The 50,874-nt window shown below is 73.2% G+C and carries 50 protein-coding genes, 1 rRNA gene and 1 riboswitch; of the genes, 3 read left to right on the top strand and 48 right to left on the bottom strand.

Features of this window, described 5'->3' with window-relative positions; translation table 11 throughout:
- The 44 genes from VFJ21_11550 to pyrR form a co-directional block, all read right to left on the bottom strand.
- Positions 1 to 371, bottom strand: a 16S ribosomal RNA gene (locus tag VFJ21_11550); the annotation flags it as partial.
- A gap of 524 nt (positions 372 to 895) precedes the next feature.
- Positions 896 to 2,176: a tyrosine--tRNA ligase gene (gene tyrS, locus VFJ21_11545; GenBank protein HET7407756.1), complete on the bottom strand. Its 1,281-nt coding sequence runs from the start codon at positions 2,174 to 2,176 to the stop codon at positions 896 to 898.
- Entirely contained in the window at positions 2,173 to 2,784 is a 612-nt protein-coding gene (locus tag VFJ21_11540) for a DNA-3-methyladenine glycosylase (protein ID HET7407755.1), read from the bottom strand. Before VFJ21_11540 ends, tyrS begins: the two co-directional genes overlap by 4 nt.
- The gene (gene argH, locus VFJ21_11535) at positions 2,781 to 4,196 is read right to left on the bottom strand and encodes an argininosuccinate lyase (GenBank protein HET7407754.1); all 1,416 of its coding nucleotides are present in this window, start codon (positions 4,194 to 4,196) and stop codon (positions 2,781 to 2,783) included. Before argH ends, VFJ21_11540 begins: the two co-directional genes overlap by 4 nt.
- Before the next feature lie 14 nt (positions 4,197 to 4,210).
- Positions 4,211 to 5,425, bottom strand: coding sequence for an argininosuccinate synthase (locus VFJ21_11530; GenBank protein ID HET7407753.1), 1,215 nt, complete (start codon positions 5,423 to 5,425; stop codon positions 4,211 to 4,213).
- A 30-nt stretch (positions 5,426 to 5,455) separates the two neighbouring features.
- The gene (locus VFJ21_11525; protein HET7407752.1) at positions 5,456 to 5,950 is read right to left on the bottom strand and encodes an arginine repressor; all 495 of its coding nucleotides are present in this window, start codon (positions 5,948 to 5,950) and stop codon (positions 5,456 to 5,458) included.
- Entirely contained in the window at positions 5,947 to 6,873 is a 927-nt protein-coding gene (argF, locus tag VFJ21_11520) for an ornithine carbamoyltransferase (protein HET7407751.1), read from the bottom strand. The genes VFJ21_11525 and argF overlap by 4 nt, the downstream gene beginning before the upstream one ends.
- Before the next feature lie 2 nt (positions 6,874 to 6,875).
- Entirely contained in the window at positions 6,876 to 7,262 is a 387-nt protein-coding gene (locus VFJ21_11515; protein HET7407750.1) for a response regulator, read from the bottom strand.
- Complete coding sequence (locus VFJ21_11510) at positions 7,259 to 8,470, bottom strand: acetylornithine transaminase (GenBank protein ID HET7407749.1); 1,212 nt, start codon at positions 8,468 to 8,470, stop codon at positions 7,259 to 7,261. The genes VFJ21_11515 and VFJ21_11510 overlap by 4 nt, the downstream gene beginning before the upstream one ends.
- A complete protein-coding gene (gene argB, locus VFJ21_11505; protein ID HET7407748.1) occupies positions 8,467 to 9,336 on the bottom strand; it encodes an acetylglutamate kinase in 870 nt (289 codons plus the stop codon). Before argB ends, VFJ21_11510 begins: the two co-directional genes overlap by 4 nt.
- Positions 9,333 to 10,487 (bottom strand): bifunctional glutamate N-acetyltransferase/amino-acid acetyltransferase ArgJ, encoded by a 1,155-nt coding sequence (gene argJ / locus VFJ21_11500; protein HET7407747.1) that lies wholly within the window; start codon positions 10,485 to 10,487, stop codon positions 9,333 to 9,335. Before argJ ends, argB begins: the two co-directional genes overlap by 4 nt.
- Positions 10,484 to 11,485, bottom strand: a complete 1,002-nt coding sequence (gene argC, locus VFJ21_11495; protein HET7407746.1) for an N-acetyl-gamma-glutamyl-phosphate reductase — start codon at positions 11,483 to 11,485, stop codon at positions 10,484 to 10,486. The genes argJ and argC overlap by 4 nt, the downstream gene beginning before the upstream one ends.
- A gap of 54 nt (positions 11,486 to 11,539) precedes the next feature.
- Positions 11,540 to 13,999 (bottom strand): phenylalanine--tRNA ligase subunit beta, encoded by a 2,460-nt coding sequence (gene pheT / locus VFJ21_11490; GenBank protein HET7407745.1) that lies wholly within the window; start codon positions 13,997 to 13,999, stop codon positions 11,540 to 11,542.
- The gene (pheS, locus tag VFJ21_11485; protein ID HET7407744.1) at positions 13,999 to 15,102 is read right to left on the bottom strand and encodes a phenylalanine--tRNA ligase subunit alpha; all 1,104 of its coding nucleotides are present in this window, start codon (positions 15,100 to 15,102) and stop codon (positions 13,999 to 14,001) included. The genes pheT and pheS overlap by 1 nt, the downstream gene beginning before the upstream one ends.
- 132 nt (positions 15,103 to 15,234) lie before the next feature.
- Complete coding sequence (locus VFJ21_11480) at positions 15,235 to 16,305, bottom strand: ATP-binding protein (protein HET7407743.1); 1,071 nt, start codon at positions 16,303 to 16,305, stop codon at positions 15,235 to 15,237.
- A gap of 11 nt (positions 16,306 to 16,316) precedes the next feature.
- Positions 16,317 to 17,087, bottom strand: coding sequence for an RNA methyltransferase (locus VFJ21_11475; protein HET7407742.1), 771 nt, complete (start codon positions 17,085 to 17,087; stop codon positions 16,317 to 16,319).
- A 101-nt stretch (positions 17,088 to 17,188) separates the two neighbouring features.
- Positions 17,189 to 17,578, bottom strand: a complete 390-nt coding sequence (gene rplT / locus VFJ21_11470; GenBank protein ID HET7407741.1) for a 50S ribosomal protein L20 — start codon at positions 17,576 to 17,578, stop codon at positions 17,189 to 17,191.
- Positions 17,579 to 17,647: 69 nt separating this feature from the next.
- Positions 17,648 to 17,842 carry a 50S ribosomal protein L35 gene (rpmI, locus tag VFJ21_11465; protein HET7407740.1) on the bottom strand — a complete coding sequence of 65 codons (195 nt, stop codon included), beginning with the start codon at positions 17,840 to 17,842 and terminating at the stop codon, positions 17,648 to 17,650.
- A 22-nt stretch (positions 17,843 to 17,864) separates the two neighbouring features.
- Positions 17,865 to 18,452: a translation initiation factor IF-3 gene (gene infC / locus VFJ21_11460; protein ID HET7407739.1), complete on the bottom strand. Its 588-nt coding sequence runs from the start codon at positions 18,450 to 18,452 to the stop codon at positions 17,865 to 17,867.
- A 257-nt stretch (positions 18,453 to 18,709) separates the two neighbouring features.
- Complete coding sequence (gene hisG / locus VFJ21_11455; protein HET7407738.1) at positions 18,710 to 19,585, bottom strand: ATP phosphoribosyltransferase; 876 nt, start codon at positions 19,583 to 19,585, stop codon at positions 18,710 to 18,712.
- Between the two features lie 44 nt (positions 19,586 to 19,629).
- Positions 19,630 to 20,133, bottom strand: a complete 504-nt coding sequence (gene ribH / locus VFJ21_11450; GenBank protein ID HET7407737.1) for a 6,7-dimethyl-8-ribityllumazine synthase — start codon at positions 20,131 to 20,133, stop codon at positions 19,630 to 19,632.
- Positions 20,130 to 21,638 carry a bifunctional 3,4-dihydroxy-2-butanone-4-phosphate synthase/GTP cyclohydrolase II gene (locus tag VFJ21_11445; protein HET7407736.1) on the bottom strand — a complete coding sequence of 503 codons (1,509 nt, stop codon included), beginning with the start codon at positions 21,636 to 21,638 and terminating at the stop codon, positions 20,130 to 20,132. Before VFJ21_11445 ends, ribH begins: the two co-directional genes overlap by 4 nt.
- Positions 21,635 to 22,321, bottom strand: coding sequence for a riboflavin synthase (locus VFJ21_11440; GenBank protein HET7407735.1), 687 nt, complete (start codon positions 22,319 to 22,321; stop codon positions 21,635 to 21,637). The genes VFJ21_11445 and VFJ21_11440 overlap by 4 nt, the downstream gene beginning before the upstream one ends.
- On the bottom strand, positions 22,321 to 23,397 hold the full coding sequence (gene ribD, locus VFJ21_11435) for a bifunctional diaminohydroxyphosphoribosylaminopyrimidine deaminase/5-amino-6-(5-phosphoribosylamino)uracil reductase RibD (GenBank protein HET7407734.1): 1,077 nt from the start codon (positions 23,395 to 23,397) through the stop codon (positions 22,321 to 22,323). The genes VFJ21_11440 and ribD overlap by 1 nt, the downstream gene beginning before the upstream one ends.
- Before the next feature lie 136 nt (positions 23,398 to 23,533).
- Positions 23,534 to 23,662, bottom strand: a riboswitch (FMN riboswitch).
- A gap of 74 nt (positions 23,663 to 23,736) precedes the next feature.
- Complete coding sequence (locus tag VFJ21_11430) at positions 23,737 to 24,687, bottom strand: response regulator (GenBank protein HET7407733.1); 951 nt, start codon at positions 24,685 to 24,687, stop codon at positions 23,737 to 23,739.
- Positions 24,684 to 25,355 carry a ribulose-phosphate 3-epimerase gene (gene rpe / locus VFJ21_11425; protein HET7407732.1) on the bottom strand — a complete coding sequence of 224 codons (672 nt, stop codon included), beginning with the start codon at positions 25,353 to 25,355 and terminating at the stop codon, positions 24,684 to 24,686. The genes VFJ21_11430 and rpe overlap by 4 nt, the downstream gene beginning before the upstream one ends.
- Positions 25,356 to 25,391: 36 nt before the next feature.
- The gene (locus tag VFJ21_11420; GenBank protein HET7407731.1) at positions 25,392 to 26,726 is read right to left on the bottom strand and encodes an RsmB/NOP family class I SAM-dependent RNA methyltransferase; all 1,335 of its coding nucleotides are present in this window, start codon (positions 26,724 to 26,726) and stop codon (positions 25,392 to 25,394) included.
- A complete protein-coding gene (fmt, locus tag VFJ21_11415; protein HET7407730.1) occupies positions 26,723 to 27,646 on the bottom strand; it encodes a methionyl-tRNA formyltransferase in 924 nt (307 codons plus the stop codon). Before fmt ends, VFJ21_11420 begins: the two co-directional genes overlap by 4 nt.
- A gap of 42 nt (positions 27,647 to 27,688) precedes the next feature.
- The gene (gene def / locus VFJ21_11410) at positions 27,689 to 28,237 is read right to left on the bottom strand and encodes a peptide deformylase (protein ID HET7407729.1); all 549 of its coding nucleotides are present in this window, start codon (positions 28,235 to 28,237) and stop codon (positions 27,689 to 27,691) included.
- Positions 28,238 to 28,301: 64 nt separating this feature from the next.
- Positions 28,302 to 30,281, bottom strand: a complete 1,980-nt coding sequence (locus VFJ21_11405; protein HET7407728.1) for a primosomal protein N' — start codon at positions 30,279 to 30,281, stop codon at positions 28,302 to 28,304.
- A 52-nt stretch (positions 30,282 to 30,333) separates the two neighbouring features.
- On the bottom strand, positions 30,334 to 31,530 hold the full coding sequence (gene metK / locus VFJ21_11400; protein HET7407727.1) for a methionine adenosyltransferase: 1,197 nt from the start codon (positions 31,528 to 31,530) through the stop codon (positions 30,334 to 30,336).
- Between the two features lie 87 nt (positions 31,531 to 31,617).
- Positions 31,618 to 32,859: a bifunctional phosphopantothenoylcysteine decarboxylase/phosphopantothenate--cysteine ligase CoaBC gene (gene coaBC, locus VFJ21_11395; GenBank protein ID HET7407726.1), complete on the bottom strand. Its 1,242-nt coding sequence runs from the start codon at positions 32,857 to 32,859 to the stop codon at positions 31,618 to 31,620.
- A 21-nt stretch (positions 32,860 to 32,880) separates the two neighbouring features.
- Positions 32,881 to 33,144 carry a DNA-directed RNA polymerase subunit omega gene (gene rpoZ, locus VFJ21_11390; GenBank protein HET7407725.1) on the bottom strand — a complete coding sequence of 88 codons (264 nt, stop codon included), beginning with the start codon at positions 33,142 to 33,144 and terminating at the stop codon, positions 32,881 to 32,883.
- 28 nt (positions 33,145 to 33,172) lie between these two features.
- Positions 33,173 to 33,745, bottom strand: coding sequence for a guanylate kinase (gene gmk, locus VFJ21_11385; GenBank protein HET7407724.1), 573 nt, complete (start codon positions 33,743 to 33,745; stop codon positions 33,173 to 33,175).
- Positions 33,723 to 34,052 carry an integration host factor, actinobacterial type gene (gene mihF / locus VFJ21_11380; protein ID HET7407723.1) on the bottom strand — a complete coding sequence of 110 codons (330 nt, stop codon included), beginning with the start codon at positions 34,050 to 34,052 and terminating at the stop codon, positions 33,723 to 33,725. The genes gmk and mihF overlap by 23 nt, the downstream gene beginning before the upstream one ends.
- 105 nt (positions 34,053 to 34,157) lie before the next feature.
- Positions 34,158 to 34,853 (bottom strand): orotidine-5'-phosphate decarboxylase, encoded by a 696-nt coding sequence (gene pyrF, locus VFJ21_11375; protein HET7407722.1) that lies wholly within the window; start codon positions 34,851 to 34,853, stop codon positions 34,158 to 34,160.
- The gene (locus tag VFJ21_11370; protein HET7407721.1) at positions 34,850 to 35,863 is read right to left on the bottom strand and encodes a dihydroorotate dehydrogenase; all 1,014 of its coding nucleotides are present in this window, start codon (positions 35,861 to 35,863) and stop codon (positions 34,850 to 34,852) included. Before VFJ21_11370 ends, pyrF begins: the two co-directional genes overlap by 4 nt.
- Positions 35,863 to 36,732: a dihydroorotate dehydrogenase electron transfer subunit gene (locus VFJ21_11365; protein HET7407720.1), complete on the bottom strand. Its 870-nt coding sequence runs from the start codon at positions 36,730 to 36,732 to the stop codon at positions 35,863 to 35,865. Before VFJ21_11365 ends, VFJ21_11370 begins: the two co-directional genes overlap by 1 nt.
- Positions 36,729 to 40,001: a carbamoyl-phosphate synthase large subunit gene (carB, locus tag VFJ21_11360; protein ID HET7407719.1), complete on the bottom strand. Its 3,273-nt coding sequence runs from the start codon at positions 39,999 to 40,001 to the stop codon at positions 36,729 to 36,731. The genes VFJ21_11365 and carB overlap by 4 nt, the downstream gene beginning before the upstream one ends.
- The gene (locus VFJ21_11355; protein HET7407718.1) at positions 40,001 to 40,174 is read right to left on the bottom strand and encodes a hypothetical protein; all 174 of its coding nucleotides are present in this window, start codon (positions 40,172 to 40,174) and stop codon (positions 40,001 to 40,003) included. The genes carB and VFJ21_11355 overlap by 1 nt, the downstream gene beginning before the upstream one ends.
- A complete protein-coding gene (gene carA, locus VFJ21_11350; GenBank protein HET7407717.1) occupies positions 40,171 to 41,277 on the bottom strand; it encodes a glutamine-hydrolyzing carbamoyl-phosphate synthase small subunit in 1,107 nt (368 codons plus the stop codon). Before carA ends, VFJ21_11355 begins: the two co-directional genes overlap by 4 nt.
- Positions 41,274 to 42,548: a dihydroorotase gene (locus VFJ21_11345; protein HET7407716.1), complete on the bottom strand. Its 1,275-nt coding sequence runs from the start codon at positions 42,546 to 42,548 to the stop codon at positions 41,274 to 41,276. Before VFJ21_11345 ends, carA begins: the two co-directional genes overlap by 4 nt.
- Complete coding sequence (locus tag VFJ21_11340; protein HET7407715.1) at positions 42,545 to 43,456, bottom strand: aspartate carbamoyltransferase catalytic subunit; 912 nt, start codon at positions 43,454 to 43,456, stop codon at positions 42,545 to 42,547. The genes VFJ21_11345 and VFJ21_11340 overlap by 4 nt, the downstream gene beginning before the upstream one ends.
- Positions 43,453 to 44,079, bottom strand: coding sequence for a bifunctional pyr operon transcriptional regulator/uracil phosphoribosyltransferase PyrR (pyrR, locus tag VFJ21_11335; protein HET7407714.1), 627 nt, complete (start codon positions 44,077 to 44,079; stop codon positions 43,453 to 43,455). Before pyrR ends, VFJ21_11340 begins: the two co-directional genes overlap by 4 nt.
- 269 nt (positions 44,080 to 44,348) lie before the next feature.
- Here pyrR and VFJ21_11330 point away from each other — a divergent pair, with 269 nt between their 5' ends.
- Positions 44,349 to 44,888, top strand: a complete 540-nt coding sequence (locus VFJ21_11330; protein ID HET7407713.1) for a transcriptional regulator — start codon at positions 44,349 to 44,351, stop codon at positions 44,886 to 44,888.
- A 13-nt stretch (positions 44,889 to 44,901) separates the two neighbouring features.
- Here the strand turns inward: VFJ21_11330 and nusB are convergent, their stop codons facing one another.
- Genes nusB through VFJ21_11315 form a run of 3 tightly spaced genes read right to left on the bottom strand, consistent with a single transcriptional unit; the run spans position 44,902 to position 46,965 of the window.
- A complete protein-coding gene (gene nusB / locus VFJ21_11325; protein HET7407712.1) occupies positions 44,902 to 45,312 on the bottom strand; it encodes a transcription antitermination factor NusB in 411 nt (136 codons plus the stop codon).
- A gap of 2 nt (positions 45,313 to 45,314) precedes the next feature.
- Positions 45,315 to 45,878: an elongation factor P gene (gene efp, locus VFJ21_11320; protein ID HET7407711.1), complete on the bottom strand. Its 564-nt coding sequence runs from the start codon at positions 45,876 to 45,878 to the stop codon at positions 45,315 to 45,317.
- A 16-nt stretch (positions 45,879 to 45,894) separates the two neighbouring features.
- On the bottom strand, positions 45,895 to 46,965 hold the full coding sequence (locus VFJ21_11315; GenBank protein ID HET7407710.1) for an aminopeptidase P family protein: 1,071 nt from the start codon (positions 46,963 to 46,965) through the stop codon (positions 45,895 to 45,897).
- A gap of 80 nt (positions 46,966 to 47,045) precedes the next feature.
- Here VFJ21_11315 and VFJ21_11310 point away from each other — a divergent pair, with 80 nt between their 5' ends.
- Positions 47,046 to 48,701, top strand: a complete 1,656-nt coding sequence (locus tag VFJ21_11310; protein ID HET7407709.1) for a PEP-utilizing enzyme — start codon at positions 47,046 to 47,048, stop codon at positions 48,699 to 48,701.
- Positions 48,698 to 49,519 carry a PEP/pyruvate-binding domain-containing protein gene (locus VFJ21_11305; protein ID HET7407708.1) on the top strand — a complete coding sequence of 274 codons (822 nt, stop codon included), beginning with the start codon at positions 48,698 to 48,700 and terminating at the stop codon, positions 49,517 to 49,519. Before VFJ21_11310 ends, VFJ21_11305 begins: the two co-directional genes overlap by 4 nt.
- A 10-nt stretch (positions 49,520 to 49,529) precedes the next feature.
- Here VFJ21_11305 and VFJ21_11300 read toward each other — a convergent pair.
- Positions 49,530 to 50,874, bottom strand: a 1,345-nt coding sequence (locus VFJ21_11300; GenBank protein ID HET7407707.1) for an MFS transporter, incomplete at its 5' end; no start/stop codon positions are given.

Genomic DNA, 50,874 nt, shown 5'->3' with positions numbered 1-50,874 from the left:
GCGCAATATTCCCCACTGCTGCCTCCCGTAGGAGTCTGGGCCGTGTCTCAGTCCCAGTGTGGCCGGTCGCCCTCTCAGGCCGGCTACCCGTCGTCGCCTTGGTAGGCCGTTACCCCACCAACAAGCTGATAGGCCGCGAGCCCATCCCTGGCCGGAAATCCTTTCCACGTCAGTAGATGTCCACCGACGTGAGTATCCGGTATTAGCCCGAGTTTCCCCGGGTTATCCCAGAGCCAGGGGCAGGTTGCTCACGTGTTACTCACCCGTTCGCCGCTAGGACACCCACCCCGAAGGGTGGGGCCTCGCTCGACTTGCATGTGTTAAGCACGCCGCCAGCGTTCGTCCTGAGCCAGGATCAAACTCTCCGTAGATGTCATATGTGTGCCCGCCCGAAAGCGGGATCACGACCTTCTGCGAAGAAAGCCTGGCAATAGACAGAGCTGAATGCTTCTGTCATCACCAAAGAAACCCAACCGACCGGGCGAACCCGGCCGACGGGGGTAATTCAGTTGGCACTGACTTTTAGCACGCTGTTGAGTTCTCAAGGTACGGACGCGCACCGATCCGGGTCTCGCGACCAGTCTCGGGGCAACCCGCCAAATCTATCCCGGCTCCCCCAGGCTGTCAAAGACGGCCCCGGTGAAGTGCCCGGCCCCCAGCATTGACCCGCCGCGCCTGAACACGGCCTCGTCGATGTGGGCTCCCGCAGACCCGGCCGCGTCTCGCGCGTCCGGTCCCCCGCGGGCGAAGACCACATTACGGGGTGCCTCGCCGGCGGGTCAAACCGGGGTCCTGTTGGGCCCGACACGGGCCCGCCGCGCACCGCGTGACGGCCTGTCGACGCGTTGGTGGTCGGGCCGAGACTCCGCGCGACCTGCCCTGTCCGGGAGGTGGTTCAGCCGGTCCGCTCGACCCCGGCCAGGTGCCGCTTGCCCACCCGGAGGACCGCCCACCTGCCATGGAGGAACTGCTCGGCCGACAGGGCCGCGTCGGGGTCGTCGACCTTGTCGTTGTTGACGTAGACGCCGCCCTGGCCGATGAGCCGGCGAGCCTCGGAGCGGCTCTTGGCCAGCCCGGCGTCGGCCAGGAGGACACCGATGGGTGGCGGCTCTCCTGCCACGGACACGTACGGCGTCTCGCGCAGCGCTGCGGACAGCGTCGCCTCCTCGAGCGCCGCCAGCTCGCCCTGACCGAACAGCGCCCGGCTCGCCGCGACGACCCGCGCGCACTCCTCGCCGCCGTGCACGAGGCTCGTGATCTCCTCGGCGAGCTGCCGCTGCGCGGTACGCGCTGCCGGGCGTTTGCGCGTGGCGCGGTCGAGGTCGTCGATCTCTTCCCGAGACAGGAACGTGAAGTAGCGCAGGTAGGCGCCGACGTCACGGTCGTCGGCGTTGATCCAGTACTGGTAGAAGGCGTACGGCGAGGTGAGGGCCGGATCGAGCCAGAGCGAGCCGCCACCGGTCGACTTGCCGAACTTCTGCCCGGTGGCCGACACGACCAGCGGGGTGGTCAGGGCGTGCACGGCCGCGCCCTCGACCCGCCGGACCAGGTCGACGCCGCCGAGGATGTTGCCCCACTGGTCGGAGCCGCCGATCTGCAGCCGGCAGCCGTGCCGCCTGAACAGCTGCAGGTAGTCCATGGACTGCAGCAGCAGGTAGCTGAACTCCGTGTAGCTGATGCCCTCGCCGGCGAGCCGCGCCTTCACGGTCTCGCGGGCGAGCATGACGTTGACAGAGAAGTGCTTGCCGATGTCGCGCAGGAACTCGATCGCCGACATCGGCGCGGTCCAGTCGAGGTTGTTGACGACGATCGCCGCCGTGGGCCCGTCGCCGAACTCCACGAAGCGCTCGAGCTGGCCGCGGATCCGCTCGGTCCAGTCGGCGACGGTCTCGGTCGACTGCAGCACCCGCTCCCCCACGTCGCGAGGGTCACCGATCATCCCGGTGGCGCCGCCCGCCAGCACGATCGGGCGGTGCCCGGCCTGCTGGAACCGGCGCAGCGTCAGCAGCGGCACCAGGTTGCCGGCGTGCAGGCTCGGAGCCGTCGGGTCGAACCCGGCGTACAAGGTCAGCGGCCCCCGCGACAGGTCGTCGCGCAGGGAGCCGACGTCGGTGGTCTGCGCGACCAGCCCGCGCCAGCCGAGCTCGTCGAGGATGTCGGGCGCCTGCTCGCTCACGGGCGTGCTCGTCTCCTTCGCGGTGCGGACGGTCGATAGTCGCTGACCGTCGGGTCGTCGGCCACCCAGAATCGCCACGGCCGGTCGGCGGCCGCCGTGACACCGACGCGCGGACCGGTGCGTACCTCATCGTCGGGCACGGGCGCGCCCTCCCGCACCACCAGGTCCCCCACCGGCGTGGTGACATCGAAACCGTCGCAGCTGCGGTCCACGCCGAGCGCCTGCGTGAGCCTCGCGGGCCCGCGGGCGAGGTCCCGGTCGCGGCGCGCGGCCGGCCGGCGCTCGCGGGCGCACGGCAGCCCGTCGACGACCTCCCCGGCGCGCAGCAGCACCGCGAACGCCTGCCCGGGCGGGCCGCAGACGAGGTTCATGCACCAGTGCATGCCATAGGTGAAGTAGACGTAGGCGTGGCCGGGCGGCCCGAACATCGTCGCGTTGCGCGTCGTCGGCCCGCGGTAGGCGTGCGAGGCCGGGTCCAGCGCACCGGCGTAGGCCTCCACCTCCGCGAGCCGGACGGCAACCCCGCGGTGCGTCACCACCGCACCGAGCAGGTCGCGGGCTACCTCGAGCACCGGCCGGTCGTAGAACTCCCGTGGGAGAGACGTCACCGACCGCCGGCCCACCCGGCGTGCGACTCGACGAGGGCGCGCGCCGCGGCAAGCTGCTCGCGGACCCGGTCCGGCGCCGTCCCACCCGGCGCCGCGCGGGAGCGCAGCGCCCCGTCGACCGAGAGCACCGATCGAACCTCTGGGGTCAGGCGCGGGCTGATCGCCGCCATGTCGGCGTCGGAGACCTCGTGCAGGTCGCAGTCGTGGACGGTGCACCACATGACCAGGTGCCCGACCGCCTCGTGCGCCTCCCGGAAAGGCACGCCTTGCCGCACCAACCACTCGGCGACGTCGGTCGCGAGCGCGAACCCCTCGGGCGCCGAGGCGGCGAGCCGGTCCACGTCGACCCGCATGGTCGCGATCATCCCGGCCACCGCCGGCAGCACGAGGAGCAGCGTGTCGACCGCGTCGAACACCGGTTCCTTGTCCTCCTGCAGGTCGCGGTCGTAGGCGAGCGGCAGACCCTTGAGCATCGTGAGTACGCCGGTCAGGTGGCCGACCAGCCGGCCCGACTTGCCGCGGGCGAGCTCCGCGACGTCGGGGTTCTTCTTCTGCGGCATGATCGACGAGCCGGTGGCGTACGCGTCGTCGAGCTCGACCCAGCGGAACTCCCGGGTCGTCCAGAGGACGACCTCCTCGCCCAACCGCGACAGGTGCACCCCGAGCAGCGCGGCGGCGAACAGGAACTCCGCGACGTAGTCCCGGTCCGAGACCGCGTCGATCGAGTTGGCCGCGGCGGCCGTGAAACCGAGCTCGTAGGCGACGGTCTCCGGGTCGAGCGGCAGGCTCGACCCGGCCAGCGCGCCCGCGCCGAGGGGCGAGATCGCCGCTCGGCGGTCCCAGTCGCGCAGCCGGTCGGCGTCACGCGCGAAGGCCTGCACGTGCGCCAGCAGCTGGTGGGCGAAGGAGATCGGCTGGGCGTGCTGCAGGTGGGTCATCCCGGGCGCGGCCGTCTCGACGTGCCGCTCCGCCTGGGCCAGCAGCGCGTCGGCGAGCTCGGTGAGCCGGGCGACGACGAGCCGGACGTGGTCGCGCAGGTAGAGCCGCAGGTCGGTGGCCACCTGGTCGTTGCGGCTACGGCCGGCCCGCAGCTTGCCGCCGAGGCTGCCCAGACGCTCGAGCAGCCCGCGTTCGAGGGCGGTGTGCACGTCCTCGTCCTCGACGGTGGGGCGGAAGCGCCCCGCTCTCACCGCCTCCGCGAGGTCGTCGAGCGCCGCCAGCATCTGGGCCAGCTCTTCGTCGGAGAGCAGGCCCGCGCGATGCAGCACGCGCGCGTGCGCGCGCGATGCCAGCAGGTCGTAGGGCGCCAGACGCCAGTCGAACTGCACGCTCACCGACAGCCGGGCGAGCGCCTCGGCCGGGCCGCCTTCGAAGCGCCCGCCCCAGAGACGGGTCGCCGGCGCCGGCGGCAGGTCCGGTGTCTCGCTCACGCGGTGTCCGGGTCGGCCAGGCGGGCATCGCGGCGGGCGGCGATCTTGCTGGGCAGGCCCCACAGCTCGACGAAACCCTTGGCCAGGGACTGGTCGAAGACGTCGCCGGCGTCGTACGTCGCGAGGTTGTAGTCGTAGAGCGACGCGTCGCTGCGGCGGCCGGTGACGACGGCGCGGCCGCCGTGCAGGGTCAGCCGCACGTCGCCGGAGACGTGCTCCGAGGCCGCGTCGACGAACCCGTCGAGCGCCCGCTTGAGCGGTGAGAACCACAGCCCGTCGTAGACCAGCTCGGTCCAACGCTGGTCGACCGAGCGCTTGAAGCGGGCAAGATCGCGCTCGACGGTGAGGTTCTCGAGCTCCTGGTGCGCGGTGATCAGCGCGATCGCGCCGGGGCACTCGTAGACCTCGCGGCTCTTGATACCGACGAGCCGGTCCTCCACCATGTCGAGCCGCCCGATGCCCTGGGCGCCGGCACGCCGGTTGAGCTCCTGGATCGCCTGCAGCATGGTCACCGGCCGGCCGTCGATCGCGGTGGGGGCGCCCGCAGTGAACGTGATGACGACCTCGTCGGCCGCCCGCGGCTGCGTCGGGTCCGAGGTGTAGGAGTAGACGTCCTCTACGGGTGCGTTCCACGGGTCCTCGAGGAAGCCGGTCTCGACCGCGCGTCCCCAGACGTTCTGGTCGATGGAGTACGGCGACTTCTTGGTCACGTCGATCGGCAGGCCACGCTCCTCGGCGAACGCGATCGCCTTGTCGCGGGTCATGCCCGAGTCGCGGACCGGGGCGAGGACCTTGAGGTCGGGTGCGAGCGCACCAAGGCCGACCTCGAAACGGACCTGGTCGTTGCCCTTGCCGGTGCAGCCGTGCGCGACCGCAGTCGCGCCGTGGTAGCGCGCCGCCTCGGCCATGTGCTTGACGATCACCGGGCGTGACAGCGCGGAGACCAGCGGGTAGCGGTCCATGTAGAGCGCGTTGGCCTTGAGGGCCGGCAGGCAGAAGTCGTCGGCGAACTCGGCCCGGGCGTCGACGACGACCGACTCGACGGCGCCGCAGTCGAGGGCACGCTGCCTGATGGCGTCGAGGTCCTCGCCGCCTTGGCCGACGTCGGCGGCCACGGCGATGACCTCCGCGTCGTGCTCGGCGGCGATCCAGCCGATGGCGACGGAGGTGTCCAGCCCTCCGGAGTAGGCGAGGACGACGCGTTCGGACATGGCGGTGGTGCTCCTTGGTTCGGTGAGTGGTTACGGCAGGTCGGGATGGCCTTCGGCCGTTCGTCGGAAGCGGTGTGCGAGCCGGGCGCCGCCGCGGGCGTCGCGGGCAACGACCAGCACGGTGTCGTCACCGGCGACCGTGCCGAGCACCCCCGCCAGACCGGCGCGGTCGACCGCGGAGGCGAGCAGGTGCGCACCACCCGGCGGTGTGCGCAGGATCACGAGGTTGGCCGAGCCCTCGGCCGCCACGAGCAGGTCGGCGAGCGCGCGGGCCAGCCGCGGCTCCGCGGCCCCGCCGCCGGTGTCGTCGTCGGGCACGGCGTAGACGAGTCCGCCACCGGGCCGGCGTACCTTCACCGCGCCGATTTCCTCGAGATCTCGCGACAGCGTGGCCTGCGTCACGGCCAACCCGTCGGTGGCCAGCAGCCGAGCCAGCTCGGCCTGCGAGCCGATGGGCGTGCGGCCGAGCAGCTGGAGGATGCGGGCCTGCCGCGCGGCCTTCGTGTTGGGAGCGGTGACGGTCACACCTGCTCCAGCAGGAACGCCAGGAGGGCCTTCTGCGCGTGCAGCCGGTTATCGGCCTGGTCCCAGACCGCGCTGTGCGGTCCCTCGATGACCGCGTCGGTGATCTCCTCGCCGCGGTGCGCGGGCAGGCAGTGCAGCACGACGACGCCGGGCGCGGCCGCGGCGACCAGGCCCTCGTCGAGGCGGTAGGGCTCGAAGACCGGAATCCTGCTCGCGGCCTCGGCCTCCTGGCCCATCGAGGCCCAGACGTCGGTGTAGAGGACGTCGGCGCCATCGGCTGCCGCCCGCGGATCGTCGGTCACGGTGACGCTGCCGCCGGTGGTCGCGGCGATCTCGCGCGCGCGGGCGACGGCACGGTCAAGGGGCTGGTACGCCGGAGGGGCGGCCACCCGCACGTGCATGCCGGCCGCAGCCCCGGCGAGCAGCAGCGAGTGCGCCATGTTGTTGCCGTCACCGACGTAGGTCAGCGTCACGCCGGCGAGGCCGCCCAACCGCTCGCGGATCGTCTGCAGGTCGGCGAGCGCCTGGCACGGGTGCGCGTAGTCGGTGAGCGCGTTGACGACCGGCACGGACGCGGATCCGGCGAGGGTCTCGATACGTTGCTGGCCGAAGGTGCGGATGACGATCGCCGCGACGTAGCGCGACAGGACCCGTGCGGTGTCCTCGAGGGGCTCGCCGCGGCCAAGATGGCTGCTCTGCGAGTCGATGACGATCGGGTTGCCGCCGAGCTCGGCGATGCCTGCGGTGAACGAGAGCCGGGTGCGGGTCGAGGGCTTGTCGAAGATGACGGCCACCGAGCGCGGGCCGGCCAGGGGCTGGTCGAGGTAGCGGTCCTTCTTCCGGCGGTCGGCGTCGTCGAGCACCTGCAGCAGCTCGGCCGGCGACAGGTCGTCGTCGACAAGGAAGTGGCGCAGCGGCGACATGGTCAGGCTCCCTCGGGGTCGGTCGGTCCGCCGGTGATCTGCGCGACCCGCTCGAGCAGCTCGGCCACCGCGAACGGCTTGGTGAAGACGTTGTCGTCGCCGAGCAGGTTCTGCAGCCCCGGCACTGCGTCGACCTTGCCGGTCACGACGACGACGGGTACGTCGGCGAGCACGGGATCGCCCCGCAGCTCTTCGAGGACGCGGATGCCGCCCAGGTCCGGCATCATCAGGTCGAGGAGGATCACCGCCGGTCGCATGCTGCTCGCCTTGACCAGACCGGCCAGGCCGTCGGAGGCGACGGCGACCTCGTAACCCTCGGCGGTGAGCAGCGTGTGCAGCAACCCGCGCACGCTGGGGTCGTCCTCGACGACGAGCACCTTCGGCGTCACGACGCCTCCGCGCCCGCCGCCGCGAGGATCCCCGGCAGGGCATCGACGAACGACCTCGCCTGCTCTGCGGACAGGATCAGCGGCGGGGCCAGGCGGACCGCGTCGGGCGCGACCGCGTTGACGATGAAGCCGGCGTCCCGGCCCGCCGCCTCGACCCGACCCGCGGCCTCGCCGTCCAGCTGGAGCGCGAGCCAGAGGCCGCGCCCGCGCACCGACTGCAACCCCGGTCCCTCGACCTGCTCCAGGGCGGACTTCCAGGCGCCGCCGACGGCGGTCACGTGGTCGAGCAGGCGGTCCCGCTCGATCGTGTCGAGCACGGCGAGTGCCGCCGCGCAGGAGACGGGGTTGCCGCCGAAGGTGGAGCCGTGGTCGCCGCGCTGCAGCGCCTCGGCCGCCCGCCCTCGGGCCAGGCAGGCGCCGATCGGCAGCCCGCCGCCGAGGCCCTTGGCGAGGGTGACCACGTCGGGCGCGACGCCGTCGTGCTGGTGGGCGAACCACGCGCCGGTGCGGCCGATGCCGCCCTGCACCTCGTCGAGAACGAGCAGCGCGCCGGTCTCGTCGCAGGCGCGGCGCGCCGCCGCGAGGTAGCCCGCCGGCGGTGGCACCACGCCCGCCTCGCCGAGGGTGGGCTCGAGGAACACGGCGGCGGTCCGGTCGTCAACGGCACCCGCGAGAGCCTCGGCGTCGCCGTACGGCACGAACGTCACGTCGATGCCGAACGGGGCGAACGGTTCCCGGATCGCGGCCTTGCCGGTGAGGGCTAGCGCACCGAGCGACCGGCCGTGGAAGGAGCGCTCGGCGGCGACGAAGCGGCGCCGGCCCGGACCCGCGGCGCGCAACGCGATCTTGATGGCGGCCTCGTTGGCGGTGGTGCCGTCGTTGCAGAGGAACACCCGCACGTCGTCGCTGCCGCCGGCCGAGATGAGGAGGCCGGCGAGGCGTTCGGCCAGGGCGAGGGCGGGCTCGTTGATGTAGAGGTTCGACGTGTGGGCGACGCGTGCGACCTGCCGGCTGACGGCCTCGACGATCGCAGGATGGGCGTGGCCCAGCGAGGAGACCGCGATGCCGCCCACCAGGTCCAGATAGCGCTTGTCGTCGGCGTCCCAGACCCAGCAGCCGTCGCCGCGCGCGATCGCCATCGGCGGGATGCCGTAGTTGCGCATGAACACCGCGTCCCAGCGCTTGGCGAGTGTCTCGTAGGCGCTCATGACGCCACCACCATCGTGCCGACCCCCTCGTCGGTGAACACCTCGAGCAGCACCGCGTGCGGCACCCGCCCGTCGATGACGTGCGCGGCAGGGACACCGCCTTGTACGGCGCGCAGGCAGGCCTCCATCTTCGGGACCATGCCCTCGGCCAGGCTCGGCAACAGCTCGGCGAGCTCGCTCGCCGTCAACCGGCTGACGACCTCGTCGCTGGCCGGCCAGTCGCGGTAGAGACCCTCGACGTCGGTGAGCACGACGAGCTTCTCGGCACCGAGCGCGACGGCCAGCGCCGCTGCGGCCGTGTCGGCGTTGACGTTGTAGAGCTCACCGTCACGACCGACCGCCACGGTGGCCACGATCGGGATCCGGCCGTCGCCGAGCAGGGCCTGTACCGCGTCGGGCCGGACGTCGACGACGTCGCCGACCTGGCCGACGTCGACCTCCTCGCCGTCGACGAACGCGCCGCGGCGCTCCGCGGTGAACAGGTGGGCGTCCTCGCCGGACAGGCCGACCGCGAACGGGCCGTGTGCGTTGACCAGTCCGACGAGGTCGCGGTTGACCTGACCGACCAGCACCATGCGCACGACCTGCATCGTGTCGGGCGTCGTGACGCGCAGCCCGCCGGTGAAGACGCTCTCGACACCCAGCCTGTGCAGGTGCGCGGTGATCTGCGGGCCGCCGCCGTGCACGACGACGGGACGGATGCCGACGTAACGCAGGAAGACCACGTCCTCCGCGAACGCCGCCTGCAGGGTCTCGTCGGTCATCGCGTTGCCGCCGTACTTGATGACGACGGTGCGGCCGTGGAAACGCGCCAGCCACGGCAGCGCCTCGACCAGCGTCGCGGCCTTCTCGAGTGCTGCGGTCATGTGGAGTAGGCCGAGTTCTCGTGCACGTAGTCCGCGGTCAGGTCGGTCGTGACGACGGTCGCCGTGGCATCACCCGCGTGCAGGTCGACGACGACGTGCACGTCACGGGCGCTCATGTCGACGAGAGCACGATCCTCGCCGGTGGCACTGCCCCGGCAGACGAACACGCCGTTGATCGCGATGTCGACGCCGTCGGGCTCGAAGGCGGCGTCGGTGGTGCCTACGGCGGACAGCGCGCGACCCCAGTTGGGATCCTCGCCGTGAACCGCGCACTTGAAGAGGTTGCTGCGGCCGACGGCGCGGCCGACCGTGACCGCGTCGTCCTCGGTGGCCGCCCCGACCACCTCGATGAGGAGGCGCTTGCTGGCGCCCTCGGCGTCGTCGGCCATCTGCGCGGCGAGATCGGCACAGACACCGCGGACGGCCGCGGCGAACTCGTCATACGCCGGCGCGGCGCCGCTCGCGCCGCTGGCCAGCAGCAGGACCGTGTCGTTGGTCGACATGCAGCCGTCGGTGTCCAGCCGGTCGAACGTGACCCGAGTGGCATCGCGCAGCGCCCGGTCACAGGTCTCGGCGTCGACGTCGGCGTCGGTGGTGACCACGACGAGCATGGTCGCGAGGGCGGGGGCGAGCATGGCCGCGCCCTTGCCCATCGCGCCGACCGTCCAGCCGTCGACGTGCTCGAGGAACGACGTCTTCGCGACGGTGTCGGTGGTGCGGATCGCCTCGGCGGCGTCACGCCCGCCGTCGGCGGAGAGGCCCGCCGCCGCCTTGGACACTCCGTCGAGGACCCGGTCGAGCGGCAGGCGTACGCCGATGAGCCCGGTTGAGCAGACCGCGACCTCGCCCGGGTCGACGCCGACGGCCGCAGCAGTGGCCTCGGCGGTGCGGTGGGTGTCGGCGAACCCGTCGGGACCGGTGCACGCGTTGGCGCCGCCGGAGTTGAGCACGACCGCCCGCACGCTGCCACCGCGGACGACCTCGCGGGACCAGGTGACCGGTGCGGCCTGGATGCGGTTGGTGGTGAAGACGCCGGCAACCGCCGACCGGGGGCCGTCGTTGACGACCAGCGCGAGGTCGGGGGTGCCGCTCTCCTTGAGGCCGGCGGTCACCCCGGCGGCGCGGAAGCCCTTGGGCGTCGTGACGCTCACGGGGCCACCCCGTCCGCCGACAGGCCGAGCGCCTCCGGCAGGCCGAGCGCGATGTTGGCGTTCTGCACCGCCTGGCCGGCCGCGCCCTTGCCGAGGTTGTCGATCGCACTGACGACGATGACCCGCCCCGAGTCCACGTCGACCGTGGCCTGCAGGTGGCAGGAGTTGGAGCCGAAGGTCGCGCCGGTGTGCGGCCACTGGCCGGCCGGCAGAACGTGGACGAACGGCTCCCCGTCGTAGGCCGCCGCGAGAATCTCCCGCGGGTCCTCGCTACCGGTCGGGCGGGCCGTGACGGTCGCGAGGATGCCGCGCGGCATCGGTGCGAGGACGGGCGTCAGGCTCAGGCTGCGCGCACCGGTCGCCTGCTTGATCTCGGGGACGTGTTGGTGTGCGCCCACCTTGTAGGGCGACAGGTCGCCCATGACCTGGCTGGCCATCAGGTGCGGTTTCGCGCCGCTGCCCGCACCGCTGGTCCCACTGGCGGCGACGACCACGACATCGTCGGCCTCGACGGCACCCGAGGCGATCAGCGGGGCGAGCGCGAGGGTGACCGCAACCGCGTAGCACCCGGTGTTGGCTATCCGGGTGCTGGCCGCGATCCGCTCGCGCTGGCCCGGGATCTCGGGCAGGCCGTAGGTCCAGGTGCCCGCGTGCGCGCCGCCGTAGTAGCGCTCCCACGGGCCGGCGTCGGCGAGCCGGAAGTCGGCGCCGAGGTCGACGACGAGGCAGTGCTCGGGCAGCTGTGCGGCGATTGCCGCGGACTCGCCGTGCGGCAGGGCCAGAAAGACCAGGTCGGCGGTCAGGGCGTCGGGCGTCGCCGCGTCGAACACGCGGCCGTAGTAGCCGGTCAGGTGCGGGTGCACCTGGGACACGGGCCGGCCGGCGTTGGACCCGGCGGCCAGCCCGACCACGTCGATCTCCGGATGTGCGTGCAGCAGACGGAGCAGCTCGCCGCCCGCGTAGCCACTGGCTCCGGCGACGGCCGCGGTGATCCCCATGCGGCCAACTATACAGACACCCGCATATCTATGCGCAATCGGTTTAGTGGCGCCTCAGGCGCCGCGGAGCACCGCCCCCACGCGCCGCCCGGCCTCCTCGACTGCCGCGTCTCGGGCGACTGTCGCCTCCTCGGTCGACAGGGTCCGGTCGGCCGCCCGGAACCGCAGCGCGTAGGCCAGCGACTTCTTGCCCTCGCCGAGCTGCGCACCCGCGAAGACGTCGAAGAGCCGCAGCGACTCGAGCAGCGGCCCGGCGCCGGCGCGCAGGGCGGTCTCGACCGCGGCTGCCGGCACGGAGGCATCGACGAGCAGCGCGACGTCGAGAGACGCGGCCGGGAACGCGGAGACCAGCGGGCCCGGTACCGCGTCGGGCACGGCAGCGAACACCGGCGCGAGCGCGATCTCGGCGGCGCAGGTCCGGGGCGGCAGCGCGAGCGCGTCGACGACCCGCGGGTGCAGCTCCCCGGCCCAGCCGATGACCTGTCCCCCGACGCTGAGCTCGGCGCAGCGTCCGGGGTGCCATGGCGCGACCTGTGCAGCGGCGACCTCGAGGCACACGCCGAGGCCGTCGGCGACCGTGCGGGCGGCCTGCACGGCGTCGGGCCAGCCGGTGTCGCGGCCCTTACCCCACCAGCCGGCCGGCTCCCACTGCCCGCACAGGACCGCGCCCAGATGCAGTGGCTGGTCCGGCAGGGCGGCCTCGATGCCGGCCAGCTCCTCGGCAGTGGGTCGTCGCGTGACCGGCGGCCTCGGTGCGGCCGGCACTCCAGCCGGGTCGCGGAACACCGACCCGATCTCGAACAGCGACAGGTCCGTGGCGCCCCGGCTGACGTTGCGGGTCAGCGCGGCGAGCAGCCCGGGCAGCAACGTCGCCCGGAGCAGCGGCTCCTCCTCGGACGAGGGGTTCGCGACCCGCACGGTTGCCCGCCGCGGGTCGTCGACGCCGAGCATCAGCCGGTCGCTGTCGGAGTCGGAGGTGAACGGGTAGGTGAGCACCTCGACGTAGCCGACATCGGCGAGCAGGCGACCGACACCGCGGCGCCACCGCTGCTCGATCGTGAGCCCGGCACCCGCCGGCGCGACCGGCACCAGCCCCGGGATCTCGTCGTAGCCCTCGAGGCGGGCGACCTCCTCGACCAGGTCGACCGGTCGGCGCAGGTCCGGCCGCCACGACGGCGGAGTCACCTGCAGCGGATCGTCTCCCTCGACCTCACAGCCGACGTCGACGAGCCGGCGGCGGACCGTGTCGACCGGATAGGCCACGCCGGCCAAGCGCCCCGGCAGGGTCGCATCGAGGGTGATGACGGGCCGCGCGGGCCGGGCGTCGACGTCGGTCACCGCGGGCTCTGGACGGGCGCTGCCGAGCCGCGCCAGCAGCTGCACCGCGACTTCAGCGGCGTAAGGCGCGAGTGCATCGTCGACCCCACGTTCGTAGCGCCGCGAGGCCTCGCTGGCCAGCCGGTGCCGACGGGCCGTGTAGGCGATCGCCACCGGGTCGAAGCGCGCCGACTCGACGACGATCTCGGTCGTCGAGCCGGTGATCTCCGTGGGGCCACCGCCCATGACGCCGGCGAGGGCGATCGGGCCGGAGTCGTCGGTGATCACCAGGTCGTCGGGGTGCAGCGCGCGGTCGACGCCGTCGAGGGTGGTGAGCCGCTCCCCCGGCATCGCCCGGCGTACGACGATCGCGCCGCGCAGCGCCGTGCGGTCGAAGGCGTGCAGCGGCTGGCCGAGCTCGAGCATCACGTGGTTGGTCACATCGACCGCGAGCGAGATCGGCCGCATGCCGGCGAGGGTGAGCCGGCGTTGCAACCATGCCGGGCTCGGTGCTGTCGGGTCGAGTCCGGTCAGGGTCCTGGCGACGTAGCGGGAGCAGCCGTCGACGTCGTCGACACGGACGGGATACCCGGCGGCGTCGACGGACGGCAGCGCCACGGCGGCCGGGTCGCGGTAGCCCACGCCGAGGGCCAGCGCTGCGTCGCGCGCCACGCCGCGCACCGACAGCGCGTAACCCCGGTCGGGGTTGACCGCGACGTCGAGCACCTCGTCGCGCAGGTGCAGCGCGGTGACGACGTCGGCGCCCAGCGGCAGGCCACCGTCGAGCACGAGGATGCCGCTGTGGTCGTCGGACAGGCCGAGCTCCGCCGCAGAGCAGATCATGCCGTCGGAGACCTTGCCGTAGGCCTTGCGCGACTCGATGGTGAACCCGCCGGGCAACCGCGCGGGGGGCCGCGCGTAGGCGACGACGTCGCCGGCCGCGAAGTTGCTCGCTCCACAGATGACCATGCGCTCGTCGGTGCCGTCGGTGATCCGGCACCAGCGGATCGGCTTCTTGAAGCCTTCGAGCGGCTCCACGTCGAGGACCCGCGCGACGACGACGTTGTCGATCTCGCCGCCGATCACCTCGACCCGTTCGACCTTGAGACCGACCCTGGTCAGGGCGGCGGCGAGGTCGTGACCGCCGACCTCGGGCAGGTCGACGTAGTCGCGCAGCCACGACAGGGGGACGCGCATCAGTGCTCCCGCCCCAGCGCCAGGCTGACCCGCACATCGCCCTCGATCAGGTCGCGGATGTCGCCCATGTCGTGCCGCGCGAGGAGCGTGCGCTCGATGCCCATGCCGAACGCGAACCCGCTGTAGCGCTCGGGGTCGACACCGCCGGCCGTCAGCACGGTGGGGTGCACCATGCCGCAGCCACCCCACTCGATCCACCCCTCGGAGCCGCAGGTGCGGCAGGCGGGCGCCCCCGGCTTGGCCGACTCGCCGTGGCAGACCCAGCAGAGCAGGTCGACCTCGGCCGACGGCTCGGTGAACGGGAAGTGGTCGGGGCGCAGCCGGGTGTGCACGTCGGGGCCGAACATCGCCTGGGCGAACAGCTCGAGCGTGCCCTTGAGGTGGCCCATCGTGAGGCCCTCGTCGACCGCAAGCCCCTCGACCTGGTGGAAGACCGGGCTGTGCGTTGCGTCGAGCGCGTCGTTGCGGTAGGTGCGCCCGGGTGCGACGACGTAGCACGGGGCGCCCCGGGTCAGCAGCGTGCGCACCTGCACGGGTGAGGTCTGGGTGCGCAGCACGACGCCGCGCGAGGGCGGCTCGATCCAGAAGGTGTCCTGGGTCTCCCGCGCCGGGTGGTGTGGTGGGACGTTGAGGGCGTCGAAGTTCAGCCACTCCGCCTCGACCTCGGGCCCGTCGGCGACCTCCCACCCCATGGCGACGAAGACGTCGGCGATGCGATCCATCGCGAGCGTGAGCGGGTGGCGGGCGCCCCTCGGCCGGCGGTCCCACGGGAGCGTGACGTCGACGGCCTCGTCCAGCAGGGTGTGCCGGTCGCGCGCGGCAACGAGCTGCTCGTGGCGGTCGTCGTACGCCGTCTGCAGGGCGGTGAGCGTCTCGTTGACCCGCCGCCCCGCCTCGGCACGGGCCTGCGGCGGGAGTACGCCGATCTCCCGGCGGGCCAGTGCGACCGGCGAACGCTGCCCCAGATGAGCGGTGTGCGCCGCGGCGAGCGCGTCGAGGTCGGGGGCCGCGGCGAACGCCGCGCGGCCCAGCGCGACGGCGTCGTCGAGCGCGGCTGCGGACACCGCCTGCACCTGCTTCGGGTCGTAATCGGGCGCGGACATGAAAGGGAACTCCAGCAGTGGGATGACGCGTCAGTCTACGGAGGCGAGACTTCTAACTACGCCGGTCGCCGGCCGAGCATCGCGGGGCGCACGCGAGCGACAACGCAGCGAGGCGACGGCCAGCGGGCGGCGTCAGCGCGCGAAGGCGGGGGTGCCGGCAGGCAGGGTGAATCGGAACAGCGCCCCACCACCGGGTGCCCGGCCACTCTCGATCGCGCCGCCGTGCGCCTCGACCAGCCCCTTGGTGATGTAGAGACCGAGCCCGGTCCCGCCCCGCCGGCTGCCGCGCCAGAAGCGGCCGAAGATGCGGGGCTGCACGTCGGGGTCGATGCCGGGGCCCTCGTCGGTGACCGTCACCTCGGCACCCCGCTCGCCGGCGACCGTGGCGGGCGCGACCGTGACGGTCACCGTGCCGGCGCCGTGGCGCAGGGCGTTCTCGACCAGGTTCGCCAGCACCTGTGCCAGCTTGTCCGGGTCGATCCACATCTCCGGCAGCTCCCCGGTCACCTGCAGCACGAACCGGTCGCGCTCCTCACCCGAGGCGACCCGGCCGTCGAACACCTTCTGCACGGCGGCGGGGAGGTCGACGACCTGGCGGCGCAGCTCGAGCCGACCGGCGTCGATGCGGGAGACGTCGAGCAGCTCGGTGATGAGCCGGGTCACCCGGTCAGCGTCGGCGTTGACGGTCTGCAGCATCAACTGCTTCTGCTCGTCGGTGAAGCGCTCCCATTTGGCCAGCAGCGTGGCTGTGAACCCCTTGACGCTGGTCAACGGCGAGCGCAGCTCGTGGGCAACCGTGGACACGAGGTCCGCCCGGCTGCGCTCGTCGCGCTCACGCGCGCCGGTGTCGCGAAAGCAGACCACGAGCCGGGAGAGGCGAGCGCCGTTGCGCACGTAGCGGGCGGTGACCAGCAGGTCGCGTGGCTCGCCGCCGCAGGGGACGTAGGTCAGCTGCCGCTCCGGCTGGCGGGTGCGGGTGGGCAGCCCGTCGTAGGGCCGGGTGCAGGCCCACCAGTCGCGGCCGGTGGGGTCCTCGAGCGGGAGCACCTCGCGGAAGTCGCGTCCGATGGCCGCGTCGGCCGAGCAGCCGAGCATGCGCTCGCCCGCGGGGTTGAGAACCGAGACGAACCCCGCGTCGTCGGCGACGAGCACGCCATCGGGTAGCTCGTCGTAGGCGTGCTTGTCCGGCAGTCCCCCGGTCACGGTCGCCCAGCCTAGCCGTCGGGCGGCCGGTTTTCGCGCTGCGCGCGCGCCGACGCGTAGAGACAGACGGCGGTCGCCGTGGCGAGGTTGAGGCTCTCGGCCCTGCCGTGGATGGGCACCCGGACCACTCGGTCGGCCAGCGCGCGCACCGCCTCGGGAAGCCCCCAGGCCTCGTTGCCGAACAACCACGCGGTCGGGCCGTCCAGCCCGCCGGTGTCGGCGACCTCGTCGAGGTCGTCGTCGGCCTGCCCGTCGGCGGCCAGGACGGCAAGGCCGGCGGACCGCAGCCGTGCGACGGCGGCTGCGACCGGCACGCCGGTCACGAAAGGGAGGTGGAAGAGGCTGCCGGCCGACGCGCGCACGCACTTGCCGTTGTAGGGGTCGACCGACGTGTCGGTGAGCACGACGGCGTCGGCACCGGCGGCGTCGGCGGTGCGGATGACGGTGCCGGCGTTGCCGGGATCGCGTACGGCGTAGAGCACGGTGACCAGCCGGGGCGGGTTGACGAGCACGTCGTCGAGCGTGACGTCGCAGAAACGTGCGACCGCGACGAGTCCCTGCGGGGTGACGGTCTGGCCGAGGGCCCCCAGCACCTCGCCGCTGACGAGGTGGATCGGAATGCCGCCCGCCGCCTCGAGGATGTCGGCATGGCGGGCGGCCGCCTCGTCGGTGGCGAACAGATCGGTCACCAGACCGCGCGGGTCCGTGACCGCCTCCCGCACCGCCTGCGGCCCCTCGACGAGGAACGCACGGTCGGCCGACCGGAAGGCGCGTTTGGCCAGCCGCCGAGCAGCGGCGACCGGCCGGGCGCGGACGGACGTGATCAGGCGCGCGGACCCGGCCGCGTGCGGTGGGACCGGGCAGGTCGGCCCGTCTGCCGCGCTCAGGCGGGCGAGCCCGCCGGGGCGGTCTCGGTGGCAGGAAGCGCCGCGCGGGCGACCTGCACGAGCGCGGTGAACGCCGCCGGGTCGGTGACCGCGAGGTCGGCGAGGTGCTTGCGGTCGACCTCGACGCCGGCCGCCTTGAGCCCCTGCACGAACCGGTTGTAGGTCATGTTGTTGGCGCGCGCGGCGGCGTTGATGCGCTGGATCCAGAGCTGGCGGAACTCGCCCTTGCGCTTGCGGCGGTCACGGTAGGAGTAGCCGAAGGAGTGGAGGACCTGCTCCTTGGCCTTGCGGTAGAGCCGCGACCGCTGGCCGCGGTAGCCGCTGGCGTGCTCGAGGACCTCGCGACGCTTCTTCTGGGCGTTGACTGCGCGCTTGACGCGTGCCACGGACGTTCTCCTTGCTGCGACGGCCGTCCACCGGAAGGCGGGCGGCCGGGACTGGGCCGAGGGGTCGGGTCAGAGGTTGAGCAGGTTGCGCATCTTGGCGTCGTCGGCCTTGGAGAGGGTCACCTCGTTGTGCAGCCGGCGGGTGCGCGTGGACGGCTTGTGCTCCAGCAGGTGGTTGCGGTTGGCCCGGCGCCGCATGAGCTTGCCGCTGCCGGTGAGGCGGAAGCGCTTGCTCGCCCCGCTGTGGGTCTTCGCCTTGGGCATCTGGCCGTTCTCCTCTATCCCGTCACTCGTGAGCGGCGGGCTCGCGCTCCGCCGTCCGGTGCTCCGCCCGCTGGTTGCGGTGCGGCGCCATCACCATCGTCATGTTGCGACCGTCCTGCTTGGGCGACGCCTCGACGAAGCCGAGGTCCTCCACGTCGGCCGCCAGCCGCTGGAGCAGCCGGAAACCGAGTTCGGGACGGGACTGCTCCCGCCCGCGGAACATGATCGTGATCTTGACCTTGTCGCCCTGCTTCAGGAAGCGCACGACGTGACCCTTCTTGGTCTCGTAGTCGTGCGGGTCGATCTTCGGCCGGAGCTTCATCTCCTTGATCACGGTCTGCGCCTGCTTCTTGCGGGCTTCCCGCGCACGGACGGCGGATTCGTACTTGAACTTGCCGTAGTCCATGAGCTTGCAGACCGGTGGCCGCGCGGTCGCGGCGACCTCGACGAGGTCGAGGTCTGCCTCCTGGGCCAGCCGCAGCGCATCCTCGATGCGCACGATGCCGACCTGCTCGCCGCCCGGCCCGACGAGGCGCACCTCGGGGACGCGGATCCGGTCGTTGATCCGTGGTTCGACGCTGATGGGACCTCCTGGTGAATCGTGTGGCACGGGGTCGGCGAACGACGACGGCCCCGCTCGACGCTGCGCGCGGGGCCGGCTCCGACCGGTCGGCGGGCACGTGCCGGCTGGCACGCGACCACAGGCTCACCCGCCGAGACGGGTGGCCCTGACCGGACCCGTCGGCCCGTGGGCCGCGCGGGTGGGAGCGGTGCTCCGCTTGCTGACGGGCGCATGGACGCCCGCCGGTCGTACGGCCAGGTTAGCACCGGCTTCCCGGCGCCTGTTCCCGTGAACCGGGAGTCGGGCTACTCGACGATCTTCGAGATGGGCAGCTCGAGGATGTCGCGGGCGCCGGCCGCCTTCAGCGCGGGGATCAACCGGTTGACGCCCTGCTTGGGCACCACGGTCTCCAGCGCCCGCATGTCGCCGGCGGCCAGCGTCATGATCGTCGGCGACGCCATCGCCGGCAGCACCCCGAGGACCTCGTCGAGGCGCTCGGCCGGCACGTTGAGCTTGAGCAGCACCTGCCCCCGTGCTCGCAACGCCCCCTGCAGCAACAGGTGGATGTCGTCGATCGCGGCACGCTTGACCGGGTCCTCGTAGGCGTCTCGGTTGGCGATCAGCTCGGTGCGGCTGGTGAGCAGCGTGGCGATCACTTTCAGCCCGGCCTTGCGCAGGCTCGAACCGGTCTCGGTGATGTCGACGATCGCGTCGACGATGTCGGGGATCTTCGCCTCGGTCGCCCCGTGGCTGGTGAAGACCTTGGCCTTGACCCCGTGCTCCTCGAGGTAGCGGCGGGTGGTCTCCGGCATCTCGGTGGAGATGCGTACGCCGTCGGGCAGGTCCTCGGCCCGCTCCCACGCGGACTCCTTCGGGACCGCCAGCACGACCCGGACGAGCGCGGCGCCCTGGCGGCCGCCGCCGATCTCGCCGAGGCTCACGACGTCGGCGTTGGTCTCGGTGATCCAGTCGCGGCCGCTGATGCCGAGGTCGAAGATGCCCTGCTCGACGTAGGTCGGGATCTCCTGCGGCCGCAGGAAGCGCACCTTGTCGATGCGCGGGTCGTCGACGGAGGCGTGGTAGTCACGGTCGGAGCCGCGGAGCACGCCGAGGTCGGCGGCGGCGAAGAGGTCGAGCGTCTGCTTCTCGAGGCTGCCCTTGGGCAGGACGACGGCGAGCACGGTGTTGCCTTTCGAAGAAGGGATGCGGGACGGGGCACGGCGTGTCAGGCCGTCCGCGCATGGACTCCAGTCTGTGGCATCCCGAGACGGCGCAGCGCCGCGGCGGTTTCGAGTGCGGCCAGCGCGGCCTCGCGCCCCTTGTCCTCGCGTGAGCCGGGCAGCCCGGAGCGGTCGAGCGCCTGGGCCTCGTCGTCGCAGGTGAGCAGCCCGAAGCCGACCGGTGTGCCGGTGTCGAGCGCGACCCTGGTCAGGCCGTCGGTGGCCGCCCGGCAGACGTAGTCGAAGTGCGGGGTGCCCCCGCGGATGACCACACCGAGGCAGACGACGGCATCGTGCCCGCGGGCCGCGGCGAGGGCGGCGACCGGCAGCTCGAAGGCGCCGGGGACGCGCACGACCGTGGGCTCGGCCACGCCGCACTCGGCGAGGCCGCGAAGGGCGCCGTCGAGCAGGGCGTCGGTGATGCGGCCGTGCCACCGGGCGGCGACGACGGCGACCCGCAGACCGCTGCCGTCGACTCGCTCCTGGTCGGGGGAACCGGTGCCGCTCACGGCGTCACCGGGGCCGGAGGGTCGACCATCTCGTCCTGATCATCCGCCTCGCCGGCGTCGTGGCCGGGCCGGCGCTTGCCGTTGCCGCTCGTGCCGCTGCCGCCGTTGGTGGCGAAGGCCGCGGTGGCGAACGGGCTGAGCGCGCGGACGGCCCAGACCGCGTTGCGAACCGCCTCGGGCTCGGCCGCGGCGGCCGGCTGCGTGACCGCCGGCGGCAGCGCATCGGCGCTGGCCTCCGTCGCCTCGTCGTCGTAGGTCGGCAGGTCGGGGATGTCGTGGCCCATCCGGTCGCGCTTGGTGCGCAGGTAGCGGAGGTTCTCCGGCGTCGCGACGGCCGGAAGCGGCACCCGGCCGCTGATCTGCAGGCCGTAACCCTCGAGGCCGACCCGCTTCGCCGGGTTGTTGGTCAGCAGCCGCATGCTGCGTACGCCGAGGTCGACGAGGATCTGCGCGCCGGTGCCGTAGTCGCGGGCGTCGGCCGGCAGCCCGAGCTCGAGGTTGGCGTCGACGGTGTCGGCACCGGCGTCCTGCAGCTGGTAGGCCTGCAGCTTGTGCAGCAGGCCGATGCCGCGACCCTCGTGGCCGCGCACGTAGAGCACGATCCCGCACCCCTCGGCGGCGACGGCGGCGAGCGCCGCGTCGAGCTGCGTCCCGCAGTCGCAGCGCTGGCTGCCGAACACGTCTCCGGTGAGGCACTCCGAGTGCACGCGCACGAGCACGTCGCGACCGTCGCCGATGGAACCGCGGACCAGCGCCACGTGCTCGATCCCGTCGAGCAGGCTGCGGTAGCCGACCGCCCTGAAGTCGCCGTACTTCGTCGGGATCCGGGCGTCCGCGACGGCCACGACCTGTGACTCGGTGCGACGCCGGTAGGCGATGAGGTCGGCGATCGAGACCATGGTCAGGCCGTGCTCCGCAGCGAACGCCTCGAGCTCCTCGCTGCGGGCCATGTCTTGCGGGTCCTTCTGGCTCACCACCTCGCACAGCACGCCGGCGGGGCGTAGGTCGGCCAACCGGCACAGGTCGACCGCCGCCTCCGTGTGGCCGGCGCGGCGCAGCACGCCGCCGGGCTTCGCGCGCAGCGGCACGACGTGGCCGGGCCGGGTGAAGTCGGCTGCCGTCGCATCCGGGTCGGCGAGCAGCCGGATCGTGTGGGCCCGGTCGGCGGCGGAGATGCCGGTCGACACGCCCTCGCGGGCGTCGACCGTGACGGTGTAGGCGGTGCCGCGCTTGTCCTGGTTGACGTGGAACATCGGCGGCAGGTCGAGGCGATCGCAGTCGGTCTCCTCCAACGGCACGCAGATGTAGCCGGACGTGTAGCGGACCATGAATCCGACCAGGTCGGGAGTCGCCTTCTCCGCGGCGAAGATGAGGTCGCCTTCGTTCTCGCGGTCGGCGTCGTCGGTGACGAGGACCGGCTTGCCGGCCGCGATGTCGGCGATCGCCCGCTCGATCGCGGCGAACGGCGTCACGTCGGCCGGGTCGCTCGCTGCTTCGGAGGTCATGCTCGCTCCCCATTGCTGGTCGCCGCCGGCGGACCGGTCGGCGCTGCTGCTGGTTGCCCGCGCACCGACGCGGTGGCGGGCGGTATCTCGCTCGTCCGTGCGGCAACGAGCTTCTCGACGTACTTCGCGACGACGTCGACCTCGAGGTTGACCGGGTCACCGGCCTGCTTCGTGCCGAGGGTCGTCAGCGCCAGTGTCGCCGGGATCAGGCCGACGCAGAAGTGCGCCGGGCCGACCTCGACGACGGTCAGGCTCACCCCGTCGACGGTGATCGAGCCCTTCTCGACGACGTAGCGCGCCAGGTGTGCCGGCAGCGCGACGCGCACGGTCTCCCAGCGCTCGCCCGGCATCCGCGACTCGATGCGCCCTACCCCGTCGACGTGGCCCTGCACGAGGTGGCCGCCCAGCCGGGTGGCCAGGGTGGCCGCGCGCTCGAGGTTGACCGGGTCGCCCGGGCCCAGGCCGCCGAGGCTGGTGCGGGCGAGGGTCTCCCCGATGACGTCGGCGGTGAACGTGTCGCCGGTGGTCTCCACGACGGTCAGGCAGACGCCGCTGACGCTGATCGAGTCGCCGTGGCGCGCGTCGGCGGTGACGACGGGCCCGCGCAGGGTGAGCCGGGCCGCGTCGCCCGTCCGGTCGAGCCGGACGACCTCACCGCGCTCCTCCACGATGCCCGTGAACATCAGCTCTCGCCCTCTCCCGGCACGGTCGCGACAAGTCGTACGTCGTCGCCGACGCGCTCCACGCTGTCGAGGCGGAGCCGGCGCGCCCCGGCGATCGTGGCGACGCCGGCGTCGGCGAGGGCGGCAGGGCCGGCGCCGAGCAGGGCGGGCGCGACGTAGCCGACGACCCGGTCGACGAGGCCGGCCGCGAGGAACGCCCCGGCGAGCGTCGGCCCGCCCTCCAGCAGGACCAGGAAGATCTCGCGCTCGTAGAGCGCGGCCTGCAACGCGCGCAGGTCGACGTGGGGGCCGGAGAGCGGCAGCGCCACGATCTCTGCCGGAGTGGCCCGCAGCGCCTTGACCCGCTCGGGGTCGGCCTCGTCGCCGACGGCGACGATCGTGCGGGCCTCGCCGTCGAGCACGCGCGCGGTCACCGGCGTGCGTGCCGCGGTGTCGACGACGACGCGGGCGGGCCGGCGCGGCCAGTCGAGGCCCCGGACCGTCAGCAGCGGGTCGTCGGCGAGGACGGTGCCGCTGCCCACGAGCACGGCGTCGGCCTGCGCCCGCATCAGGTGGACGTCGGCGCGGGCCTGCGGGCCGGTGATCCAGCGGCTGGAGCCGTCGGCGGCGGCGCTGCGTCCGTCCAGCGTGGCGGCGTACTTCCACGTCACGTGCGGGCGGCGACGGGCGACGGCGGTGCGCCACGGACCGACGACCGCGTCGGCCTCGTCGGCGAGGACTCCGTCGGTGACGGTGATGCCGGCGGCGCTCAGCTCGCCCGCACCGCCGGCTGCCGGGCCGTGCGGGTCGCCGAGGGCGAAGACGACGTGGGTGACGCCGGCGTCGATCAGGGCGCGGGTGCACGGGCCGGTGCGTCCGGTGTGCCGGCAGGGCTCGAGCGTCGTGACGGCCGTCCCGCCGCGGGCCCGCTCCCCCGCCTCGGCGAGTGCGACGGCCTCGGCGTGCGGGCCGCCCACGGCCTGCGTGCTGCCGGAGCCGACGACCTGTCCCGCGCGGTCGAGGATGACCGCGCCGACGGCCGGGTTGGGGTTGCTGCGGCCGAGGGCCTCGCGGGACAGCGCGATGGCACGACGCATCGCATCGGCGTAGGCCGACCCGTCGCCGCTCACCGCACCTCCCGCCTCTGCGTCCACGCGCACCCGCGACAGGCGGAGAAAGCACGGCGGGACGGGAGGCGGCGCCGGCGGAGAGACCGCCGAGCCGCGACCGCCCGCGCGCGTCCTCCCATCCGGACTCTCACCGTCGGTCCCGGAGTTGCACCGGGTCAACCGGCCGCCGGCTGCGGTCGGGTCGCGGACTGTTACCGCCGGTTCGGAATTGCACCGACCCCGGAGCGCGCGTGCTGTCGCTCTGCCCGCGATTGTCGCACGCGACCGACGCGCCGTCGAACGAGGTTCGGTTTCAGGTGACGAAGATCACGGGCCGGGTTCGTCTGCGCGGCTGCGGACGCGGCGGTCGACGGCCACCGCGGAGCCGGCGGTGTTCTTGGCCACGCTCTTCATCTCCGTGGCCACCTCGACCAGCTCACGGTGATCGCGCAGGTCCAGGCGAGACGTGAGCGCGACGCCCACCGAGACCGACACCAGCGGGTAGCGGCGAAGCGAGCCTTGCCGGTCGACGACCGACAGGTAGCCGTTGGCCACGTCGTCGGGATGGTGCAGCCCGGGCACCGCCGCGTCGAACACCTCGAGCGTGCGCCTGGCGAGCTCCTCGGCGGTCTCCTCCGAGCAGAGCAGCACGAAGTCGTCACCGCCGACATGACCGACGAACGCCCGCGGGTCGTCGGAGGCGGCGACCACGGTCTTCAGCGAGGACGCGAGCAGCATGATCACTTCGTCGCCGCGGATGAAGCCGTAGCAGTCGTTGAAGGCCTTGAAGTTGTCGATGTCGAGGTAGCACAGGGCGAACTGCTCCCCCGACGACAACCGCGCCGACAGCTCGAGATCGATACGGGTGTTGCCGGGCAGGCCGGTGAGCGGCGAGACCGCCCGCATCTCCGCGTTGCGGCGCATCGTCGAGCGCACCCGTGCGATGAGCTCCAGCGTGTCGAACGGCTTGAGCATGTAGTCGTCGGCGCCCGCGGTGAGCCCGACGACCTTGTCGGCCGAGAGGTTCTTCGCCGTCAGCATGATGATCGGGATGTTCGCCGTGGCCGCGTCGGCGCGCAGCCGCCGGCACAGCTCGACGCCGTCGACGCCGGGCATCATCACGTCGGTCAGGATCAGGTCCGGCATCTGCTCCGCGACGGCGTCGAGCGCCTCGCGCCCGTCGTGCGCGACGATCACGCCGAAACCCTCGAGCTTCAGGTTGATCTCGAGGAATCGCGCGATGTCCACGTCGTCGTCGACGACCAGCACGAGGCTCACGAGGAGTCCTCGACGGCGCCGAGCGCCGCGGCGCGCAGCCGTTCGACGGCGGCTCCCGGGTCGTCGGCGCGGAACACCGCGGAGCCGGCCACGAAGACGTCGGCGCCCGCCTCGGCGCAGCGCACGATCGTGTCCTCGTCGACCCCGCCGTCGACCTGCAACCAGACCGCCGACTCGCGCTCGCGCAGGATCTGCCTGGCGCGGCGCACCTTGGGCAGGACGACGTCGAGAAACGCCTGGCCGCCGAAGCCCGGCTCGACGGTCATCACGAGCAGCATGTCGAGCTCGGGCAGCAGGTCGGCGTAGGGCTCGACCGCCGTGGCGGGCTTGAGCGCCATGCCGGCCCGGGCGCCGGCCGCGCGGATCGCCCGCGCCAGGCGCACCGGGGCGTGGGCCGCCTCGACGTGGAAGGTGACGTTGCCGGCGCCCGCCTCCGCGTAGGCCGGGGCCCAGCGGTCGGGGTCCTCGATCATGAGGTGGCAGTCGATGGGCTGCGCGGCGTGCTTGAGCAGACTCTCGACGACCGGCAGGCCGAGCGTGAGATTCGGGACGAAGTGGTTGTCCATGACGTCGACGTGCAGCCAGTCGGCGCCCGGGACGGCGGCGGCCTCGTCCGCCAGGCGGCCGAAGTCGGCCGACAGGATGCTCGGCGCGATCTGCACCCCCACACGACGAAGTCTAGGTGCCAAAGGCCTGCCGGCCGGTCACGTTCGCCGCAACAGGGCCACGAACATCGCGTCGGTCCCGTGCCGGTGGGGCCACAGCTGCGCGCCGGGGCCGGACCCGACGTCGGGGATCCCGAGCAGGGCCGGGGTGTCGAGCGTCGCGACGTCGTCACGGCTGGCGGTCACCGCCGCGACGACGGCCTGGGTCTCCGCCCGGTGCGGGGAGCAGGTGACGTAGGCGACGACCCCGCCGGAGCGAACCGCGTCCAGCGCTCGCTCCAGCAGCCGGCGCTGCAGCGGGCCGAGACGCACGACGTCGTCCGGCGTACGCCGCCACCGCAGCTCCGGCCGGCGCCGCAGCGCCCCGAGACCGCTGCACGGCACGTCGACGAGCACCCGGTCGAAGGTCCCGTCGCGCCAGGCCGGTCGGGTGCCATCAGCGACGACCGTCGCGGCCGGCGCGCCGGCCAGCGCCCGAGCGGCCAGGCGGGCGCGGTGCGGTTGTCGGTCGACGGCCAGCAACCGCGCGTCCCGCTGGGCGGCCACCCCGGCGAGGAGGGCCGCCTTGCCGCCGGGACCCGCGCACACGTCGAGCCATCGCGCGTCCGCGCCGGTGATCGGGGCCTGGGCGAGGGCGAGTGCCGTCACCTGACTGCCCTCGTCCTGCACGGCGGCGCGGCCGTCACGGACCGCCGCGAGCGCGGCCGGGTCGCCGCCGGTGGTGCGGACCGCGTAGGGCGAGTAGAGGCCGGGCTCGCCACCGCTCGCCGCCACCAGCTCCTCACGGGTGATGCGCCCGGGACGGGCGACGAGGTGCGTGCGCGGCCGGTCCTCGGCGAGGGCGGCGGCCGCCTCGGTGCGGTCGCCACCGAGTGCGTCGGTGTAGGCGTCGAGGATCCACCGCGGGAAGCCGAGCGAGAGGGCGAGCCGGTCCGCTCCCTCGACCGGCGCGAGCGCCGCGATCCAGCCGTCCCAGTCGTGACCGGCGGCTCGGCGCAGGACGGCGTTGACGAAACCGGCGGGCCGCGGGCCGGCCACCTCGCGGACGAGGTCGACGGTGGCCGCGACGGCCGCGTGCGAGGGCACCCGCATCCGCAGCAGCTGGTAGGCACCGAGCCGCAGGCAGGCCAGCGCCTCGTCGTCGATCCGGTCCAGAGAGCGATCGGCGCAGCGCGCGAGCACCACGTCGAGGCTGCCCTGCCAGCGCAGGGTGCCGTAGGCCAGCTCGGTGGCGAAGGCCGCGTCGCGCTCGTCGAGCCGGCGCTCGCGCAGTAACCGCGGCAGCAGCAGGTTGGCGAACACGCCGGCGGTGGCGACGGCGTGCACGACGTCGTAGGCCGTCCGCCGGGCCGGATCGCGGGGCTGCCGGCTCACCCGAACCGGTCGTCGGGACCGGGGCGTACGCCGCGGGCCCAGGCGTCCGCCGCCATCACCGGCTTGCCCTCGGGCCGGACGTCGCCGAGCCGGACGGGCGTGGTGCCGGTGCCGACCAGCACGCCGCCCTTGTCGACGCGCAACGCGCCGGGCGCCAGCGCGGGTTCGTCGGTGACGGTGACGGGGCCGACCTTGAGGCGTCTGTCGCGGAAGGTCGTCCAGGGGCCGGGCGCGGGGGTGCCGGCACGGATGAGCCGGTCGACACGACGGGCCGGAGCCGTCCAGTCGACCCGGACGTCGTCCGGGGTGAGCTTCGGCGCGAGCGAGACGCCGTCGGCCGGTTGCGGCCGCGCGACCAGCTCGCCGGACGCGATGCCGTCGAGGGTCGCCACGAGGAGCCCCGCGCCGGCCTGCGCGAGCCGGGCGAGCAGGTCGCCGGAGGTGTCGGTCGGCCGGATCTCCTCAGTGAGCACGCCGAAGACCGGCCCGGTGTCCAGCCCCTCCTCCAGGAGGAACGTCGAGGCGCCGGTCACGTCGTCGCCGGCCATGATGGCGTGCTGCACGGGGGCCGCACCTCGCCACGCGGGCAGCAGCGAGAAGTGCAGGTTGACCCAGCCGTGGGCGGGGATGTCGAGCGCGGCGCGCGGGACGAGGGCGCCGTAGGCGACGACGGGGCAGCAGTCGGGCGCCAGCTCGGCGAGCCGCTGCAGGAAGTCGGGTTCGCGAGGGCGGGCGGGCGTCAGCACCTCGAGACCGGCACCGAGGGCGGCCTCCTTCACCGGGCTGGGTCGCACCGTGCGGCCGCGGCCGGCCGGTGCATCGGGGCGGGTGACGACAGCGACGACCTCGTGGGCGGAGTCGAGCAGCGCGTGCAGGGACGGCACGGCCACGTCGGGCGTGCCGGCGAAGACGAGCCGCACGTCAGCGCACCGCCGAGGTCTCGGGGACGGCGGGGCGGACCACTACAGCGCCCGGCCGAGCGTGGCGTGCGGCGAGACCTTGACCTGCGGTGCGGGGGCGCCGAACCACTCCGCCTCCCGGATCGCCTTCATCGCGACCTTGCGCTGCTCGGGGTCGAGCCGGTCGATGAACAGGATGCCGTCGAGGTGGTCGGTCTCGTGCTGGAGGCAGCGGGCCATCAGGGCGCTGCCCTCGAGCACAACCGGGTCGCCGTACATGTTGAAGCCGCGCGCCACCACGGTCTGCGCGCGCTTCGTCGGGAAGGCCAGGCCCGGGAACGACAGGCAACCCTCCTCGCCGTCCTGCTCCTCGTCGGAGAAGGGACCGAGCTCGGGGTTGATGAGATGCCCTACCGTCTCGTCGACGTCGTAGACGAAGACGCGCAGGCCGACGCCGATCTGTGGCGCGGCCAGGCCTGCGCCGGGCGCGTCGGTCATCGTGTCGACGAGGTCGCGGACGAGGACCCGCAGCTCCTTGTCGAAGGTGGTCACCGGTACGGCGGGCGTCGTCAGCACGGGGTCGCCGAACAGGCGGATGGGCTGGACGGGCACGCGTGCTCCTCGCGGTCGTGGGCGCTGGTCCCGAGTCTAGGTCGACCGGGTAGCGGTCCCCTGGTCACAGCAGCTCGATCGGGTCGATCTGGACCCGCACCGGATCCGCCGCCTTGCGGGCACTGCGCGCCGCGGCCGCGGCCTTGAGCGCTGCGCTGAGCACGGCGCCGTCGCGCGGCGGCACCCGCACCAGCAGCCGCTCGTGGCCCCCGGGAGCCGGCACCGGCCCCAACACCTCGGCAGCAGCGGGCAGGTCGGTCGCCGCGAGCAGGTCGGACACGGCGGCCGGCGCGCCCGTGAGCGCGGCCAACCGCGCGGCGGGCGGGAAGCGCAGCTCGGCGCGGGCCGCCAGCTCCCGGCCGGCGTGCCAGGCCGGTGCCCACCGGATCAGCGCCTGCACCGCGGGCAACCCGGACTCGGCCGCGACGACGACCGTGCCGCCATCCGCTCCCGCGCGGACCAGGGCCGCCGCGTTGAACCACCTGCGCAACGCCTCCTCCCCGGCGCGCAGGTCGGGCCGGGTCAGCAGCGCCCACCCGTCGAGCAGGAGTGCTGCCCCGTAGCCGCCGTCGGCCACCGGCTCGGCTCCGGGCGTGGCGACGACGAGGGACGGTTCGGCCGCGACGGTGGCGAGCACCCGGTCGCCGGCCGAGGTGGCGACGGGGACGCCGGGAAAGGCGCGGCCGAGCTCCTCCGCCGTGCGCCGCTCCCCCACGACCGCGGCGCGCAGCCGGGCCGACCCGCACTCGGGGCAGTGCCAGTCGGCCGCCGGCCGGCCGCACCATCGGCACGCGGGCACCGTGACGTCGGGCCGACCGGAGCGCCCGAGCGGGCCGGCGCAGTGCGCGCACCGTGCCGGCGACCGGCACTCGGCGCAGGACAGCGCGGGTTGGTAGCCGCGCCGTGGCACCTGGACGAGCACCGGCCGGCCGAGGCCGAGGGCGGCGCGGGCGGCGTCCCAGGCGACCGTCGGCAATCGCGCCGAGCGGGCGGCCGGGTCACGGGCCAGCGCGGCGTCGTCGCCCAGCGGCGTCACCCTCGGCGCGCCGGCGCGCAGTGCGTTGCGGTCGGGCTCGAGCGGCCGGGCCCACCCGGTCGTGAGCAGCCGAGCCCCCTCCGCTGTGACGGCGAACCCGCCAACGACCGCCCCCGCGCCCGTCAGGTGCGCCCGCTGGAGGAGCACCTCGCGCGCATGTGGGTACGGCGCGCGCGGCTCGGCGTGCAGGTCGTCACCGTCGTCCCAGATCACGACCAGCCCGAGGTCGTGCACCGGCGCGAACCCCGCCGCCCTGGTGCCGACCACCACCTGCACCGAGCCACGCCGGACGGCGAGAAAGCGCCGGTAGCGCTCGGCCGGCCCGGCATCGGCAGTGAGCACGATGTGCCGGCCGGCACCGAGCCGGGCCGCGAACGCGGCATCGAGGCGGTCCGCATCGCGGGCGTCGGGCACGACCACGACCGCGCCGCGACCGGAGGCCAGCGTCGCCTGCGCGAGTGCGGCGATCTCGTCGGGCCAGCCACCGCCGGGCAACGCCGGCCAGACCAGACGCGGAGACTCGCCCCCGGCCAGCGCCTGCAGGGCCGCCGGCCCGTCGACGTAGCGGGCGAGGGCACTCGGGTCGGGCGGCGCGGGCGGCGCAAGGGGGTCCGGAGAAGGCTGGCGCTCGGTCGCCCCGTGCCGCGGCGGGATCGCCAGCCGCAGAACGTCGGCGAGCACACCCGCCTGCCGGTCGGCCACCGCCCGAGCCAGGGTGGCCACCTCCGGGGACAGCACCGGTTCGGCCGAGGTCGCGCGGGCCAGGAACGCGAGCCGGCCCTCGTGCTCGCTCCTCTGCGTGCGCTCGAGGACGTAGCCGTCGACGAGACGCCCGGCGAAGCGGACACGCACGCGGGCCCCCGGCACCGCGGCCGCATCGTGCTGCTCGGCCACGAGGTAGTCGAACGGCCGGTCGAGGTGCGGCAGCGACACGTCGACCGCCACCCGCGCGACCGGCAAGGTCGCCGCGAGCGTCAGCGACGAGGGCTTGCGCCCGGAACCGGCCACGCCGGTTGTCTACCAGCGGCGGACGACGGATCGCCGCTTGTCCACAGCGGGGCTAGAGACCCGCCGCGGCGCGCAGGGCGTCGGAGCGGCCGGTGCCCTCCCAGGTGAAGTCGAGCTCGGGGCGGCCGAAGTGGCCGTAGGCGGCGGTCTGGGCGTAGATCGGCCGGAGCAGGTCGAGGTCGCGGATGAGCGCCGCCGGCCGCAGGTCGAAGACCTGCAGGATCGCGGCCTGGATCTTGTCGTCGTCGACCACGCCGGTGCCGAACGTGTCGACGAACGTGCCGACCGGGCGCGCCTTGCCGATGGCATAGGCGACCTGCACCTCGCAGCGGCGGGCGAGGCCAGCGGCGACGACGTTCTTGGCGACCCAGCGCATGGCGTAGGCCGCCGAGCGGTCGACCTTGGAGGGGTCCTTGCCGCTGAACGCGCCGCCGCCGTGCCGGGCCATGCCGCCGTAGGTGTCGACGATGATCTTGCGACCGGTGAGGCCCGCGTCGCCCATGGGGCCGCCGACCTCGAACCGGCCGGTCGGGTTGACCAGCAGCTGGTAGCCCTCGACCTGCAGGTCCAGGCCTTCGAGCTCGGGCTGCACGACCGACTCGCGGACGTCGGGGGCGAGCAGCGTCTCGATGTCGATGTCGGCCGCGTGCTGGCTCGACACGACGACCGTGTCGAGGCGGATCGGTCGGTTGGCGCCGTCGTACTCGATCGTGACCTGGGTCTTGCCGTCGGGCCGCAGGTAGGGGACGGTGCCGTCCTTGCGGACGGCGGAGAGCCGGCGGGCGAGCCGGTGCGCCAGCGCGATCGGCAGCGGCATCAGCTCGGGGGTCTCGTCGCAGGCGTAGCCGAACATCAGGCCCTGGTCGCCGGCGCCCTGGCGGTCGAGCGGGTCCTCGGACTTGCCCTCGCGCTCCTCGTAGGCGTCGTCGACGCCCTGCGCGATGTCGGGCGACTGCGAGCCGATCGAGACGCTGACGCCGCAGGAGGCGCCGTCAAAGCCCTTCTTCGACGAGTCGTAGCCGATCTCGAGGATGCGTTCGCGGACCAGCGCGGCGATGTCGACGTAGGTCTCGGTCGTCACCTCGCCGGCGACGTGCACCTGGCCGGTGGTGATCATCGTTTCGACGGCGACCCGGCTCCTCGGGTCGTCCTTGATCATCGCATCGAGGATCGTGTCGCTGATCTGGTCACAGATCTTGTCCGGATGCCCCTCGGTGACGGACTCGGATGTGAAGAGGCGGCCGGACACGGGACTCCCTGGGGACAGCGGAACGAAACGGCCGATCGGTCGACCACCGGCGAGTGTAGTCAGCGGCCCGGCGCCGCGCGCCGACGGTCAGCGCGTGGGCAGGCGCTGCGCGACGAGGTCCCACACGACGTGGGCGAGCGTCTCCTTGGGCCCGAGCGGGATCTCCGTCGTGCTGCCGTCGCGGCCGAGCACGACCGCCTGGTTGTGCGCCACCTCGAAGGCGACGCCCTCCCCGACCTCGTTGACCACCAGCAGGTCGCAGCCCTTGGCCTCCAGCTTGCGGCGGCCGTTGGCCAGGACATCGTCGGTCTCGGCGGCGAACCCGACGATGACCTGGCCGGCGTGGCGCCCGCGCACCACCTCGGCCAGCACGTCGGGGTTGCGCGCGAGCTTGACCGGCTCGGGTTCGGTGTCGCCCTTCTTGATCTTCAGCGGGGCGCGGCTGACCGGCCGGAAGTCGGCGACCGCCGCAGCCATGACGACCGCGTCGGCGTCGGCCGCCGCCGCGAGCACGGCGGCACGCAGCTCCTCCGCGCTGCCCACGCGCACGAGCGCGGCACCCGCCGGGTCGGGCAGCGCGACGTTGGCGGAGACCAGTGTCACCCGGGCGCCGCGGGCGGCCGCGGTGCGGGCGAGCGCGTAGCCCTGCCGGCCGCTCGACCGGTTGCCCAGGAAGCGCACCGGGTCGAGGTACTCGCGGGTGCCGCCGGCGGACACGACGACGTGCCGGCCGGCGAGGTCCGCCGCAGCGGCGGGCCGGGCGAGCAGGTCGACGCAGACCGCGAAGATCTCCGCGGGGTCGGGCAACCGGCCGGGACCCGTGTCGGCGCCGGTGAGCCGGCCGACCGCCGGGTCGAGCACGACCGCGCCCCGGGCGCGCAGGGTGTCGACGTTGGCCCGGGTCGCCGGGTGCTCCCACATCTCCATGTGCATGGCCGGCGCGTAGACGACCGGGCAGCGGGCGGTGAGCAGGGTCGCGGTGAGCAGGTCGTCGGCCCGGCCGGTGGCCGCCCGGGCGAGCAGGTCAGCGGTGGCCGGTGCCACGACGACGAGGTCGGCGCGCTGGCCGAGCCGCACGTGGGGCACCTGCTCGACGTCGGTCCAGACGTCGGTGCTGACCGGTCGGCCGGACAGCGCCGCCCAGGTCGGTGTGCCGACGAACCGCAGGGCCGCGTCGGTCGGCACGACGCGCACCTCGTGGCCGGACTCGGTCAGCAGCCGCAACAGCTCGCAGGCCTTGTAGGCGGCGATGCCGCCGGAGACGCCGAGGACGACCGAGGATCGCTCGGGCGCGGGGGTCCCGCGGGACGGGAGGCCGTCGTCAGCCATGGTCCGGCCGCGGGCGAGGAGCTACTGCTCGACCTGCTCGTACTCGAGCAGGTCCTGGTCGATCTCGCGCAGCGCGACCGACAGCGGCTTCTCGTGCGGGTGGGTGTCGACCAGCGGGCCGACGTACTCCAGCAGCCCCTCTCCGAGCTGGGAGTAGTAGGCGTTGATCTGCCGCGCGCGCTTGGAGGCGTAGAGCACCAGGGCGTACTTCGACTCGACCTTGCCGAGCAGGTCGTCGATGGGCGGGTAGGTGATGCCCTGGGGGTCGGGGCTGGTGCCGGCCACGTGGTGCCTCTCGCTGCAGACTGCGGATCTAGATCGACATCAAGGCTACCAGCCGATCGGCCGCGGCCTCGACGTCGTCGTTGACGACGACGGCGTCGAACTCCGCCTCGGCCGCCATCTCGATGCGGGCCCGGTCGAGGCGGCGGCGGACCCGCTGCCGGTCCTCGGTGCTGCGCCCGCGCAGCCGGCGTTCGAGCTCCTCCCACGAGGGCGGCGCGAGGAAGACGAGCATGGCCTGGGGCATCCGCGCCCGCACCTGTCGCGCGCCCTGCAGGTCGATCTCGAGCAGCACGCTGCCACCGGCGGCCAGGCGCTCCTCGACCGGGGCGCGCGGGGTGCCGTAGCCGGCACCGAAGTGGGTGTCGTGCTCGAGGAACTCCCCCCGGGCGACCATGCCGGTGAACGTGTCGAGGTCGACGAAGTGGTACTCCACGCCGTCGGTCTCCCCCGGCCGGGGCTCGCGGGTGGTGACGGACACGGAGACCCAGACCTCGGGGTGGCGGCGGCGTACGGCGGCGACGACCGTGCCCTTGCCCACTCCGGACGGCCCGGACAGGACCGTCAGACGCCCGTGTCGGCTACGCGCGTCCGGCACCGTCACCGAACTCTGCCACCAGCCGGGCTCGTTGGTTGGCGCCGAGACCGCGCACCCGCCGGCTCGGCGAGATGTCGAGCCGCTCCATGATCTTCGCGGCCCGCGCCTTGCCGACGCCGGGCAGCGCCTCGAGCACCGCGGAGACCTTCATCTTGCCGATCGCCTCGTCGGTCTCGCCTCGCGCGAGCACGTCCGCGAGCGACGTGCCCGAGCGCTTGAGCCGCGCCTTGAGGTCGGCGCGGGCCCGCCGGGCCGCCGCGGCCTTCTCCAGCGCCGCGGCCCGCTGCTCGGGGGTCAAGGACGGAAGCGGCACGTGGGTCACCTCGCGGTAGGAACGTCGGAGCGCCGAGCGGGTCGAGGGCGGCGCGGCGAACCTAGCGGGTCGGCGGCGTCACCGGCAATCCGCCCTGTCGCAGCGCTAACGCGCGAGGGTCGCGGAGATCGCGGCGGCGGCCGCCCCGGGGTCGTCGGCACCGGTGATCGGGCGGCCGATGACCAGCAGGTCCGCCCCGTCGGCGAGCGCGCGCTCGGGGGTCGCGACCCGGGCCTGGTCCTGGGTGTCGGCAGCCGCCGGGCGCACGCCCGGGGTGATCAGTGTGATGCCGGGGCCGACCTCCGCGCGGACCATCGCGACCTCCTGCGGGGAGCAGACCAGCGCGCGGGCGCCCGAGTCGACGGCGAGCACCGCGAGGCGGCGTACGGCATCGGCGGCGGAGCCGGCGAAACCCACGGTGGCCAGGTCGCTCTCGGCGAGGGAGGTCAGCACGGTGACGCCGGCGATGTCGACGTCGGGGGCGGCCTCGACGGCGGCGGACACCATCGCCCGGCCGCCGGCCGCGTGCACCGTCAGGTAACGCGGTTTGAGCCGTGCCACCGCCCGCGCGGCATTGGCCACGGTCGCGGGGATGTCGTGCAGCTTCAGGTCGAGGAAGAGGTCGGCGCCGCGCGCGCCCCGGATCGCGTCGACGACCTCCGGGCCCTGCCGGCAGAAGAGCCCCAGGCCGACCTTCAGCGTCGAGACGTACGGCGAGACCGCGGCCGCCCAACGGGCGGCGGTCTCCACGTCGGGGGCGTCCAGGGCCACCGCAATGGGCGCCCGCTCGCGGCCGGTCACCGGACGTCCTCGAAGGCGACGGGTCGGGCGGTGGGGATCGGCTCGGGTTCGTCGCCCGGTGGATCGGGCTCCTCCGGGACGGTGAGAACCGGCGGGCGGTGGGCTAGGCCGATGATGTCCTCCAGTCGTTCGATGCCTCGCTCGTCGAGGGCCTGGCGCAGCTCGGCGAGCACCCGGGCGGGCGCGCTCGGGTCGTGGAAGGTGACCGTGCCGACGCTGACCGCGCTGGCGCCGGCGAGCAGGAACTCCAGCGCGTCGAGCCCGGTGCGGATCCCGCCCATGCCGAGGATCGGTACCTCGGGCATCGCGGCATGGACCTGCCAGACGCAGCGGACGGCGACCGGCCGGATGGCCGGCCCGGACAGCCCGCCGGTGACCCCCGCGAGCACCGGGCGCAGGCTCGTCGTGTCTATGACGATCCCGAGCAGCGTGTTGATCATCGAGAGGCCGTCGGCGCCGGCGTCGACGCAGGCGCGCGCGACGGCGACGATGTCGGTGACGTCGGGCGAGAGCTTCGCGAAGACGGGGATGCTCGACGCGACCGCCTTGCGCACGGCGGAGACGACCGCGGCGGCGCCACCGGCATCGCAGGCGAAGACCTGGCCGCGGTCCTCGACGTTGGGGCAGGAGATGTTGACCTCGATCATCGCGAGCGGCGCCCCACGCAGCCGGCCGGCGAGCTTGGCGTAGTCGTCGACGCTGCCGCCGGCGATCGAGACGACGGCCCGCGCTCCGCGCTGCTCGAGCCACGGCAGGTCGCGCTGCAGGAACGCGTCGATGCCCGGCCCCTGCAGCCCGATGGAGTTGAGCATGCCGCTCGGGGTCTCGGCCATGCGTGGCGTCGGCCGGCCGGACCGGGGCTCGAGCATGATCGACTTGGTGACGACGCCGCCGATCGAGGAGACGTCGAAGAACTGGTCGAGCTCCTGACCGGCGGCGGCGCACCCGGAGGCGGTGAAGACCGGATTGGGGAACTCCACCCCGGCAAGTCGCGTGGTCAGGTCGGCCATCAGTGCGCTCCCATCGCCGCGGCGCCGACGGCATCGAGCGGCACGGTGCCCAGCGCGTCCCAGCGCAGCCGGTCGGCGGCGAACACCGGGCCCTCGACGCAGGAGCGGACCATGCGGGTCTCCCCGTCGTCACCGATGACGGGCAGCACGCAGGTCATGCAGACGCCGACGCCGCAGGCCATCGCCTCCTCGACCGCGACCTGGGCGGGGATGCCGGCCCCGTCGTAGGCCTCCGCCGCGATCCGCGAGACGGCCTCGAGCATCGCCATCGGGCCGCAGGCGTAGACGACGTCGGCGCGGGTGCGGGCGATGACGTCGGGAAGCATGTCCGAGACCCGGCCCTGCTGGCCGAAAGAACCGTCGTCGGTGGTGAATGCGACGCTGGCAGCCATCCGCTTGGCCTCCAGCGCGCCGAAGAGCCGGTCGCCGGTGGCGGCGCCGAGTACGAAGTCGACCCGGCAGCCGCGGGCGCGCAGCGCATCGGCGAGCAGGAACAGCGGCGCGGCGCCGTAACCGCCCCCGACGAGGACGCAGTGCGCCGGCTCGCGAGGGAGCGCGAACGGCCGGCCCAGCGGCCCGACCACGTCGACGCTGTCGTGCTGCCGCAGTCGGGACAGCCACTCGGTGCCCTTGCCGTGGACGGCGAAGACGAACTCGACGGTGCCGCCGTAGATGCCGGTCTCGCGGACGGCGTGGATCGAGAAGGCCCGGCGCAGCAGCATCGGTGTCTCGGGTCCGCCCACCGCGATCGCGACGAACTGGCCCGGCCTGGTCTGCTCGGCGATGCCCGGCGCTACCAGCGTCATCGCCCAGTAGGCGCCGACCTGCTTGATGCCGAGGACCTCGCCGCGCACCTGGACCGGCTTCATCCGTGACCGCCCGCTCGCCCCGCCCTTATGCGGTCGTGGTGCTCCTGCAGCGGCGTGACTCCCACCTCGCCACGGACCAGCGCCTCGATGCCCTGCACGGCCGCCGCCAGCCCCTGGACCGTAGTGACCGCGGGCACGCCGCGCGAGACCGCGGCGGTGCGGATCTCGTAGCCGTCGAGGCGCGGGCCGGCCTGGCCGAACGGCGTGTTGACGATCAGGTCGACCTCGCCCGCGAGGATCTTCTCGACGATGTTGTCGGGCCCGTCGGAGAGCTTGCGCACGACGGTCGCCGCCACACCGTTGCGGTGCAGGGTGGCGGCGGTGCCGACCGTGGCGAGCACCTCGAAGCCGAGGTCCGCGAGCCGCTTCAACGGGAAGATGATCGCCCGCTTGTCGCGGTTGGCGACCGACACGAAGACCCGACCCTTCGTCGGCAGCGCGCCGAACGCCGCCTCCTGCGACTTGGCGAAGGCGGTACCGAACACCGCGTCGATGCCCATGACCTCACCGGTCGACTTCATCTCCGGGCCGAGCACGGTGTCGACCCCGTGGAACCGGCCGAACGGCAGCACGGCCTCCTTGACCGACATCGGCGCGTCGAGCGGCAGGTCGGCGCCGTCCCCCTCGGGCAGCATCCCCTCGGCGCGCAGGTCGGCGATCGTCGCGCCGAGCATCACGCGCGCGGCCGCCTTGGCGAGCGGCACCGCGGTCGCCTTGGAGCAGAAGGGCACGGTGCGGCTGGCCCGCGGGTTGGCCTCGAGGACGTAGAGGATGTCGCCGGCCAATGCGTACTGCACGTTGAGCAGCCCGCGCACCCCGACTCCCCGGGCGATCGCCTCGGTGGACTCGCGGATGCGCCGGATGTCGGCGCTGCCGAGCGCGAGCGGGGGCAGCGCGCAGGCAGAGTCGCCGGAGTGGATGCCGGCCTCCTCGATGTGCTCCATCACCCCGCCGAGGAACAGCTCTGACCCGTCGTACAGCGCGTCGACGTCGATCTCGACCGCGTCGTCGAGAAAACGGTCGACGAGGACCGGGTGCTCGGGTGAGATCTGCGTGGCCCGCTCGATGTAGGCGCGCAGCATGTCGTCGTCGTAGACGATCTCCATGCCGCGACCACCGAGGACGTAGGACGGGCGCACCAGCACCGGGTAGCCGATCTCGTCGGCGATCTTCTTCGCATCGGCGAAGGACGTGGCGGTGCCGTGCTTGGGGGCCGGCAGTCCGGCCTCGGCGAGCACCCGACCGAACGCCCCGCGTTCCTCGGCCAGGTGGATGGCCTCGGGCGGCGTACCGACGATCGGCACGCCGGCGTCCTTGAGCCGCTGCGCGAGGCCGAGCGGCGTCTGGCCGCCGAGCTGTACGACGACGCCGACGACCTCGCCCGACGCCTGCTCGGCATGCACGACCTCGAGCACGTCCTCGAAGGTCAGCGGCTCGAAGTAGAGCCGGTCGGAGGTGTCGTAGTCGGTCGAGACCGTCTCCGGGTTGCAGTTGACCATCACGGTCTCGTAGCCGGCGTCGCGGAGCGCGTAGGAGGCGTGCACGCAGGCGTAGTCGAACTCGATGCCCTGGCCGATGCGGTTGGGGCCGCTGCCGAGGATCAGCACCTTCGGCCGGCTCGACGGTTCGACCTCGGTCTCCTCGTCGTAGGACGAGTAGTGGTAGGGCGTGCGGGCGGCGAACTCGGCGGCGCACGTGTCGACGGTCTTGTAGACGGGGCGCACACCGAGCGCGTGGCGCAGCGCCCGCACGGTCTCCTCGCGCATGCCGCGTAGCGCGGCGATCTGCAGGTCGGAGAAGCCGTGCCGCTTGGCGTGGCGCAGGGTGGCCGCGTCGAGGTCGGCCGCGCCGCGGACCTTGTCGGCGACCTCGCACAGCAGCTGGACCTGGTCGACGAACCACGGGTCGATGCCGGTCGCCGCAGCGACCTCGGCGACGGTGGCCCCGGCTTGCAGCGCGCGCTGCACGTCGTGCAGCCGGCCCTCGTGCGGCTTGGCGGCGCTGGCGAGCAACGCGTCCTTGTCGCCCGCGGCGGCCGCGAAGTCGAACTGGCTGCCGGCCTGCTCGAGGGAGCGCATCGCCTTCTGCAGGGCCTCGGGGAAGGCCCGGCCGAGGGCCATGACCTCTCCGACGCTCTTCATGTGCGTCGTCAGCACCGGATCGGCGCCGGGGAACTTCTCGAAGGCGAAGCGCGGGATCTTCACGACCACGTAGTCGAGGCTCGGCTCGAAGCTCGCCGGCGTCTCCTGCGTGATGTCGTTGGCGATCTCGTCGAGGGTGTAGCCGATCGCCAGCTTGGCGGCGATCTTCGCGATCGGGAAGCCGGTCGCTTTGGACGCCAGCGCGGAGGACCGCGAGACCCTGGGGTTCATCTCGATAACGATCATGCGGCCGGTGGCCGGGTCGACCGCGAACTGGATGTTGGACCCGCCGGTGTCGACGCCGACCGCGCGGATGACGTCGATCGCGACGTCGCGCATGTGTTGGTACTCGCGGTCGGTCAGCGTCATCGCCGGGGCGACGGTGATCGAGTCGCCGGTGTGCACGCCCATCGGGTCGAGGTTCTCGATCGAGCAGACGACGACGACGTTGTCGGCGCCGTCGCGCATCATCTCGAGCTCGTACTCCTTCCAGCCCAGGATGCTCTCCTCGACCAGCACCTCGTGGACCGGGCTCGCGGCCAGCCCGGCGGCGAGCATCCGGCGCAGCTCGGTCTCGTCGTGGGCGAAGCCGGAACCGGCACCGCCCAGCGTGTAGGACGGGCGCAGCACCAGCGGGTAGCCCAGCTCGGCCGCGGTCTCGATGCCCTCCTCGACGCGGCGCACCAGGCGGCTGCGGGCGACCTCGGCGCCGATCTGCGCCATCAGCTCCTTGAACTTCTCGCGGTCCTCCCCCGCCCGGATCGCGTCGACGTTGGCGCCGATCAGCTCCACGTCGTACTGCTCGAGGATGCCGCTCTCGTAGAGCGCGACCGCGGTGTTGAGCGCGGTCTGACCGCCGAGGGTGGCGAGCAGCGCGTCGGGGCGCTCGCGGGCGATGACCTTGGCCACGACCCCCGGCGTGATCGGCTCGATGTAGGTCGCGTGCGCGAACTCCGGGTCGGTCATGATCGTCGCCGGGTTGCTGTTGACGAGGCTCACTCGCAGCCCCTCGTCCCGGAGCACGCGGCAGGCCTGGGTGCCGGAGTAGTCGAACTCGCAGCCCTGGCCGATGACGATCGGTCCGGAACCGATGACGAGGACGCTCTCGATGTCTGTGCGCTTGGGCATCAATCGGTCCCGCTGCCGATGAAGTAGGCCGCGACCGACAGGACCGCGACGCAGAGGAGGACGAAGCCGATGATGCCCGCCACGTGCGCGAACGCCGGTGGTGCGGCTCGATCCGCGAACAGGTGCGGATCCGGCGCGGCGGGCCGGCCGTCGTCGATCTGCTGGTCGGTCACCGGTGTGCCTCCATCAACTCCGCGAACCTCTCGAACAACCCGGTCGCGTCGTGCGGGCCGGGGGCGGCCTCGGGGTGGTACTGCACCGAGAACGCCGGGATTTCCAAGCACTGCAGGCCTTCGACCACGTCGTCGTTGAGATCGACGTGGGTGACCTCGGCGGCACCATAGGGGGTGTCGACCCGGCCCTCGAGCGGCGCGTCGACGGCGAACCCGTGGTTGTGGCTGGTCACGTGCACCTGGCCGGTCAGCCGGTCCTGCACCGGCTGGTTGACGCCGCGATGGCCGTACTTGAGCTTGTAGGTGCCCAGGCCGAGCGCGCGGCCCAGGATCTGGTTGCCGAAGCAGATGCCGAACACCGGCTTGCGGCCCAGCACCCCGGTCATCGCCTCGACGGCGTAGTCGGCCGTCGCCGGGTCGCCAGGGCCGTTGGAGAAGAACACGCCGTCGGGCTCGACCGCGAGGATGTCGTCGGCGGTCGCGGTGGCGGGAAGCACGTGCACCTCGCACCCGGCCTGGCTGAGGTAGCGCGGGGTCGAGGCCTTGATGCCGAGATCGATCGCGGCCACGCGGTATCTCCTGCCACCCGAGGCATCCACGACGTAGGGCTGCGGCGTGGTGACCTCGCGCGCGAGGTCGGAGCCCTCCATGGTGGGGCTCGCGAGCACGCGCGCGGCCAGCGCGTCGGGGTCGGTCTCGACGCTGGAGACACCGACCCGCATCGCGCCGCGCTCGCGCAGGTGCCGGGTCAGCGCGCGGGTGTCGACACCGCTGATGCCGACCACGCCCTGAGCGGCGAGCTCCTCGTCGAGGCTGCGCTGCGAACGCCAGTTGGAGGGCACCCGGGCCGGGTCGCGCACGACGTAGCCGGCGACCCAGATCCGGCGGGACTCGGGGTCCTCGTCGTTGACGCCGGTGTTGCCGATGTGCGGGGCGGTCATGACGACGACCTGCCGGTGGTACGACGGGTCGGTGAGGGTCTCCTGGTAGCCGGTCATGCCGGTGTTGAAGACCGCTTCCCCGACGGTCTCGCCGACGGCGCCGTAGGCCTCGCCGCGGAACGCCCGCCCGTCCTCCAGGACCAGGATGGCTGGTTCTCTCATGCGGGCTTCCCGTCCATGACGGTGGGCCGGCCGCGCAGGAACGTCGCGACGACGCGGGCGGGCAGCTCGCGTCCGGCGTAGGGCGTGTTGCGGCTGCGGCTTGCCGTCTGCGCCGGGTCGACGACCCAGCGGGCATCGGGATCGATGAGTACGACGTTGGCGGGCGCACCCGGGACGAGCTGCTGTCCTTGTTCGGCCAGGCGGCCGATGTGAGCGGGGCGGACGGACATGCGGTCGGCGACTCCCTTCCAGTCGAGCGCGCCGGTGGCGACCATCGTGTCGACGACGATCGAGAGCGCGGTCTCGAGGCCGAGCATGCCGAACGCCGCGGCGGCCCACTCGGTCTCCTTGTCCTCCAGCGGGTGCGGCGCATGGTCGGTGGCGACGGCGTCGATGGTGCCGTCGGCCAGCCCGGCGCGGAGGGCGGCGACGTCGGCAGCCGTGCGCAGCGGCGGGTTGACCTTGAAGACCGGGTCGTAGGACGTGGCCAGGTCGTCGGTCAGCAGGAGGTGGTGCGGCGTCACCTCGGCGGTGACGTCCCAGCCCTTGCTCTTGGCCCAGCGGATCAGCTCGACCGCGCCGGCCGTGGACACGTGGCACACGTGCAGCCGGGAGCCGACGTGCGCGGCGAGCAGGCAGTCGCGCGCGATGACAGCCTCCTCGGCGACGGCCGGCCAGCCGACGAGGCCGAGCTGCGCGGAGACGACGCCCTCGTTGAGCTGCGCGCCCTCCGTGAGCCGCGGGTCCTGCGCGTGCTGCGCGATGACCCCGTCGAAGGCTTTGACGTAGTCGAGCGCCCGGCGCATGAGCAGCGGGTCGTGCACGCACCTGCCGTCGTCGGAGAACACCCGCACCCGGGCGGCGGAGTCGGCCATCGCACCGAGCTCGGCGAGCCGTTCGCCACCGAGCCCGACGGTGACCGCACCGACGGGGTGCACCTCGCAGTGACCGGCCTCCTGCCCGAGCCGCCAGACCTGCTCGACGACGCCCGCGGTGTCGGCGACGGGCTCGGTGTTGGCCATCGCGTGCACTGCGGTGTAGCCGCCGAGGGCGGCGGCGAGGGTGCCGGTCTCGACCGTCTCGGCGTCCTCGCGGCCGGGCTCGCGCAGGTGGGTGTGCAGGTCGACCAGGCCCGGCAGCACGACGAGGCCGCCGGCGTCGTAGGCCGTGGCGCCCGCCGGCGCCTCCTCGACGATGCGGCCGTCGGCGAGGTGCAGGTCGGTGGGCTCACCGCCGTAGGGCCGCACGCCCCGCAGGGTCCAGGCGCTCATTCAGTCCCTCCGAGCAGCAGGTAGAGCACGGCCATCCGGACGCTCACGCCGTTGGCGACCTGCTCGACGATCGTGGACCGGACCGAGTCGGCGACCTCGGCGGCGATCTCGACGCCGCGGTTCATCGGTCCGGGGTGCATCACGATCGCGTCGTCGGGCAGGGCAGCCATCCGTGGGGCGTCGAGCCCGTAGCGCCGGGAGTACTCGCGGGTGGTCGGGAAGTAGGCCGCGTGCATCCGCTCGCGCTGCACTCGCAGCATCATGACGACGTCGCTCTTGGGCAGCACGTCGTCGAGGTCGTAGGAGACCTCCGCCGGCCAGGCGTCGACCCCGACCGGCAGCAGGGTGGGCGGCGCGACCAGGGTCACCTGGGCGCCGAGCGTGTGCAGCAGCAGCACGTTCGAACGCGCGACCCGCGAGTGCAGCACGTCGCCGACGATGGCGACGTTGAGCCCCTCGACCCGACCGAGCCGCGAGCGCATCGTGTAGGCGTCGAGCAGCGCCTGGGTCGGGTGCTCGTGGGTACCGTCGCCGGCGTTGACGACCGCGCCGTGGACCCACTGCGCCAGCCGGTGCGGGGCGCCGCTGGCACTGTGCCGGCAGATCACGCCGTCGGCGCCCATCGCCTCGAGGGTCAGCGCGGTGTCCTTGAGCGACTCGCCCTTGGACACGCTGCTGCCCTTGGCCGAGAACGTGATGACGTCGGCGGACAACCGCTTCGCCGCGACCTCGAACGACGTGCGGGTGCGGGTGGAGTCCTCGAAGAACAGGTTGACGACCGTGCGGCCGCGCAGGGTCGGCAGCTTCTTGATCGGCCGGTCGGCGACCCGGGCGAGCTCCTCGGCGGTGTCGAGCACGAGCTCGGCCTCGTCACGGGTGAGGTCGCCCGCGGAGAGCAGGTGCTTCATGCGTCACCTCCGGTCGCGTCGTCAGCGGGACCGAGCAGCACGGCGTCGCGGCCGTCGTGCTCGTCGAGCAGCACGCTGACGGTCTCGCGCAGCGAGGTGGGGAGGTTCTTGCCCACGTAGTCGGCGCGGATGGGCAGCTCGCGATGCCCCCGGTCGACGAGCACAGCGAGCTGGACCGCGCGCGGGCGCCCGAGGTCGTTCAGCGCGTCGAGCGCGGCGCGGACCGTGCGCCCGGAGAAGAGCACGTCGTCGACGAGGACCACCGTGCGCCCGTCGACCCCGCTGGCCGGCAGGTCGGTCTCGGCGAGCGGGCGTACGCCGCGCATGCGCAGGTCGTCGCGGTACATCGTCACGTCGAGGGAGCCCACCGGTACGTCGGTCGACTGGACCGCGGCGATCCGGTCGGCCAGCCGGCGGGCGAGATCGACTCCACGGGTCGGGATGCCGAGGAGGACGACGTCGCCGGCGCCCTTGGTGCGCTCGATCACCTCGTGGGCGATCCGGGTCAGGGCACGCGCAATGTCGTCGGCGTCGAGGACGGTGCGGCGATCGGAGGGCGCCGGCTCGGCGGGATTGCCGGCAGCAGCGGCGGAGCCGCGAAACGGTGTGGGGGCATGCGCCACCAGGGACCCCCTTCCCTGCCTCACGGGACAGGCCTTAAAGGACGTCGGTGCGTTCTACGTTACCAGGCGGTCCGGCCGCGTCCCCGCGCAGGAGTTGTGCGCCGTACGCCGAATCCCGAGCCGAGTCGGACAAATACCCCGGGATAGGCGCGTCGGGGTGCTTGACGATCATGAAGCGCGGCAATACCGTCACGGAGGGTAACCGTGCCCCGGTATGCTCTACCCCTCCACTCGCTGGCTCGCGCCCCCGCGCCGACGAAGGACAGACGATGACCGACAGCAGGGACGAGATCGACCTCACGGCGGCGGAGCCCGGCACCAGCGCCTACGCCAAGGCGCTCGGCTCGCGGCTGCGAGGCATCCGCATGCAGCAAGGTCTGTCGCTGCACGGCGTCGAGGAGAAGTCCGAGGGACGCTGGAAGGCCGTGGTCGTCGGCTCCTACGAGCGCGGCGACCGGGCGGTCACGGTGCAGCGGCTGGCCGAGCTCGCCGACTTCTACGGCGTACCCATCGCCGAGCTGCTCCCCCACGGCGGCGGCAGCGTCGCGACCCCCGAGCCTCCCCCGCGCATCGTCATCGACCTCGAGAAGCTGTCCGACGTGCCGGCCGACGACGCGGCTCCGCTGCACCGCTACGCGCAGACGATCCAGAGCCAGCGCGGCGACTACAACGGCCGGGTGCTCTCCATCCGGCAGGACGACCTGCGCTCGCTGGCCGTGATCTACAACCAGTCGGCCCACGAGGTCGCCGAGCAGTTCATCCACTGGGGGGTTCTCAATCCCGAAGCCCGCCGCGCGGTGGACGCTTAGCTCGCGGAACCGGCTAGACCACGAGGTCAGGCTTCAGTCCCAGAAGCCTTGAGAGCAGGCCGTTGACGAAAGCCGGCGACTCGTCGGTCGAGAGGTTCTTCGCCAGTTCGACCGCTTCGTCGATGACGACCGGATCCGGCACGTCGTCGCGCCAGAGCAGCTCGTAGGTCGCGACCTGCAGGATCGTGAGGTCGACGGGCGGCATCCGGTCGAGCGTCCAGCCGACCGCGTGCGACGCGATCAGCTCGTCGATGCGGGCGCGGTGCGCGACCACGCCCTCGACGAGCGCGACGGCGTAGTCCGGCACGGGCGGGTCGGCCTGCGCCAGACGTTGGGCGAGGGTCTCGACCGGGTCGGTGCCGCGCAGCGTGGCCTCGAACAGCACGTCGACGGCGCGCTTGCGTGCCTTGCTGCGCGCGGCCACCGCTAGGAGGTCACCCGGCCCAGATACCGACCGTCACGGGTGTCGACCTTGATCTTCTCGCCGGTGGTGAGGAACAGCGGGACCTGAACGGTCGCGCCGGTCTCGAGCGTCGCGGGCTTGTTGCCACCAGTGGAGCGGTCGCCCTGCAGGCCCGGCTCGGTGTAGGTGATCGTGAGCTCGACGCTCGCCGGCAGCTCGACGTAGAGCGGGGTGCCTGCGTGCGTGGCGACCGTGGCGGTCATGTTCTCGAGCAGGTAGGGCGTGGCGTCGGTCACCACGTCGGCCGGCACCGGCAGCTGCTCGTAGGACGCGGTGTCCATGAAGACGTAGTTGTCGCCGTCCTGGTAGAGGTACTGCATCTCGCGCTTGTCGACGGTGGCCACGTCGACCTTCACGCCGGCGTTGAACGTCTTCTCGACGACCTGCCCCGTCAGCACGTTCTTCAGCTTGGTGCGCACGAACGCGCCACCCTTGCCGGGCTTGACGTGCTGGAACTCCACGACGTTCCAGAGCACGCCGTCGAGGTCGAGCGTCATGCCGTTCTTCAGGTCGTTGGTGGTCGCCACGCGCGTGCGCTCCCGCTCACAGGACCAGCAGGTCCTTGGTCGTCGTCGTCAGCAGCTCCGGCCCGTCCGCGCGGACCACGAGGGTGTCCTCGATGCGGCAACCGCCGCGCCCCGGGAGGTAGACCCCCGGCTCGACGGTGACGGGCACTGCCTCGTCGAGTGTAGCCGTGCTCGTGGACCCGATCATCGGCGCTTCGTGGATCTCCAGCCCGACCCCGTGGCCGAGCCCGTGCGGGTAGTTCGCGCCGTGACCGGCGGCCTCGATGACGGCGCGCGCGGCGGCGTCCACCGCCCGGGTCTCGGCCCCGACGGCGAGCGCCCGCCGGCCCTGCCGCTGCGCCTCCCGCACCAGGTCGTAGAGCTCCTGCTGCCACGCGGCCACCGGGCCGAGGGCGATGGTCCGGGTCATGTCGGAGTGGTAGCCGTCGACCCGGGCGCCGAAGTCGATCGTCACAAGATCGCCCGTCGCCAGCGGACGGTCGGCGGCGCCGTGGTGCGGCATGGCGCCGTTGGGCCCGCTCGCGACGATCGTGTCGAACGCCGGCGCCTCGGCACCCAGGTCGCGCATCCGGTCCTCGAGGGCGCGGGCGACCTCGGCCTCGGTGACGCCGGGCCTGATCCGCGGCAGGCAGTCGGCCAGGGCCTGGTCGGCGACAGCGGCGGCACGCGCGAGCGTCGCCACCTCGTCCTCGTCCTTGTGCTGGCGGAGCGACTCCACGAGCTGCCCGCTGCGCCGCAGTTCGGTGCTGCTGTCGGCCAGCTGCTCGTGCAGGGCGTCGTACGCCGACACCGTGAGGTCGTGCTCCTCGAACCCGAGCCGTCCGGACGCGCCCGTGGCGAGGGCGCCGACGACGTTGCGGTCGGTGCGCACCGGCAGGTCGGGCGCCTGCTGCTGCGCCTGCTCCGTGTAACGGCCGTCGGTGGCCAGCACGACGCGGCCGTCGGAGTGCAGCAGCAGAGCCCCGTTGGAGCCGGTGAACCCGGTGAGGTAGCGCACGTTGACCAGCCGGGTCACCAGCAGCGCATCGAGGTCGAGAGCGGCGATCGCGGCCGCCAGCCGGCGGCGGCGGGACTCGGTGACGGACACTGGCCCATCTTGCCCGTTCTCATTGCCAGGACCGACGCACCGCAGGATGCTGGCACAGATCCGTCCGAGGGGGGACCCGCATGACCACGGAATCCACGCGCCAGTCGACCGAGCTGCCGCCATTCGTCGCGCCCGGCCCCGGCTCGTGGGAGCTCGACCGCAGCCACCTGAGCCGGCCGGTCGCCCACTTCATCTCGGACTTCTGGCCGGATGCCTTCACCCGCGGCATGCGCTCGGCGTTCTCCCGCTACGGCGCGCCGATCAACGGCCTGCAGGCCGCGCTGATCAACGGGTTCGTCTACCACCGGCTGATGCCGGCCCCCGAGGCGGAGTTCCCGGCGCGGATCGAGGCAGCCGCGGAGACGTTCGCCACCAAGCGCTGGCGGGCCGACCTGCAGCGCTGGGACACCGAGGTGAAGCCGCGCAACATCGCCCGGCACCGGGAGCTGCAGGCGATCGACCCCGCGACGCTGGACGACGACGGCCTGCTGGCGCACCTGGCCGTGTGCCGCGACCACTTCGCCGAGATGGCCGAGACCCACCACTCGTTCAACAGCGCGGCGATGACGCCGGTCGGAGACCTGATCGCGCACATGAGCGCCTGGGCACCCGAGGTGTCCACGAGTGAGGTCCTCGCCCTGCTCCAGGGCGCCTCACCGGTGTCGAGCGGCCTCGCCGACGAGATGGCCGCCCTGCTCGACGCCATCGCACGCGACGACACCGCGCGGGCGCTGGTCAACCGCGACGACCCGGCGGCGCTGCAGGAGCTCTGCGCGCTCCCGGGGGCGGCCGGCGCGGCGGCCCGGGAGTACGTCGACATGGTCGGTTACCGACTGCTCGACAGCGTCGAGCCCGGTTACCCCTACGCGCTCGAGCAGCCGGAGATCCTGCTCCGCGGGATCCGCGCCGCGCTCGACGCGGACTCCCGCGCGGTCGACGACGCCGAGTCGACGAAGGCGGCGACGGACCGGGTGCGCGAAGCCGTCCCGGCCGAGCACCGCGCCGAGTTCGACGAGCTGCTGGCCGAGGCACGGCTGCTCTACCGGCTGCGCGACGAGCGCGGCCTCTACTGCGACGTCTGGTCCGCCGGCATCGTGCGACGGGTCGTGCTCGCGGTCGGCGCCCGCCTGGCCATGCGCGGCGCCCTGCTCGCGACCGAGCACGCGATGGACGCCACCTACGACGAGCTCTGCGCCATGCTGCGCGGCACCGGTGGCCCGAGCGCCGCCGAGGTGGCGACCCGTGCGCACTGGCGAGCGACCGCGCATGCCGACGACGTGCCGATCCACCTGGGTGACCCGCCCGCTCCTCCCCCGCCGCTGGAGCTGCTGCCACCACCGATGGCCCGCGCCACGGCTGCCGTCCAAACGGTGATCATGAACATGTTCGCCGAGGTCGAGCACGTCCACACCGCCGAGTCGATCACCGGCATCGCTGCCAGCAACGGCAGCTACGAGGGCACCGTCCGGCTGGTGCGCAGCCCGGCGGACTTCGGGCGGATCGAGCCCGGCGACGTGCTGCTCACGTCGTGCACGACGGAGGCCTTCAACATCATCCTGCCGCTGCTCGGGGCGATCGTGACCGACCGCGGCGGCCTGCTGTCGCACCCGGCGATCGTGGCGCGGGAGTACGGCATCCCGGCGGTCGTCGGCACCCGCGAGGCGAGCCGGCTCATCGCCGACGGCACCAGGGTGCGCGTCAACGGCACCACGGGCGAGGTGCTCGTCCTCGAATGACCGCTGACAGGGACACGGCCGCCGTCCCCGCGGTGGCCGTGCCGCTGACCGACGCCGCCGACGCGGCGCGCTACGGAGGCAAGGCCGCGCAGCTGGCGGCAGCCGTCCGGGCCGGGCTGCCGGTGCCCGAAGGGGTTGCTCTCGACGCGGCCACCGTGGAACGGATCGCCGACGGCGAGCTGGACGGGCCGGTGCTGGCGGGCGGACCATTCGCCGTACGCTCCTCGGCGATCGACGAGGACGCCGCCGACGCGAGCTTCGCCGGGCAGCACCGCACCTGCCTCGGCGTACCCGACGCGGCCGCGGTGGCGGGCGCCGTGCGCGAGGTGTGGGAGTCGGGGCGTACGCCGAGCGCCATGGCCTACCGCGACCGGATGGGGCTGCCGGCCACCGTGTCGGTCGCCGTGGTCGTCCAGCAGCTCGTCGCGGCCGACGTCGCGGGCGTGCTCTTCACCCGCAACCCTGTGACCGGCGCGGACGAGCGGGTGGTGGAGGCCGCGTGGGGGCTCGGCGAGGCAGTGGTGCAGGGGCTCGTGACCCCGGACCTGTACCGGCTGGACACCGCCGGCGCGGTGGTCGAGCGGAACCCGGGCTACAAGGACGTCGCCGTGCGGCTCGACGTCGACGGTGGCACGGCCGAAACGCCGACGGCGGAGCACCTGGTCGAGGCGCTGTGCCTCGACGACGGGCAGCTCGTCGCGCTGCACCGGCTGGCCGAGCGGTGCGCGCGGGTGTTCCACGGGCCGCGGGACATCGAGTGGGCCTTCGCCGGCGGGCGGCTGTGGCTGCTGCAGTGCCGCCCGGTGACCACTCTCTGATCGCGACAGCTCACCGCGGGGCGAGGCGCACGGGCCGCGGGCGACGCAGCGTGGAGACGGTGAGCATGACCGCGGCGGCGCCGAGGATGAGCGCCAGCTGGTGCAGCTGCGCAGCGTCGATGCGCTCGCCGAAGACGACGCCGAGGGTGCCGGCCGCCAGCATGGTGCCGATGTAGCGGGCGGTCTGGAACAGCCCGGAGGCCGCTCCCATCTCGGCGGCCGGGGCGGCGTCGTACATCGCCGTCTGAAGGGCCAGGTTGGTGCAGCCGACCCCGATGCCGGTGAGCGCCAGCAGGCCCGCGATGCCGGCATCGGCGAGACCCGGACGTACGGCGAGAAGCACCAGTGCTCCCGCCACGAGGGCCACCGAGCCCGCCGAGAGCACCAGCTGGCTGCCGTGCCGGTCGACCAGGCGGGCCGCGAACGGCGTGGTGACGACCGCGAGCACGGTGATCGGCATCATGATCAGTCCGGCGGTCTCGGCGCCGTCACCGCGGGCGGCCTGCAGGTAGCTCGGGATGCCGAAAAAGATCGCGTAGAAGACGAAGTTCGCCAGCGCCTGGCCTGCGTAGACGCCCACCAGCACGCGGTTGGCCCGCAGCGCCGCGAGGTCGAGGAACGGCCGGTCGCGTCGGCGCTCGACGTAGCCGAGCACGACGGCGGCGAGGATCGAGAGACCCAGGGCCCACCAGGCCGGGCTGTCGTGCAAGGAGACGAGGAAGGCCAGCAGGAACGCGAGCGCGGCCGAGAAGCAGCCGGCACCGGGGAGGTCGAACTGCCGCAGCAGGGCGGCCGGAGAGATCCACGGCCGGTCGTCGCGCGGCAGCGCGATGAGCGCGAGTGCCAGCGAGACGGCCACGGCGGGCAGGTTGACGAGGAAGATCGTCGGCCAGCCCTGCCAGCCGACGAGGGCGCCGCCGATCGTCGGACCGATGGCGGCCGAGACCGACGCGACGATCGACATCACCCCCAGGGCCTGTGCCCGCCGGTCGACGTCGGCTTCGCGCAGGATGCCGACGCCCGCGGGGTAGAGAGCCGAGCTGCCGCAGGCCTGCACGACACGCGCGGCCACCAGCAGGCCGAACGTCGGCGCGACCGCGGCGGCGAGGCCCGACAGGCCGACCACGACGAGGCCGGCGAGGAACACCCGGCGCCGGCCGATCAGGTCACCGAGCCGCCCCATCACCGGCTGGCCCACCGCACTCGCCAGGTAGTAGGCGGAGATCAGCCACGACGCGCCGGCGAACGACAGCTTGAAGGCACGGGTGATGTCGACGAGCGCCACGGCGATCATCGAGGAGTTCAGCGGGTTGAGTACCGATCCGCTGGAGACGGCGACGAGCAGCAGCCTCGAG

Source organism: Mycobacteriales bacterium (assembly GCA_035690485.1).
Classification (GTDB): Bacteria; Actinomycetota; Actinomycetes; order JAFAQI01; family DASSKL01; genus DASSKL01.
This window is presented reverse-complemented; position numbering and strand designations above follow the sequence as displayed.

Bases quoted from the DNA above. Each gene is read 5' to 3' on its own strand.
- pheT (HET7407745.1), bottom strand. From the start codon at position 13,999: ATGCGCGTCCCCCTGTCGTGGCTGCGCGACTACGTCGACCTGCCCGAG.
- argB (HET7407748.1), bottom strand. From the start codon at position 9,336: ATGACCGCAGCACTCGAGAAGGCCGCGACGCTGGTCGAGGCGCTGCCG.
- VFJ21_11445 (HET7407736.1), bottom strand. From the start codon at position 21,638: ATGACCTCCGAAGCAGCGAGCGACCCGGCCGACGTGACGCCGTTCGCC.
- argC (HET7407746.1), bottom strand. From the start codon at position 11,485: ATGGGGATCACCGCGGCCGTCGCCGGAGCCAGTGGCTACGCGGGCGGC.
- VFJ21_11440 (HET7407735.1), bottom strand. From the start codon at position 22,321: ATGTTCACGGGCATCGTGGAGGAGCGCGGTGAGGTCGTCCGGCTCGAC.
- ribD (HET7407734.1), bottom strand. From the start codon at position 23,397: ATGCGTCGTGCCATCGCGCTGTCCCGCGAGGCCCTCGGCCGCAGCAAC.
- VFJ21_11310 (HET7407709.1), top strand. From the start codon at position 47,046: ATGACCACGGAATCCACGCGCCAGTCGACCGAGCTGCCGCCATTCGTC.
- VFJ21_11510 (HET7407749.1), bottom strand. From the start codon at position 8,470: ATGAGCGCCTACGAGACACTCGCCAAGCGCTGGGACGCGGTGTTCATG.
- VFJ21_11305 (HET7407708.1), top strand. From the start codon at position 48,698: ATGACCGCTGACAGGGACACGGCCGCCGTCCCCGCGGTGGCCGTGCCG.
- argF (HET7407751.1), bottom strand. From the start codon at position 6,873: ATGTCGCCGCTGCGCCACTTCCTTGTCGACGACGACCTGTCGCCGGCC.
- rpmI (HET7407740.1), bottom strand. From the start codon at position 17,842: ATGCCCAAGGCGAAGACCCACAGCGGGGCGAGCAAGCGCTTCCGCCTC.
- pheS (HET7407744.1), bottom strand. From the start codon at position 15,102: ATGTCCGCGCCCGATTACGACCCGAAGCAGGTGCAGGCGGTGTCCGCA.
- VFJ21_11530 (HET7407753.1), bottom strand. From the start codon at position 5,425: ATGTCCGAACGCGTCGTCCTCGCCTACTCCGGAGGGCTGGACACCTCC.
- coaBC (HET7407726.1), bottom strand. From the start codon at position 32,859: ATGGCTGACGACGGCCTCCCGTCCCGCGGGACCCCCGCGCCCGAGCGA.
- carB (HET7407719.1), bottom strand. From the start codon at position 40,001: ATGCCCAAGCGCACAGACATCGAGAGCGTCCTCGTCATCGGTTCCGGA.
- VFJ21_11365 (HET7407720.1), bottom strand. From the start codon at position 36,732: ATGAAGCCGGTCCAGGTGCGCGGCGAGGTCCTCGGCATCAAGCAGGTC.
- VFJ21_11340 (HET7407715.1), bottom strand. From the start codon at position 43,456: ATGAAGCACCTGCTCTCCGCGGGCGACCTCACCCGTGACGAGGCCGAG.
- carA (HET7407717.1), bottom strand. From the start codon at position 41,277: ATGAGAGAACCAGCCATCCTGGTCCTGGAGGACGGGCGGGCGTTCCGC.
- VFJ21_11345 (HET7407716.1), bottom strand. From the start codon at position 42,548: ATGAGCGCCTGGACCCTGCGGGGCGTGCGGCCCTACGGCGGTGAGCCC.
- VFJ21_11330 (HET7407713.1), top strand. From the start codon at position 44,349: ATGACCGACAGCAGGGACGAGATCGACCTCACGGCGGCGGAGCCCGGC.
- VFJ21_11370 (HET7407721.1), bottom strand. From the start codon at position 35,863: ATGGCCGACCTGACCACGCGACTTGCCGGGGTGGAGTTCCCCAATCCG.